The sequence below is a fragment of the Shimia sp. R9_3 genome, assembly GCF_017743755.1.
In the GTDB taxonomy this organism is placed as follows: domain Bacteria; phylum Pseudomonadota; class Alphaproteobacteria; order Rhodobacterales; family Rhodobacteraceae; genus Shimia.
In genome coordinates, this window is record NZ_JAGHRP010000001.1 from 854680 (window position 1) to 911600 (window position 56921).

At 59.7% G+C, this 56921-nt stretch carries 52 protein-coding genes (2 of these 52 only partly in view); 27 read left to right on the top strand and 25 right to left on the bottom strand.

The genetic code is table 11. The features are described from left to right. The 6 genes from J7412_RS04015 to J7412_RS04040 all read right to left on the bottom strand — a co-directional run. Window positions 1-189, bottom strand: the 5' portion of a protein-coding gene (locus J7412_RS04015; protein WP_209077287.1) for a nuclear transport factor 2 family protein. It extends 183 nt beyond the left edge of the window; 189 of the gene's 372 nt are visible here — the first part of the coding sequence; the start codon lies at window positions 187-189; its stop codon lies beyond the left edge, outside the window. Between the two features lie 23 nt (window positions 190-212). Beyond that, window positions 213-752 (bottom strand): nuclear transport factor 2 family protein, encoded by a 540-nt coding sequence (locus J7412_RS04020; RefSeq protein WP_209077289.1) that lies wholly within the window; start codon window positions 750-752, stop codon window positions 213-215. Window positions 753-777: 25 nt separating this feature from the next. Further along, the gene (locus J7412_RS04025; RefSeq protein WP_209077291.1) at window positions 778-1224 is read right to left on the bottom strand and encodes a nuclear transport factor 2 family protein; all 447 of its coding nucleotides are present in this window, start codon (window positions 1222-1224) and stop codon (window positions 778-780) included. A gap of 46 nt (window positions 1225-1270) precedes the next feature. Then, complete coding sequence (locus tag J7412_RS04030) at window positions 1271-2161, bottom strand: SDR family oxidoreductase (RefSeq protein WP_209077293.1); 891 nt, start codon at window positions 2159-2161, stop codon at window positions 1271-1273. Between the two features lie 93 nt (window positions 2162-2254). After that, window positions 2255-2743: a nuclear transport factor 2 family protein gene (locus J7412_RS04035; RefSeq protein WP_209077296.1), complete on the bottom strand. Its 489-nt coding sequence runs from the start codon at window positions 2741-2743 to the stop codon at window positions 2255-2257. Between the two features lie 26 nt (window positions 2744-2769). Next, complete coding sequence (locus tag J7412_RS04040; RefSeq protein WP_209077298.1) at window positions 2770-3669, bottom strand: alpha/beta hydrolase; 900 nt, start codon at window positions 3667-3669, stop codon at window positions 2770-2772. 102 nt (window positions 3670-3771) lie between these two features. Here J7412_RS04040 and J7412_RS04045 point away from each other — a divergent pair, with 102 nt between their 5' ends. After that, on the top strand, window positions 3772-4686 hold the full coding sequence (locus J7412_RS04045) for a LysR family transcriptional regulator (RefSeq protein WP_209077300.1): 915 nt from the start codon (window positions 3772-3774) through the stop codon (window positions 4684-4686). Between the two features lie 59 nt (window positions 4687-4745). Here J7412_RS04045 and J7412_RS04050 read toward each other — a convergent pair whose 3' ends face one another. Beyond that, complete coding sequence (locus J7412_RS04050; RefSeq protein ID WP_209077302.1) at window positions 4746-5705, bottom strand: YecA family protein; 960 nt, start codon at window positions 5703-5705, stop codon at window positions 4746-4748. Between the two features lie 312 nt (window positions 5706-6017). On the opposite strand from J7412_RS04050, the gene J7412_RS04055 reads away from it, so the two are divergent. The 6 genes from J7412_RS04055 (at window position 6018) to J7412_RS04080 (ending at window position 14180) form a co-directional block, all read left to right on the top strand. After that, complete coding sequence (locus J7412_RS04055) at window positions 6018-6692, top strand: Crp/Fnr family transcriptional regulator (protein ID WP_209077304.1); 675 nt, start codon at window positions 6018-6020, stop codon at window positions 6690-6692. A gap of 145 nt (window positions 6693-6837) precedes the next feature. After that, complete coding sequence (locus J7412_RS04060; protein WP_209077306.1) at window positions 6838-7044, top strand: DUF2892 domain-containing protein; 207 nt, start codon at window positions 6838-6840, stop codon at window positions 7042-7044. 218 nt (window positions 7045-7262) lie between these two features. Further along, entirely contained in the window at window positions 7263-8147 is an 885-nt protein-coding gene (locus J7412_RS04065) for an MBL fold metallo-hydrolase (RefSeq protein ID WP_209077308.1), read from the top strand. 57 nt (window positions 8148-8204) lie between these two features. Next, window positions 8205-9884, top strand: a complete 1680-nt coding sequence (locus J7412_RS04070) for a bifunctional protein tyrosine phosphatase family protein/NAD(P)/FAD-dependent oxidoreductase (protein ID WP_209077310.1) — start codon at window positions 8205-8207, stop codon at window positions 9882-9884. Window positions 9885-9989: 105 nt separating this feature from the next. Next, complete coding sequence (sulP, locus tag J7412_RS04075; RefSeq protein ID WP_209077551.1) at window positions 9990-11729, top strand: sulfate permease; 1740 nt, start codon at window positions 9990-9992, stop codon at window positions 11727-11729. 177 nt (window positions 11730-11906) lie between these two features. Continuing rightward, the gene (locus tag J7412_RS04080) at window positions 11907-14180 is read left to right on the top strand and encodes a methyl-accepting chemotaxis protein (RefSeq protein WP_209077312.1); all 2274 of its coding nucleotides are present in this window, start codon (window positions 11907-11909) and stop codon (window positions 14178-14180) included. Here the strand turns inward: J7412_RS04080 and J7412_RS04085 are convergent. Continuing rightward, window positions 14177-15394, bottom strand: a complete 1218-nt coding sequence (locus J7412_RS04085) for a peptidoglycan-binding protein (protein WP_209077314.1) — start codon at window positions 15392-15394, stop codon at window positions 14177-14179. The genes J7412_RS04080 and J7412_RS04085 overlap by 4 nt on opposite strands. A 194-nt stretch (window positions 15395-15588) precedes the next feature. Here J7412_RS04085 and J7412_RS04090 point away from each other — a divergent pair, with 194 nt between their 5' ends. Together J7412_RS04090 and J7412_RS04095 are read left to right on the top strand one after the other, a co-directional pair. After that, the gene (locus J7412_RS04090) at window positions 15589-16182 is read left to right on the top strand and encodes an OmpA family protein (protein ID WP_209077316.1); all 594 of its coding nucleotides are present in this window, start codon (window positions 15589-15591) and stop codon (window positions 16180-16182) included. Further along, window positions 16179-16976 (top strand): caspase family protein, encoded by a 798-nt coding sequence (locus J7412_RS04095; protein WP_209077318.1) that lies wholly within the window; start codon window positions 16179-16181, stop codon window positions 16974-16976. The genes J7412_RS04090 and J7412_RS04095 overlap by 4 nt, the downstream gene beginning before the upstream one ends. A 219-nt stretch (window positions 16977-17195) precedes the next feature. On the opposite strand, the gene J7412_RS04100 is transcribed toward J7412_RS04095, so the two are convergent. From J7412_RS04100 to J7412_RS04110, 3 genes are all read right to left on the bottom strand, one after another. After that, window positions 17196-19118, bottom strand: a complete 1923-nt coding sequence (locus J7412_RS04100; RefSeq protein ID WP_209077320.1) for an acyl-CoA synthetase — start codon at window positions 19116-19118, stop codon at window positions 17196-17198. A gap of 63 nt (window positions 19119-19181) precedes the next feature. Further along, window positions 19182-20816, bottom strand: a complete 1635-nt coding sequence (locus J7412_RS04105; RefSeq protein WP_209077322.1) for a choline dehydrogenase — start codon at window positions 20814-20816, stop codon at window positions 19182-19184. Between the two features lie 390 nt (window positions 20817-21206). Continuing rightward, window positions 21207-22214 (bottom strand): AraC family transcriptional regulator, encoded by a 1008-nt coding sequence (locus J7412_RS04110; RefSeq protein ID WP_209059870.1) that lies wholly within the window; start codon window positions 22212-22214, stop codon window positions 21207-21209. A gap of 112 nt (window positions 22215-22326) precedes the next feature. Between J7412_RS04110 and J7412_RS04115 the strand changes: the two genes are divergently transcribed. The 3 genes from J7412_RS04115 to J7412_RS04125 all read left to right on the top strand — a co-directional run bounded on the left by J7412_RS04115 (window position 22327) and on the right by J7412_RS04125 (window position 24505). Further along, window positions 22327-22776, top strand: coding sequence for a hypothetical protein (locus tag J7412_RS04115; RefSeq protein WP_209077323.1), 450 nt, complete (start codon window positions 22327-22329; stop codon window positions 22774-22776). 12 nt (window positions 22777-22788) lie between these two features. After that, complete coding sequence (locus J7412_RS04120) at window positions 22789-23205, top strand: hypothetical protein (RefSeq protein ID WP_209077325.1); 417 nt, start codon at window positions 22789-22791, stop codon at window positions 23203-23205. A gap of 70 nt (window positions 23206-23275) precedes the next feature. Next, window positions 23276-24505: an NADH:flavin oxidoreductase/NADH oxidase family protein gene (locus J7412_RS04125; protein WP_209077327.1), complete on the top strand. Its 1230-nt coding sequence runs from the start codon at window positions 23276-23278 to the stop codon at window positions 24503-24505. 127 nt (window positions 24506-24632) lie between these two features. Here J7412_RS04125 and map read toward each other — a convergent pair whose 3' ends face one another. Together map and sfsA are read right to left on the bottom strand one after the other, a co-directional pair. Next, a complete protein-coding gene (gene map, locus J7412_RS04130; protein ID WP_209077329.1) occupies window positions 24633-25499 on the bottom strand; it encodes a type I methionyl aminopeptidase in 867 nt (288 codons plus the stop codon). Between the two features lie 73 nt (window positions 25500-25572). Then, window positions 25573-26298 carry a DNA/RNA nuclease SfsA gene (gene sfsA / locus J7412_RS04135; protein WP_209077332.1) on the bottom strand — a complete coding sequence of 242 codons (726 nt, stop codon included), beginning with the start codon at window positions 26296-26298 and terminating at the stop codon, window positions 25573-25575. A gap of 46 nt (window positions 26299-26344) precedes the next feature. On the opposite strand from sfsA, the gene J7412_RS04140 reads away from it, so the two are divergent. The 5 genes from J7412_RS04140 to J7412_RS04160 all read left to right on the top strand — a co-directional run bounded on the left by J7412_RS04140 (window position 26345) and on the right by J7412_RS04160 (window position 29673). After that, on the top strand, window positions 26345-27064 hold the full coding sequence (locus tag J7412_RS04140) for a molybdopterin-binding protein (protein ID WP_209077334.1): 720 nt from the start codon (window positions 26345-26347) through the stop codon (window positions 27062-27064). Continuing rightward, entirely contained in the window at window positions 27061-27792 is a 732-nt protein-coding gene (locus tag J7412_RS04145) for a GNAT family N-acetyltransferase (RefSeq protein WP_247743736.1), read from the top strand. The genes J7412_RS04140 and J7412_RS04145 overlap by 4 nt, the downstream gene beginning before the upstream one ends. A gap of 15 nt (window positions 27793-27807) precedes the next feature. Beyond that, entirely contained in the window at window positions 27808-28380 is a 573-nt protein-coding gene (locus tag J7412_RS04150) for a peroxidase-related enzyme (RefSeq protein WP_209077336.1), read from the top strand. Then, window positions 28377-29354, top strand: coding sequence for an OmpA family protein (locus tag J7412_RS04155; RefSeq protein WP_209077338.1), 978 nt, complete (start codon window positions 28377-28379; stop codon window positions 29352-29354). Before J7412_RS04150 ends, J7412_RS04155 begins: the two co-directional genes overlap by 4 nt. 91 nt (window positions 29355-29445) lie before the next feature. Beyond that, on the top strand, window positions 29446-29673 hold the full coding sequence (locus J7412_RS04160) for a WGR domain-containing protein (RefSeq protein ID WP_209059910.1): 228 nt from the start codon (window positions 29446-29448) through the stop codon (window positions 29671-29673). A gap of 51 nt (window positions 29674-29724) precedes the next feature. Here the strand turns inward: J7412_RS04160 and J7412_RS04165 are convergent, their stop codons facing one another. Continuing rightward, window positions 29725-30921 (bottom strand): hydantoinase/carbamoylase family amidase, encoded by a 1197-nt coding sequence (locus tag J7412_RS04165; protein WP_209077340.1) that lies wholly within the window; start codon window positions 30919-30921, stop codon window positions 29725-29727. 136 nt (window positions 30922-31057) lie between these two features. Here J7412_RS04165 and J7412_RS04170 point away from each other — a divergent pair, with 136 nt between their 5' ends. Then, entirely contained in the window at window positions 31058-31717 is a 660-nt protein-coding gene (locus tag J7412_RS04170) for a histidine phosphatase family protein (protein ID WP_209077341.1), read from the top strand. A gap of 45 nt (window positions 31718-31762) precedes the next feature. On the opposite strand, the gene J7412_RS04175 is transcribed toward J7412_RS04170, so the two are convergent. Further along, window positions 31763-31945: a zinc-finger domain-containing protein gene (locus tag J7412_RS04175; protein WP_209059921.1), complete on the bottom strand. Its 183-nt coding sequence runs from the start codon at window positions 31943-31945 to the stop codon at window positions 31763-31765. Window positions 31946-32074: 129 nt separating this feature from the next. Here J7412_RS04175 and J7412_RS04180 point away from each other — a divergent pair, with 129 nt between their 5' ends. Next, on the top strand, window positions 32075-33007 hold the full coding sequence (locus J7412_RS04180) for an ABC transporter ATP-binding protein (RefSeq protein ID WP_209077343.1): 933 nt from the start codon (window positions 32075-32077) through the stop codon (window positions 33005-33007). 28 nt (window positions 33008-33035) lie between these two features. Here the strand turns inward: J7412_RS04180 and J7412_RS04185 are convergent, their stop codons facing one another. Next, the gene (locus J7412_RS04185; protein WP_209077345.1) at window positions 33036-34613 is read right to left on the bottom strand and encodes a DUF5928 domain-containing protein; all 1578 of its coding nucleotides are present in this window, start codon (window positions 34611-34613) and stop codon (window positions 33036-33038) included. 148 nt (window positions 34614-34761) lie between these two features. Here J7412_RS04185 and J7412_RS04190 point away from each other — a divergent pair, with 148 nt between their 5' ends. Together J7412_RS04190 and J7412_RS04195 are read left to right on the top strand one after the other, a co-directional pair. Further along, entirely contained in the window at window positions 34762-35580 is an 819-nt protein-coding gene (locus tag J7412_RS04190) for a sulfotransferase family protein (RefSeq protein WP_209059930.1), read from the top strand. A gap of 264 nt (window positions 35581-35844) precedes the next feature. Further along, complete coding sequence (locus J7412_RS04195) at window positions 35845-36750, top strand: LysR family transcriptional regulator (RefSeq protein WP_209077347.1); 906 nt, start codon at window positions 35845-35847, stop codon at window positions 36748-36750. Window positions 36751-36875: 125 nt separating this feature from the next. Here J7412_RS04195 and J7412_RS04200 read toward each other — a convergent pair whose 3' ends face one another. The 4 genes from J7412_RS04200 to J7412_RS04215 all read right to left on the bottom strand — a co-directional run bounded on the left by J7412_RS04200 (window position 36876) and on the right by J7412_RS04215 (window position 43761). Beyond that, window positions 36876-38903, bottom strand: coding sequence for an NADPH-dependent 2,4-dienoyl-CoA reductase (locus J7412_RS04200; RefSeq protein ID WP_348540459.1), 2028 nt, complete (start codon window positions 38901-38903; stop codon window positions 36876-36878). 340 nt (window positions 38904-39243) lie between these two features. Continuing rightward, the gene (dnaE, locus tag J7412_RS04205) at window positions 39244-42762 is read right to left on the bottom strand and encodes a DNA polymerase III subunit alpha (RefSeq protein WP_209077351.1); all 3519 of its coding nucleotides are present in this window, start codon (window positions 42760-42762) and stop codon (window positions 39244-39246) included. Window positions 42763-42904: 142 nt separating this feature from the next. Next, window positions 42905-43099, bottom strand: coding sequence for a SlyX family protein (locus J7412_RS04210; protein ID WP_209077555.1), 195 nt, complete (start codon window positions 43097-43099; stop codon window positions 42905-42907). Between the two features lie 95 nt (window positions 43100-43194). Beyond that, window positions 43195-43761, bottom strand: a complete 567-nt coding sequence (locus J7412_RS04215; protein WP_209059951.1) for a carboxymuconolactone decarboxylase family protein — start codon at window positions 43759-43761, stop codon at window positions 43195-43197. A gap of 111 nt (window positions 43762-43872) precedes the next feature. On the opposite strand from J7412_RS04215, the gene J7412_RS04220 reads away from it, so the two are divergent. Beyond that, entirely contained in the window at window positions 43873-44445 is a 573-nt protein-coding gene (locus J7412_RS04220) for a TetR/AcrR family transcriptional regulator (protein ID WP_209077353.1), read from the top strand. A 30-nt stretch (window positions 44446-44475) separates the two neighbouring features. On the opposite strand, the gene J7412_RS04225 is transcribed toward J7412_RS04220, so the two are convergent. Further along, window positions 44476-46533, bottom strand: coding sequence for a bifunctional diguanylate cyclase/phosphodiesterase (locus J7412_RS04225; RefSeq protein ID WP_209077355.1), 2058 nt, complete (start codon window positions 46531-46533; stop codon window positions 44476-44478). A 199-nt stretch (window positions 46534-46732) separates the two neighbouring features. Between J7412_RS04225 and hisS the strand changes: the two genes are divergently transcribed. The 4 genes from hisS (at window position 46733) to J7412_RS04245 (ending at window position 52636) form a co-directional block, all read left to right on the top strand. After that, on the top strand, window positions 46733-48235 hold the full coding sequence (hisS, locus tag J7412_RS04230) for a histidine--tRNA ligase (protein WP_209077357.1): 1503 nt from the start codon (window positions 46733-46735) through the stop codon (window positions 48233-48235). Then, window positions 48235-49320: an ATP phosphoribosyltransferase regulatory subunit gene (locus tag J7412_RS04235; protein WP_209077359.1), complete on the top strand. Its 1086-nt coding sequence runs from the start codon at window positions 48235-48237 to the stop codon at window positions 49318-49320. Before hisS ends, J7412_RS04235 begins: the two co-directional genes overlap by 1 nt. Beyond that, a complete protein-coding gene (hisG, locus tag J7412_RS04240) occupies window positions 49317-50015 on the top strand; it encodes an ATP phosphoribosyltransferase (protein WP_209077361.1) in 699 nt (232 codons plus the stop codon). Before J7412_RS04235 ends, hisG begins: the two co-directional genes overlap by 4 nt. A gap of 260 nt (window positions 50016-50275) precedes the next feature. Next, on the top strand, window positions 50276-52636 hold the full coding sequence (locus J7412_RS04245) for a Tex family protein (protein WP_280637705.1): 2361 nt from the start codon (window positions 50276-50278) through the stop codon (window positions 52634-52636). Between the two features lie 215 nt (window positions 52637-52851). On the opposite strand, the gene aroQ is transcribed toward J7412_RS04245, so the two are convergent. Further along, window positions 52852-53289 (bottom strand): type II 3-dehydroquinate dehydratase, encoded by a 438-nt coding sequence (gene aroQ / locus J7412_RS04250; protein ID WP_209077365.1) that lies wholly within the window; start codon window positions 53287-53289, stop codon window positions 52852-52854. A gap of 217 nt (window positions 53290-53506) precedes the next feature. Between aroQ and J7412_RS04255 the strand changes: the two genes are divergently transcribed. Continuing rightward, a complete protein-coding gene (locus tag J7412_RS04255) occupies window positions 53507-54616 on the top strand; it encodes an MHYT domain-containing protein (RefSeq protein WP_209077367.1) in 1110 nt (369 codons plus the stop codon). Window positions 54617-54708: 92 nt separating this feature from the next. Here the strand turns inward: J7412_RS04255 and J7412_RS04260 are convergent, their stop codons facing one another. The 3 genes in view from J7412_RS04260 to cofE are tightly spaced (at most 44 nt apart) and all read right to left on the bottom strand, a layout consistent with a single transcriptional unit that may run on beyond the window. Next, window positions 54709-55740, bottom strand: a complete 1032-nt coding sequence (locus J7412_RS04260; protein ID WP_209077369.1) for a TIGR03842 family LLM class F420-dependent oxidoreductase — start codon at window positions 55738-55740, stop codon at window positions 54709-54711. Between the two features lie 44 nt (window positions 55741-55784). Continuing rightward, window positions 55785-56453 carry an NADPH-dependent F420 reductase gene (gene npdG, locus J7412_RS04265; RefSeq protein WP_209077371.1) on the bottom strand — a complete coding sequence of 223 codons (669 nt, stop codon included), beginning with the start codon at window positions 56451-56453 and terminating at the stop codon, window positions 55785-55787. Beyond that, window positions 56450-56921: the 3' portion of a coenzyme F420-0:L-glutamate ligase gene (cofE, locus tag J7412_RS04270; RefSeq protein ID WP_209077373.1), read on the bottom strand. Its footprint extends 293 nt past the window's final position; 472 of the gene's 765 nt are visible here — the last part of the coding sequence; its start codon lies off the right edge, out of view — the gene reads right to left on this strand; its stop codon occupies window positions 56450-56452. The genes npdG and cofE overlap by 4 nt, the downstream gene beginning before the upstream one ends.

Here is a 56921-nt window from a genome sequence, read left to right on the forward strand (position 1 = left end):
GATGGCCTCCGCTCCATTGAAGGTGCGGGAGACGTCGATCATTTCGGCATCAGGTGTGAAGCACGCCATATATGCGTCAATGTCTTCGGCATTTGTGCTGGTCTGATAACAGGTGATGGCTTGGGGCAAATCCTCTGCGACAGTGGGAACCGCAAGAAGTGCCAGGCAGGTTGTTATGTGCTTCAGCATTGGATTTGCTCCTGTTTTGGCGATCAGTTGTTGCCAGCGGCGACGCGTGCGGTGGCGAGTGCGGGCAGGTTCTCATTGCCCAGTTGCGCCCGCAGGTTTGCGCGCATGAAGGTGATCTTCCAGCCGGCGTCGGTTTTCGCCAGTTCGTGCTGATAGTCGCCAATGAACACCCATGTATCCTCGCCGTCGTTTTCCAGAATATGCGTGGCGTAGATGTTGGCGGTGGTCGTGGCGGTATCCCCATCGATCTGCACGCTTTCGGTGCCCATCAGGTGGTGGGTCCGGTCATAGCCGGGCAGAACGGTCTGCCAGGCGGCCACGATCTCAGCCGGAAGCAATGTCGGCAGATCGGCAGAGGTGCCCGCAGAGGCATTGGCATAAGATGTATAATCCAGCACGGCGCCGTCTGGGTGGAATTGGGCCGCAACCTGGTCCCAATCGCCCTGATCGGCATAGTAGCCAACATTGTTGATCGCGTTGAGAACCTGCTGTTCATCTGACATCTCGGCCAGTGCAACAGATGCCGTTGCAACAAAGAGCGCGGAAGTAAGAAGCGTTTTCATTTGGAATTTCCTTGTTGTCTGTGGGTCAAGACGCGGCGCGGGATTGCGCCAGTGCGGGGAGGTCGGTGTTGCCGGTCTGGAATTTGAACTGGAAGGTGTTCCCGCTGAGCCTCCAATCGGGGCCGATTTTGGTCAGTGTCAGCACATAGCTGCCGTAGACCGTCCACACTTCCCCTGCTTCCACGCCAGCGATCTGATGATCTGCCGTGACATAGGTGCGCCCGGTGGCCGAGTTGCCATCGGTCTCGATGATCAATGGGCCTAGCTGGTGGTGGGTGCTGTCAAAGCCTGGCAGTACAGACCGCCAGCCGCTCAGGATGTCGGCAGAGGCGAGATCAGCGGCGGGACCTGCGCCAAAGCTGGAATAGTCCAGATGAAACGGGTTGGTCATCAGGCTGTTCGCGGCTGCCCAGTTTTGCGTGTCGACGGCTTCAAAGAAGCGTTGAACGGCATTTGTGATGTCATGTGTCATGGTTTGATCCCGTTGGATGGCGCCAGCTGTGGCTGCGTGGAGCGGCTTAGGCGAGTTGACCGCCTGTTGCGTCCAAGTCTGTTCCGTTGATGGAGCTGGCTTCGTCGGAGGCCAGGAACATCACGCCAACCGCCATTTCATGCGGTGTCATGATGCGCGGGGTGACAAAATTTGGGGCCATGCCTTCGTAGGTCACGCCTTGATAGTCAAAGCTCCCTTGCAGCATCGGTGTGTCCACCGCCAACGGCGAGATGGAGTTGAGGCGAATGTTGTCTTTGGCAGACACGTTGGCGCCCGCTTTGGTCAAACCACGCACGGCGTGTTTGGACGCGCTGTAGTGCCCTGTGAAGCCAAAGCCGCGATGGCCCGCAACCGATGCCATATTGATGATGGCGCCGCCGCCCTGTGCTTTCATCTGTGGAATGGCGTATTTCATGCCGTAGAAGACACCTTCGACATTGGTGGCCATGTGGTCCTGGAACTCTTCCACCGGGATGTCTTCGATCAGCGCAGGGGTCATGAAGATGCCCGCGTTGTTGAACAGCACATCCAAACGACCCGCTTCAGAGACGATGGTTGCGATGAAGCGCTCCACCTGGGCCGGGTCGCGCACATCGGTCACCATCCAAGTCACGTCACCGCCTTTGGCGCGGATCTCTGCTTCCACTTGTTTGCCCAGAGCATCGCGACGGGCGGTGATGTAGACTTTTGCACCTTCCATGGCGAACGCATCTGCCGTGGCTTTGCCAATGCCGGAGTTGCCGCCGGTGATGGCCACCACTTTGCCCTGAAAGCGGCCTTCGGAGTTCGCGGTGGTCGCGGGCTCTGCGGGGGTCAGCGTATTGGCTGCGGCGGCCCCGGCCATTGCCGCTCCGGCAAGGACAATGCCCCCACCTGTCAGAAAGGCGCGTCGGCTGTTAAATTCTTGATCGGACATAGCTGTCTTGCTCCCTAAATCTCAGGGTTGAAAATTGGATGGGTCTGGGAGGAATGGCGCGCTTTCTCAAGAGATAAGCGCGCCAGGCGCTGTTCAGTCGGCGAGCCGCTCTGGGACAGGCTTCAGCTGATACTGGGACCAGAAGAATGTGTTTGCGGCATCCTGATCCGCAGAGAGGTTTGTGGCTTCGACAATTTTGCCGTCTTCAATCCGGTAAAGGAGCGCCCATGTGGTATCCACATTCGGCTTGCCTTCGGCGTTGGACCAACCACGGTGGATATCAACCACATGGGTTTCATCCGCACCAAAATAGATCGGATCGGCCAGGAAGCCAGCGACACCGAGCTGCGCGAAGAAGGCCAGAACCTCGTCACGCCCGTTCTTGGTGCCCGAAAGCGGGTGTCGGCCCGGGATATGCCATTGGACGTTTTCGTCCATCACGGCAGCAATGCCATCCAGGTCATTCTCACCGTAGGCGGCAAAGAAATCCTGCACGACTTTGATGTTTTCCTCAGGTGTTCCAGCCATGGACATGCTCCCTGCAAGTGTCGCGGCAATCGCGGTTGTGATCAGTGTTTTCATCGGAAAATCTCCCTGTTGAGCGCGGTTTATGCGTTTAGAAAGTCCGCCACGGCATCAGACGCAGCCTTCACAACGTCGACGCGGTCATAGAAATCAAACTGAGTGACGTCTTCGCCCAGCCACAGTTTTTCCAGCGGGGCATTGGTGCGGGCTTCATAGGCTTCAGCGCCTGCGAGCAAAGCAATCGAAGGTGACCCAACCATCAGGACAGGCTTGGTCAGGCGGTCTGCTGAGGCCTGCGCATCATAGGTCAGCCAAGGCTTCCAACTCGCCACAGAGAATTTGTTGTCATAGGCAGCGATCAACCCGCGATCTTCTTCGGTGTAATATGGCGCCTGATACATCACAGAGTTTGCATCGGTGGCACTTGCTCCAAGCAGTACGGTCTCTGCTGCGTCGTCAGCCTCGCTTGCAGCGATCATGCCGGCAACAGCCTCTGCTCCGCCATAGATGCCTTCAGCCATCGGTGCATCGTGAAGCCAAGGGGCCACCAGAGCGAGTTTGCCGAGCTGCTCGTTGTCTGCAACCACCTCGGCCATATAGCCGGAGGAGGCACAGATGCCTAAGCCGTAGAGCTCTTTGATGTCTTCTCGGCCTGCCATATAGGCCGCCGCTGCGTTGATATCCGCTGTCTTGGTCACCGGATCTTCGACGTAACGCGGCGTGCCCGCGCTTTCGCCCCAGCCTGTGAAGTCAAAGGCCAGCGCGGCAAAGCCCCGCGCCGCCAACTCACGCGCATAGGTGCCGGGCATCTGCTCTTTCACAGTGGTCCAGGCGCCTGTGACGATGACACCGGGTATCCTGCCTTCAGGGGTGTCCGGCTTGTAAAGCGTGCCTTTGAGGGTCACGCCCTTGCTGTCAAAGCTTACAGGCTCTGTCGCAACACCTTTTTGGACCGGTTTGTTTTGCAAATTGATCGTTGCCATCTGGCTTCTCCCTCAGTGGGTTCTGTTGAAGAGAAGATAGCTTGGCGGATGAAATATGATAATATGATCATTAACCACCACTATTGTGTATGAAATCGAAGAATGCGCCTGCCACTTGCCACTTTGGAAATCTTTGACGCAATCGCCCGCGAGGGATCGCTCAAGGGCGCAGCGAAGCGTCTGGGGTTGCAGCCCTCAACGGTGAGCCATCAGTTGAGGTCCCTGGAGGATCAACTCGGGACCGCGCTGTTCATACGCACCACACGCTCCATCAGCCTGACAGAAGCCGGGCGGGCGCTTCTGCGTGGGGCGGCCCCTGCCTTTGATCAGCTTTCTGAAGCGGTAGAAACGGCCCGCACAGTTGGGCACGCGCCGCGGGGCTCATTGCGGCTTGCCATGACCGATTTTGTGTATGCCATGCATGTGGGACCGGCCCTGCCCAGCTTCCGCGAGGCCTATCCTGAAATTGAAATCGAGATGTCTTTCACCGATGCGCTGAGCGATCTGTTGGGCGAAGAGCTGCATGCCGGGTTTCGTCTCGGCGACCGCATTGCCCCTGATATGGTGGCGGTGCGCCTCACCCGGTCAGAGCCTTTGGCTGTTCTGGCCAGCCCTGCTTATCTGGAGCGCCACGGCGTTCCACAAACCCCTGCTGAGTTGCTGAACCACAGTTGTATCCGATACCGTTTCCCGACCTCCCGCCAGATTGCCCCCTGGACCTTTTCAGAAGACGGCGGCGACTACACCGTGGACGTTGGCGGAAAGCTCATCGTCAACACGCTCCCGTCCGTCGTTGACCTTGCCAAGGCAGGGCATGGGTTCATCTTCACGTTTCGGGACTTTTGCGCGAAGGACATTGAAGCCGGACATCTCGTCACGGTGCTGGATAGCTATCTGGGTAACGCCGCCGGCAGCTACATCTATTTCCCCCGAGAATACCGCAACATGGTGCCACTTCGGCTTTTTGTGGATCATTTGAAAGCTGTTGTGGCTGGCGGTCTTTCCCTCACGGATTGAAGCAACGACCACCCAACTAAGCATGCTCCTTGCAGCGGCCCCAGCGCCACGCTCCGAAATCACGCAACCGCAAAATCCGCCAAATCACCACTTGCGTTTGCCTGTACCGGGGCTTGCAGTTTGAATTCGTGATACATCATCGGCACCACGAAGGGGATCAGGTCGACGAGGATGTCGCGGTCGGCGAAGGCGAAGGTGTCGATAGCATTGGTCCGGTGGGAGACGTGGATTTTGCCGTCGTTGAGGAAGTCGAGCAGGGGGAGCAGGAAGTCTTGATGGCTCAGGTGGAGGCCGTTGGCGGTCCAGCTGTCCGGGCGCAGGGCGGCGGCGGCGAGGAAACCGGCGCACCAGGATGTTGGGTCCATGGCGCCCTCTGCGGTTTCGTCAAACTCCGGCGCGAGGTGCTTGCTCTCTTCGATGCCTGCCAGAATGTCGTCATAGAGGCCGCCAACCGCGATGATGACACTTTCGGGAAGGTCCTCTGGAGCGCCCAGAGCGACGTGAAGCCATTCATAGGCTGGGACGGACTGAGGGGAGCAGATCACGCCGGTGAGGTAACCATCCAATTGGGAGACTGAAGTGCATGCTCCGCCTGCCGATTGGGTTTCCAGAAACTCTTCGATGGTGTTGAAGTCGTTGAGGCGGCGCATAAAATCGTCCTGGAGGGCCTCGTCAACTTCCAAAGCCAAGGCATGTTCTTTTGCGGCGTCTGTGTCCCATTCGGAAAGGGTGGCAAGGCTTTCTTCTTCTGCCTCCAAGGACTTGAGCGTCCGTTTGGATGTGGTTGGTTCGAGCGCCACAAAGATCGCTGTGATTACCAAAGTGGCGATGCCGCCACCAAGCCAGCCTAGAACCGGGGCACTGATCCAGGTGGCCCCCATTACGGCGGCGGAGATTGCCAGCAAAAGGGAGCAGCCAAGATTGAGCAGGATGATTTGCATGACATTGAGGCGCGGGGCGTCGTTGGTCTTTGTGGCGGCGGTGGCAAGAACGATCTGGTTGGCGGTCATCGGTTTCATAGCGGGTCTCTCCGGGCGGATGGGGAATTCTGAAAGAGAACCATTCTGGTTTGGGTCTGGGGGACCGTCAGTGTTTCGACTGTGACGTTTGTATACCGTCGTATTCATTTGTCGATTGGGTGGCAGAGGGTGAATGCAAATAGCCCTAAGGCAAGGCGGCTATACTTTAGGTTAGTTGGGGGCGGCTTTAGCGACCTATGGCACACTGTATCGGCGATTAAACTCGCATCCCTTGGCCTTGCTCCGGACCCAATGGACCCGGAATTCAGGATGCACTAAGACTCAGGCGGGATCATCTGAGGGGGCATGCTGATGGACGAGAATTGGATTGAAAAGTTCAATGGCCTGAGCCGCTTGCCTGCAGAAATACAGGCGGCGTTGGAAGCGGGCAGCGAGATTGTTTCGGTTCCTGCGGGCACGCAGATCTTTGCGCCGGGGCAGACGGCTGACAATCTGTGGTTGCTTCTGGATGGTACTGTGAAGGTGCAGCAAAGGTCGGACACCGGGCGCGAGGTGTTTCTGTATCGGGTGCATGCGGGGGAAAGTTGTGTTCTCACCACCGCCTGTATGCTGGCCTTTGAGGATTACTCGGCGGAAGGCGCTGCGGAGACCGATGTGAAAGCGGTGGCGATACCACGCGCGACCTTTGATGATCTTGTTGGTAAGTCGCCGGTGTTTCGGGAATTTGTGTTCACCGCCTACTCGCGCCGGATCACCGATCTGTTCACGCTGATCGACGATATTGTCTTTCAGCGGATGGATGTGCGGCTGGCGTCCCGTTTGCTGGAGCTCGCGGATGCGGGCGATGTTGTGCATGCGACCCATGCCGCGCTGGGCACTGAATTGGGCACGGCGCGGGAGGTTATTTCGCGCACCCTGTCGGAATTCCAGCGGCGGGGATGGGTGGAACAATCCCGCGGCGAGGTGAAGCTTTTGGAGCGGGAAGGGCTGGAGCACCTTGTGAAGACCTCAGGGGCGCATCGGTAAGACGTCTGGAGCTCTTTTGCGAGAGCACAGGGCGGAAAATCCCGTCAGATTTCATGAAACTCCATTGCTTGGTGACCATGTCACCAAAGTCTCCGGGCACCGCATGCGAATGTGGCCAGGCAACGATTCGACCTGGAGACGAAAAATGATGAAGAACATGGGAATGATTGACCGCGGCGGCCGTCTGATCATCGCGGCGGCATTGGTGCATCTGGCGCTGGTTGCAGGCCTTATTAGTGGTGTCCTTTTCTGGATTGCCTTGGCAGTTGCCGCTGTGTTCACGCTGACGGCGTTTGTCGGGAATTGCCCGCTTTATCGCATTGTCGGCCTCAAGACCTGCCGCGACTGCTGATCCACGCGCGGGCCAAGGGCGCGAGGGGCCTTCCTTTTGAGATGGCTTTGAGCGCTCTGCAGCGCACCCGGATGCGTTTGGCTTTGGTAGGCGATTGCCGGGGCTGCGCGCCAGCGGTGCGGCTGCCGAGGCGCGCTTTCAGCCAATACGCGGTCACACAAGCCGTCACTGATTTGGAAGACCAAGGGCGCGGGGCGCGTCCTGAGGAGGAGAAACCTATGACTGATTATCCCGTCAACATCACCGTGAAACCTGAGGTTCAGGCGTTCTTTGACGAGGCGACCAACACCATCAGCTACATTGTCAAAGACCCGTCTTCAAAGAGCTGCGCGATCGTGGATTCGGTGATGGACATCGACTATGCGGCCGGACGTATCACCTTTGATCACGCGGACGAGTTGATCCGCCAGATCGAGGCGCAGGGCCTTAAGCTGGAGTGGATCATTGAGACCCATGTGCATGCAGACCACCTGAGCGCGGCACCTTATCTGCAGGAGCGGTTGGGCGGGAAAATCGGGGTCGGCTCCAAGATCACCGTGGTGCAGAACGTGTTTGGCAAGGTGTTCAACGAAGGCACCGAATTTCAGCGCGACGGGTCGCAGTTTGATGCGCTGTTTGAGGATGGCGACACCTATATGGTCGGCAATATGCAGTGCTTTGCGATGTATACGCCGGGGCACACACCCGCTTGCATGGTGCATGTGATGGGCGATGCGGCTTTTGTCGGGGATACGCTTTTCATGCCTGATGGCGGCTCTGCCCGCTGTGACTTTCCCGGCGGCTCGGCAGAAGAGCTTTATGAGAGCATTATGAAAGTGCTGGCGCTGCCGGACGAGACGCGGCTGTTTATGTGCCACGATTATGGCCCCGGCGGCCGTGCCATCGCCTGGGAAACCTCGGTGGCGGAGCAGAAAGCGGCCAATATCCATGTTGGCCAAGGCAAGACCAAGGAAGAGTTTGTCAGGTTCCGCACCGAGCGGGATGCGCAGCTCTCGATGCCAAAGCTCATCATTCCATCGCTGCAGGTGAACATGCGCGCGGGCGAAGTGCCGACCGATAAAGACGGCAACCCGATGCTCAAGGTGCCGGTCAACGGCCTGTAAGCGGCAATGCGCGCAGAGGCGTGCGATCCGCCAAAACCGCCCGGAGGAGGGGTTCACATGAACATCAAACGACTAACCGATCAGGTTTCGGTCAGCCCGCAGATTGTGGCCGATGATATTGCCGAGATTGCCGCGCAGGGCTTTCGCACCATTCTGTGCAATCGGCCCGATGGCGAGGGGGGCGATCAGCCTTCCTTTGAAGAGATAGAAGCTGCGGCCAAGGCCGCAGGGATTGAGGCGCGCTATGTGCCGGTGCAATCGGGCATGGTGCGCGATGAAGATGTGGCCGCATTTGGCGCGGTTTTGGAGGAGATCCAGCGCCCGGTTCTGGCCTATTGCCGGACCGGCACACGCTCGGCAACGCTGTGGTCTTTCCATCAATCCAAATCGCGCCCGATGGCGGAGATTCTCGCGGCCACCAAAGCGGCGGGCTATGACATGAACGGCGTGGCGCGGCGTATTTCCAATGGGGGCAAAACCCCCACAGATACCGGAGACGCGCATTTTGAGGTGGTGATTGTTGGTGCAGGTGCCGGGGGCATCGCAGTTGCCGCCAGCCTGAAGGCACGACAATCGGGCCTCAATATCGCGGTGATTGATCCTGCAGACATCCACTACTATCAGCCCGGCTGGACCATGGTGGGTGGCGGCGTGTTTGAGGCGCAAACAACCGCCAAGACCATGGGGTCTCTCATCCCCAAAGGCGTGCATTGGATCAAATCCGCGGTGGCGGCATTTGAGCCGGAAAACAACGCGGTCATTCTGGATGGCTGCCGGGTGGTGAAATATGATCGCCTGGTGGTCTGCCCGGGCCTGAAACTGGATTGGGCAGCCGTCGAAGGACTTGAGGAGACGCTTGGCCGCAACGGGGTGACCTCAAACTACCGCTATGATCTGGCACCTTATACCTGGCAGCTGGTGCAGGAGTTGCAGGAGGGGCGTGCGCTGTTCACCCAGCCGCCGATGCCGATCAAATGCGCGGGGGCTCCACAGAAGGCGATGTATCTTTCCGGAGATGCCTGGCACCGCAATGGGCGGCTGAAGCACATCGACCTCCAATTCATGAACGCCGGCGGGGTACTTTTCGGGGTGAAGGACTATGTCCCTGCGCTCTCGCAATATGTTGAGAAATACGACGCAACGCTGAACTTCTTCCACAACCTCGTCGCGGTGGATGGGGCTGCGAAGACGGCCACGTTCAAAGTGGCCCAGCCAGACACCGATCCTGCGGAGGTCACGGTGGACTTTGACATGATGCATGTCTGCCCGCCGCAGGTGGCGCCGGATTTCATTCGGGTGTCGCCCTTGGCCGATGCCGCGGGGTGGGTCGATGTGGATCAGGCCACCTTGCGCCACACGGCATATGACAACATCTGGTCCCTTGGCGATGTGATGAATGCGCCAAACGCCAAGACCGCCGCCGCCGCGCGCAAACAGGCCCCGACGGTGGCCGATAATATCGTGGCGGATATTGCGGGACGCTCGCCAACCTCGGCCTATGACGGATATGGTTCCTGCCCGCTGACGGTGGAGCGCGGCAAGATTGTGCTGGCGGAATTTGGCTATGGCGGTGTGCTCAAACCCAGTTTCCCTACTTTCCTGCTGGATGGCACCAAACCCAGCCGGGCAGCCTGGTTTTTGAAGGAGACCATGCTGCCGCCGATCTACTGGAAGGCCATGCTCAAGGGGAAGGAGTGGCTGGCAAAACCGGAGAAGATCAAGGTCGCGCCGAACTAAAGCGCGCTCCGCCAGCGTCGCGCCCGCCTGTTCCATGTCGCGATGGGCGGGCGCAGACCTGCGCGATGGGCAGAGGCCCGTGAAACTCAGATGACGGAAAACACAATGTCCCACCCCCTGCGCCGGTTTGTTCCCATTCTTGATTGGGGGCGTCGCTATGACCGGAACGCGCTGTCAAATGACCTGATCGCAGCGGTGATCGTGACGATCATGCTGATCCCGCAGTCGCTGGCCTATGCGCTGTTGGCGGGGTTGCCGCCGGAGGCGGGCATTTACGCCTCGATTGCGCCGATCATCCTGTATGCGATCTTTGGGACCAGCCGCGCTTTGGCGGTGGGGCCGGTGGCGGTGGTGTCGTTGCTGACCGCGGCAACCATCGGGCAGGTGGCAGAGCAGGGGACCGCCGGTTACGCGGTTGCAGCACTCACGCTGGCGTTTCTGTCCGGCGCGTTTCTGGTGCTGTTGGGTGTTTTACGGCTCGGGTTTCTGGCGAACTTCCTGAGCCATCCGGTGATTGCCGGGTTTATCACCGCCTCGGGCATCCTGATTGCCGCCAGCCAGGTCAAACATATTTTGGGTGTCAGCGCCCATGGGCATACGCTGCCGGAGATGCTGCTGTCGATTGCCCGCCATCTGAATGAGATCAACTGGATCACAGTGGGGATTGGTGTTCTGGCTGCGGGCTTTCTGTTTTGGGTGCGCGGCAACCTGAAGCCGCTTCTGAAAAAGCTTGGGACAGGGCCGCTGCTGACTGATCTTCTGGCCAAGGGTGGTCCGGTTTTTGCGGTGGTGGCGACCACGCTTGCGGTCTGGGGGCTGAATTTGGGGGAACAGGGCGTGCGCATTGTTGGGGATGTGCCGCAAAGCCTGCCGCCGCTGACCCTGCCGGAGCTGAACAGTGATCTTATCGGCGCGCTTTTGTTGCCCGCCATCCTGATTTCGATCATCGGCTTTGTGGAAAGTGTCTCTGTGGCGCAGACCCTTGCGGCCAAGAAACGCCAGCGCATTGATCCGGATCAGGAGCTGATTGGATTGGGGGCGGCCAATCTGGGGGCGGCGTTCACCGGGGGCTTTCCTGTCACCGGGGGCTTCTCCCGCTCGGTGGTCAATTTTGATGCCGGGGCGGAAACCCCTGCGGCGGGGATCTTTACGGCGGTGGGGCTGGCGGTGGCAGCGGTTGCGCTGACCCCTCTTGTGTATTTTCTGCCAAAGGCAACGCTGGCGGCGACAATCATCGTGGCGGTGCTGTCGCTGGTGGACTTTTCGATCCTGCGAAAGACCTGGGCATACTCTCGCGCGGATTTCATCGCGGTGGCGGCCACGATTCTGCTGACGCTGGGGCTGGGTGTGGAGGTTGGTGTGGCCAGCGGTGTGGCCATTTCGGTGCTGCTGCATCTTTATAAGACCTCCAGCCCCCATGTGGCGGAGGTGGGGCTGGTGCCCGGCACGCAGCACTTTCGCAATATCCACCGTCATGAGGTGGAGACTGTGTCCACGCTGGTGACGCTGCGGGTGGATGAGAGCCTCTACTTCGTCAATGCGCGGTTCCTTGAGGATTTGATCCAGAGCCGTGTCACCGCCGGTTGTGAGGTGCGCGATGTGGTGCTGATGTTCTCTGCGGTCAATGAGGTGGACTATTCCGCGCTGGAAAGTCTGGGAGCCATCAACGCCCGCCTGCGAGATATGGGGGTCGGGTTGCATCTATCAGAGGTAAAAGGCCCGGTGATGGACCGGCTGCGGCGCTCGCATCTGATTGAGGCGCTCAATGGCGAGGTTTTCCTGTCTCAATATGACGCCTGGCAGAGGTTTGGCGTGCCGCAGGCTGTGCCTCAGGTTGCAGAGTAGGGGCGGCGAGAAGGCGTGTGGCCCGTGAAAAGCGCAATATTACAGCACTAGGGTAGGCGACCTCCTCCTTTGGGATAGGTCACATGACCGCTTAAAGATTTCTCAGGATTTCTGCGCTTAGGCTCAGTGAAAAGCGCGAACACGTCGCGTGAGAAGGCATGGTCGGGAGGCGTTTCTATGCTCAAGTTTGGCAACCTTTCGCTCCGGCTCAAGCTGCCCCTGCTGATGGTCGCGCTGACCGCCACGTTCCTTGTGGGGGTGTCCTTTTCCGTCTACCGGATGGCAGAGCAGACCATTCGGCAGAATGTGTTCTTTTCTCATGAGACCTCCGCCAATGCGGCCCAGCAGGCGCTGACGGCCATGATTGATGCGGTGCGTCGCGATCTGGTGATGAATGCGGATCAGCCCACGACTTTCCGCGCGATCAGCAATTTTGAGCGCGTGATCAAGATGATCGAAGCCGATGATCCGATCCAGTATCTCACCGACACTTACGTCACTAACAATCCGCATGCGGCAGAAGAGCGTGCCAAACTGGTCGATCCCGGAGATGGCGAATACTACAGCCAATCCCACGCCAGCTACCACCCAACGTTTCTGCGGGCGCTCACGCTCAATGGATACAAGGATATGTATCTGCTCAACACAGAGGGGCGGCTGCTGTATTCGGTGACCAAACAGGCGGATTTCGCGCAGGATTTCTCTGCCGGAGCAAATGCAGAGACAGGTTTGGGGCAGGTGTTTCAGGCCGCTTTGAAGGCGCAACCGGGAGAGATCAGCACATCTGATGTTGCCGCTTACGCGCTTGGCGATGGCGGGGCAGGGGCCTTCCTTGCGATCCCGGTGCTGAGCAAGAAAAAGGTGATCGCGGGTGTTCTGGCGGTGCAGCTTTCCAGTGAGCGTATTGCGCAGGCCTTGGCGGGTAATCTGGAGCCAAACGGCGGGCAGAACATGTTTCTGGTCAGCCAGGATGGACGCGCGCGCAGCCCGTCTTTGATTGAGGGGCAGTTTGCGGTTGGGGACATCTTGCCTGATGCGCCGCATATTGCTGCGGCCGTGGCGCGCGAAGAGGCGTTGTTTGAAAGCGTGGCAACCGACGCTGGGCATGCCGTGATTGGGCTCGTCAAACCTCTGGATGTGGATGGGTTCTCCTGGGCGCTGGTGATGGAGACAGACCGCAATGCGGCCTTTGCGGTTGTGCGCGACATTCGCATGCTGGCCATCGCCATGATCGCTGCGGCTGTTGTCTTGGCCACGGGCGTGTCTTGGCTTGTCGCAAGCCGGATCACGCGTCCGATCCAATCTCTGCGGGAGGTGACAAGCGCGCTGGCGGAAGGGGCCTATGATGTGGAGATCACAGGGCGCGCGCGGGGCGATGAGCTTGGCGATCTGGCCAACGCGATGGGCAGTTTCCGTGACCGCCTGAAGAGCGCGGATGCGGCCTCTGCCCGCGAAACGCAGGCGGCGCAGAAAACAGCACATGTGGTGGCAACCATGAATGATGCGCTGTCTGATCTGGAAGGCGGCAATCTGGCGTGTGACATCACTACGCCTTTTGCCGAGGATTACGAAACGCTGCGAGAGAGCTTCAATCGCGGCCTCGCCAACCTGCGCGACATGATGTCAGGTGTGATCGATGCGGCGGGCAATGTGGATCAATACTCCAGCGAGCAGAAATCTGCGGCAACCGTGCTGGAGGCGCGCACAGAGGCGGCCGCTGCGACATTGGAGGAAACCGCGCGCGCGGTGGATCACCTGTCTGAAGGTGTGACAGCCACTGCGGATCGCGCAACCCGTGTTGATACGGCCATGCAGGCCGCGCGCAATGAGGCGGAGAGCAGCCGCGATGTTGTGTCCTCTGCGGTGTCGGCGATGGATCAGATCCAGACGGCCTCTGATGAGATTGCGCAGATCATCGGTGTGATTGACGACATCGCCTTTCAGACAAACTTGCTGGCCCTAAACGCGGGTGTTGAGGCTGCGCGCGCAGGCGAGGCCGGCAGCGGATTTGCCGTGGTGGCCTCTGAGGTGCGGGCGCTGGCACAGCGGGCCTCTTCTGCTGCGGGCAAGATCCAGACCCTGACCGGAGCCAGCGAGGACCATGTGGCCAATGGCGTTGCCATGGTGGGGCGTGCAGGCGAGGCGCTGAGCAGCATCATCACGCAGGTGGGGTCTGTGTCCGATCTGGTGACCGAAATTTCCGAAGGTGTGCAGGAGCAGGCGTCTGATCTTGATGAGGTCAATGCGGCCATGCGCAAGCTCGACAGCATGACCCAGCAGAACACGGCCATGGCAGAAGAGGCCGCCGCCGCCAGTCAGATGTTGCAGGGCGAGGCGCAAAACCTGACTGGCATTGTGTCGCGTTTTGAGATGGATGCAGCCAGGGCAGAGGCAGAGACAGCGTTTGAGGAGCCGGAAGCTAACTTGGAAGACACACGCCTAAGTGCCTAAAATTCGACGTCTTCTTTGATGAAATCATAGAGGTTTTTATAGAGCCCTTCGCAGTTTTGGTTGTTCACACATTGCGGTGACGTTGCGGGGGCTGCGGGCGTGGTGGCGCGTGCGGCGGGCTTGGCGGGCTGGCGTGGCTGCTTTGGCACGGATGCGGGTACCGATGCTGGCTTGGCTTTGGCGACGGGGGGCGGGGTGGCCGCTTTCAGGCGCTCGATAAAGTCAAAATCCACTTCGCCATTGGCAATGAGATGGTGCTTGGTTTGAAACCGGGTGATCGCCTGACGGGTGGCAGAATCCAGCGTGCCGCTTGGGCTGCCGCTAAGATAGCCGAGCGCGATCAGCCGGCGCTGTATGCCCTTGGTCTCCGCACCGGTAAGCACATGTTTGCGCTCGCGTTTCTGGGCGGCGCGGGCATCTGTCATATCGCCCTGCAGACATTGCCAATAGGGCACACCCGCGTGTTTGCCCAACAGCTCGATCAGGCCAAGCTCAATCAGATTGCGCACCGCTTGCCCCTGACTTTCGACGCGGTCGATGGAGATCGGGACCGCCACATCCAGATCGTCGATCATGCCTGCGACTGTGCCGCTGAGCCCGCGACGGGAGACAACCATGGAATTGGAGACAGAGCCGCCAGCGAGCACCTGACGGCTGGGATATTGCACGAGATGCAGATCCACCGAGACAATCGAAAGCGTGCGTTTGCTGCGGTAAAGCGAGGTGGTGATGCCGCGCCCGCTGTTGGAGTCATGGCCTGCGGTGATGGTGTTGTCGACCGTGTCAGAATCGAGCTGGGAAATTGATCCTCTGATGTAAAGGTTGGGTTTGACCTCCCCCTTTTTGCGGGTTGTCACCAGCTCCAGCTGGCCAAAACCGGAGATGCGGGCCTGATCCAGAAACACATAACGCCCGCTGCGTTGGTTCATCTGGTTGAGCGCGTTGATGAGCATGTCGTCAGCGCCCACATCAATGTCGCGCGTGTCATCTGGGATGTCTGAGGACGACACCAGATAGCGCCGCGCCGGCAGCTGGGCAAAGAGCCCGTCCATGCAGCGCAGGGATGGGGCAAAAGAGGTGAAATTCCGCGCCGGGCGCGCATTGGGCTGCGCAATAGCGGGGGCAAAACTGGCGTGCGAAGAGGCGCAGCTGGTCAAAATGAACGCGGCCAGAAGCCAGAAAATCACAACGGAAACAAAGCGAACCCGAACCAAGAGGACACCATACACATAACCAAAACACCCCAATAGTGTGCGGCCAGTTGGTTTACACCGGTAAAACGGATCGGTGTTGTTGTGCGCGTTTTTGCTGCGAATTTTCTAAAAATTGAAGGCTCCCAAGTTACGCTCTGTTTAGGCTTTCATGCCAGAATAGAAGCGTTGCCACTGTGTTGTGTTTGGTTCTGGCTATGATGTTTGTGCGGTTTTTCAGCTTTGTTGGGGCTTTCTTCCTACTGTCTTCTCAGGTGTTTGCAGCCTCGCGTGAGCTGCCGGTTTCGGCAGACGGTTGCGCGATCCATTTTGCGCTGACAGGGCAAGTGGGGGCGGGGTGCGTGCCGCCTGCTAGAGCGGAACTTGGCGTCGCGCGGCGATTGCCGCCTGCGGGGTTTGACACTGCAGCGGCCACTCTGGACAGCGTGCCTGAGGAGCAGGGGTATTTTATCCGCTTTCCCTTTAATTCTGATGATTTGACAGAGGAATATAAGGCTCATCTGGCGCGGTTGGGGCGTGTTTTGAATGCGCCGAAGCTGGCGCAGAGTTGTATCAAGCTGGTTGGCCATGCGGACAGTGTGGGCGGGCCTGCCTATAACCGGCGGTTGTCCGATGCGCGGGCGCGGGCGGTAGCGGCAGCGCTGGCCAGCGCGTCCCAAGTAGATATGGGCCGGATCGCCACAGAAGCGCAGGGCGAAACCGCTCTGCTGAGCGGCATCCCGGGGCCACATCCGTTAAATCGCCGCGTGGAAATTCTGGCGCGGCCGAGCAATGGGACCCGTTGCAAGTGATCTGGCGGGCTCTGGTTGTTCTGCTGATCGGTGTCGTGGGCGTTGCGCACGCCGCATGGGCCGACATTCGCGATCAGCGGTATGTCGCGCTGGTGATTGGAAGCGGGGCCTATCCGGGGGCGGCGGCGCTGACCAATGCGGTGGCGGATAGCGGGGCGATTGCGGCGCGTTTGCATGCGCTGGGCTATAGTGTGATGCACCTTGAAAATCCGACACAAGCGGAGGTGATGCGCACGCTGGCCGTGTTGCGCTGGGCGGCTGAGGATGCGCAGCAGGTGGTGGTTTATCTGGCTGGACATGGGGTGATGCAGGCGGGGCAGGCCTTCTATGTGCCGGTGGATGCGCTGAAGCGGACGCAGTTTGATCCGCCAGCGCAAAGCCCGACGGAGATGCAGATGGGGGGGTTGTCTCAAACGGTGCCACTCTCCGCCATTGTACAGGCGCTTTCAGACAAACCGCGCAACAAGATTATTTTTTTTGACGCATGCCGTTCGGTTGTATCTCCGATCATGGACGGGATTGGCGGAAGCAGGCGTGCCATGGAGGCCGGGGTCGCCATCGCATTTGCGTCTGCACCGGGCACGGTGGCTTATGACGGTCAAAATGGTCACAGCCCTTTTGCGCAGGCTTTTTTGCGCCATGTCACACAAAATGCCCCGCCTCTGGAGGATGTGCTGCGCCGCATTCGGGTCGATGTGGTGCGCCAGACGCAAGGGGTGCAGGTGCCTTGGGTGCGATCTTCGATGCTGCAGCGTGCGTTTGTGCAACCGATGTCTTCTGCGCCCAATGGCTAGGGCATGAGCTGACGGCTGATGAGAAGGGGCGAGCTTGGCGCTGAGCGGGTCAAACCGGTGGTTTCAGCCCTTCGGTGCAGATCAGCCTTTGGGCAATCTTTGTTGGCGCTCTTGTGGCAGGGCAGGCATGGCGGACCTCTGTGGTGGGGGCAAAGTAAGAAGCGCGGCAGAGGAGACTGCGGCGCTTCAAATCTGTCAGTTTGGCTGAGGTGTCGCGGGTCAGCTGATGTCGACGGTGAAGGCAAATTGGCCCAATGCGCTTTGCAATGCGTCTTGACCGGATGCGACTGCAACTTTGGCAACAACGCCGCGGCTGGCATCCTGCACCACATCGAGGCTGAGCAGCTCGGCAGAGAGTTTTTGTGTCTCTTCCCGCACGGTGCGTTCGATTTCCATCATGTTGAGCGTGACCTTGTGGATCTTGCCAACAGCGGTCACCGGCAGGGTTTCAAGACAGATGAAATCCTTCGGCACCGCCGCGCGTTCGGTCACATGGGTTTGCGCAAACTCCAGAAGCGCGGCCGCATCAACCTCTGTGCCAGCGGATTTCTGATAGTACATCACCGGCACTTCGCCCACTTTGGCGTCCGGGCGGCCGATCACAGCGGCCATAGCGACGGCGGGGTGCTTGTGCATGGCTTCTTCGACGATTTTGGGGTCGATATTGTGACCGCCACGAATGATCAGCTCTTTCTTGCGGCCGGTCATCCAGAAGTAGCCATCCGCGTCACAGCGTGCGAGGTCGCCGGTGTTGAACCAGCGCTTGCCCTCTTGCTCCAGCCAGATGCCCTTGTTCTGTTCTTCGATCAGGTAGCCGTCAAAGACGTTGGGGCCGGTAATGTAGATCACCCCGGCCTCATCGACCTCGGCCCAACGCTCAAATTCGTCGTTGTCGTTGAGAATGGCGATGCGCATGTCCTGATAAGGGAAGCGCATGCCGATGGAGCCGATGCGCGGCTCGGGGTTGTTGATCGGGTTCATGGAAGACGCCAGAACGCCTTCGGTCATGCCGTAGGCCTCAACGATGGAGACGCCGGTTTCCGCCATGAAGGCATTGAACAGTTCGACCGGCATCGGCGCCGCGCCACAAGCGCCAAAACGCAGGGAGCTGAGGTCTTTGTCTTTGTGCGGCACCTGCATCAGCGCGCCGTAGATGGTGGGCACGCCGGAATAGGAGCTGATGCCGTAGTGCTCAACCATGTCCCAGAACCCTGCGATCACGCCTTCGCCGCGATAGCCGGAAGGGGTGGCCAGCACGATATGGCCGCCGTGCATCCATGGCAGCAGGCCGGTTACGAGCATGGCGTTGGTGTGAAAGAGCGGCAGGCCGCACAGCGCTGCGGTGCCCGGGCCGACGTTTTCCGCGCCGACATAAAGGCTTGGGCACCAGGAGTTGTAGACTTCGCCAAAATGGGTGCGTTTCACGATTTTGGGCAGGCCGGTGGTGCCACCTGTGCAGAGCATGGTGGAGGTGTCCTGCGGACCCGGCGCAGCAAAGGTGAGCGCGTCGGATGGATCGTTGGCGATTTCGTCCAGCAGGCGGGACATGGTGACATTGGTGCCCTCAAGCGTGGGGGCGACCGGAGGAAGAGGCAGGGTTTCAGGCCAGACGCCATCCCCTTTGATGTAAGGCGCAAAGTTGCAGAGCAGGATGTGCTCCAGGCCGGGCACGTCTTTGGCTGCGGCGCTGGCTTTCTCCCAGATGTCGACACCTGGGGTCTGCTCGAGCGTGATCAGCACTTTCACACCGGCGGCCTTCAGAAGGTCAGCCATGTGATCGGCTTCCATCAAGGGGTTGATGGCGAGCATGCCACCTGCCGCGCTGCCGCCCCAGATCGCGAAATGGGTTTCCGGCATGTTGGGCAGGATGTAGGCCGCCACATCGTCGCGGCCGATGCCGAGGCGACGCAGGGCGTTGGCGGTTTGGGTGATGCGCGCGAGCAGCTGGCCATGGGTCAGCACATAGGGCGTGCGCATGGCGGCGGCGCTCAGAAAGAAGCTGAGAGCAGGGGCATCAGGGTTGAGCGCTGCGCCTTTCTGCAGCGCCTCATAGGTGCTTTGCGGCAGGTGCCGATCCTGCAAAGGTGTCCGCTCGAACGCAAGAATTTCATCCATGGTTTTGAGAACGGTATTGTTATTCATTGTCTTTCCCTTTTTGGTCCGGCACCCGCCTCTGTTCGCGTGAGGGAGGATGTCAGTGTGTCATCAGGCCGCTGCTTTGATCTGGTCCGATTTGATCATGTCGGCGGCTTTCTCAGCGATCATTATGGTCGGGGCATTGGTGTTGCCCGAGATCAGGTTGGGCATGATGGATGCGTCGATCACGCGCAGCCCTTCCATGCCGTGGACGCGCAGCTCGGGATCAACCACCGCCATCTCATCGACACCCATCTTGCAGGTGCCCACAGGGTGATAGATCGTGTCCGCGCGCGCACGGATGTGCTTCTCCCAATCCGCGTCTGTTTTGGCGTGTTCCGTGCCAAACATCTCTTTGTGGCGGTACTTTGCCAGCGCCGGGGCCTCCATGATTTCGCGGGTCATGCGGATGCCCTTGATCATGGTTGCCAGATCGCGGCGGTCTTCTAGGAAGGCCGGATCAATGGCCGGGCTGTCAAACGGATCCGCGCTCTTGAGCGTCACAGAACCGCGGCTTTCCGGGCGCAATTTGCAGATGTGGCAGCTGAAGCCATGGCCGTAGTGCAGTTTGCGGGAGTGGTCATCCACCAGCGCCACGGTGAAGTGTAGCTGCACGTCTGGGCGATCCAGCGACGGGGAGGTTTTCAGGAAACCCGCGCCCTCCGCAAAGCAGGTGGCCATCATCGAGACGCCGGTTTTGCGCCATCTTTTGAGGTGCCCCATCATTTTCAGGCCGCCGCGCAGGCTAATCCCGAAGTTGTCGAGGTCTTTGGATTTATAAGCCAGGGTGAAATCGAGGTGGTCCTGCAGGTTTTTGCCAACGCCAGGTAGGTTGTGGCGCACTTCGATACCGTGTTTCTGAAGGTCCTGGGCATCGCCGACGCCGGAGAGTTGCAGAAGCTGCGGCGTTTTCAGCGCGCCGCTGCAGAGCAGCACCTCGCGTGTGGCGTTGACGGAGATGTCGGCGCCCTTGCCATCTTTTTTGTAGACCACGCCGGTCGCGCGCAGGCCGTCAAATGTGAGCCGCGTGGCATGCGCCTTGGTGATCACAGTGAGGTTGGGGCGGTCCATGACCGGGAAGAGATAGGCGGCGGCGGCAGAGCAGCGCTCGCCGTTCTTGGCCTCATCGTGGAACTGGGTGACCTGATAGTAGCCAACACCCTCGTTGTCGCCACGGTTGAAATCTGTCTTCTCGCGAAGCTGCAGCTGGCGGGCGGCTTCGACAAAATCTGCGGTGATCGGGCGCGCTTCTTTCTGGTCAGACACCTGAAGCGGACCACCGTTGCCGTGCACGTCGTCGGCGCCGCGCTCGTTGTTTTCGGATTTCTTGAAGTAGGGCAGGATGCTGTCCCAATCCCAGCCTTCGCAGCCGAGGTTGGCCCATTCATCATAATCCTGGCGCTGGCCACGTACATAGAGCATGGCGTTGATCGCGCTGGAGCCACCAAGCGCTTTGCCGCGCGGCTGGTAGCCTTTGCGGCCGTTCAGGCCGGGCTGCTCAACGGTTTCCATGATCCAGTTGTTGATTTTGAACGGTTTGCCCGGAAGCATCGCCACAACTGCGGCAGGCATGCGCACGAGGATGCTGTTGCCGCCGCCGCCTGCTTCGAGCAGGCACACGTTTATGTTGGGGTCTTCGGTCAGGCGATTGGCGAGTACACAACCCGCAGATCCACCGCCTACGATAACGTAGTCAAATTTCATGGTATTCCTCCCTTGCCGTATGCTAGAAAATCGAGCGGTTTGAGGAAGCGTCTTTGAGGACATTTTTTTGACACTTCCGGCCAGTCGAGTTCCTCTATTGTTCCAGATTTTCAATCCTGAGTGGTTTTTAGGTTGCTGGAAATTTTGAAACTAAGGGGAGGTTCGCGCAGAATGCAAGTCGCGCGCGGCAGCCGGAGATGACTGCAATCTTTTGTTAAGATTTCACAAAAACGCTGTTTGGGTTTGCGTCATTGGCTCAAAAGAGGCTGTGAAACAGGCATGCTGGGCCCTTGGGCTTCAACCCTGTGATGTGCGATCTGTTGCAGTGTCAGGCTTGAGGGCTGTCTGCCTGACGTGGCGGCAATATGTGCGCCCTATTGGCGGAAATGTTCAGGCACTTTGTTTCAAGCTGCCGGGGCTGTAGCCGTATTGCTTGGTAAAGGCGCGCACAAAGCTTGAAGATTCGGAGTAGCCGGTGCGCCACGCAACGGTGGTGACATCCAAGCCAGCGGTGCTGAGCAGCTCGTGTCCGATCGCCAGACGAGCCTCAATGAAGATCTGCCGGAAAGACGCGCCTTCTGCGGACAGGCGGCGGCGCAGGGTGCGTTCGCTCACCCCCAGTTTGGCCGAGATGGAGGCGATTGTCGGCTCGTTGTTCATGTCGAGCAGAATGGCCTCACGCACTTTGGAGCGCATGTCGTTGGGGGCGGTCTCAGTGAGGTTGAGCAGGCTGCGGCATTGCTGGAGGCATTGCTCCATGGTCGCGGGGTCATGGCGCGGCAGGGGCGTGTCCATCAGGTGATCGGGCACCACGATGGCGTTGCGGTCGCTGTTTACGATGACCTTCAGGCCAAGTAGCTTCTGTATCGCTGCTGCGTTTTCCGGCGCATTGAGCGTGGATTCCACCGTCATCTGCGCGAGCGACAGTTTTGGCAGCACTTCTGAGGTGAAATTTGTGAACACCGTCAGGTGGCGTTCCAGCACAAAGGTTTTGACGCTGGGCGGCAAGCCATCGGTGTCATAGATCAGCAAAGTGCTGTTTTCGGCGCGCTCCAGTTTGAACTGGGCGATCAGAAAGGACAGGTTGGCAAAATCCACGGCGGTTTTCAGGCCAGCGCGCAGGGACGGGCTGCTGACAATAGCGTAGCCCCAGATCCCGAACACCTCGGGGCGATAGAGACGCCCGATTTCCACACCCAAACCCGGCCGGTTTGTGGTGTGTTTTAGAAAGTTGCCAATCACAGCAACCTCTTGGGCGATCGTCACTTGGGTGTCGTTGTTGTAGAGGTCGAATGTGACCAAGCCCGTTCCTTGCAGGCATTGCTCTGAGCTGACGCCATAATTTGGCGCTGCTTCGCACAGGATGCGGATGCTGCCTGCGGGGCGTTTTAGTGACATATCTAACATGATCAGACGCTAAATCACGTGGCCGGAAATGTCAAAATGATGTCCCCAAACGTCATCGGCTTTCCTTGGCGGTCGTCTATTGTGATGTGATCGGGAGGTACATATGCGATCACTTATTGCCATTCAAGAAGGTCAAATTTCGCTCGAGCAGATCAAGGCGTTGGAAGAGGTTTTGCGTAAACTTTACGCGGAACACATCTGCGACGACAAACTGACCATCATTTGGAACATTGCGGCCAAGCAGCACACGATCACCGATCGGAAGTGGTCTCGGTCCTCTACAGTGACCATGGAAGTGCCGGACGGGCTGGAAACCCAGAAGCGTGAAGCCTTCATGCTGGAGGTGGAAAAGAGCTGGCGTGCCGTAACCGGGCAGCACCCGGATCAGGTGGCCGTCGGAGCCTTTGACCAATCGCGCTACACGGACATTCTGAAAGGCAACCTGACGCGGTTCTCCACATGGGGGCGCATCAGCTATCTGGCCAAGCTTTTAACACGCATCTTTATATCCAAGGCACGGTATGGAGTGCTGATTACCCGATTTAACCAGTGAGGGAGGAGACTCATGCCGCTTTATACTCTGGCTTCCAAGAAGCCGTTTGCCGAGCAGACACGTTTTGACATCGCACAGGTGATCACGGATGTGCACTGTGGCTTGACCGGCGCGCCAACCGAATTTGTGAATGTGGTTTTCATGACCGGTTACAGCATGCGCCGCGGAACCATTCTGGGTGTGAACGGGAACGTCCGCACCGGAGGAGACCGCACCGCCGGTCTTTATGAGCAGCTCAACCAACAAATGCACCAGCGGATCGCGGAAGCGGCCAAGCTGGATCTCTCGAAAGTTCTCGTCACGCTGATCGGCATCGAGCCGCATTGGGTTGTTGAAGGGGGCATGGTTTTGCCACCACCCGGCGAAGAAGCGGGCTGGCTCGAACGCAAGAACGCCGTTCACGCTGCAATGGGCGTGGGCACGGCGTAAAGACTACAATGGAAACTGGCCGCATGCGACAGGGCATGCCGGCCTGTACAGACATCAAGGAAACACAGACATGGCAACGCTTGGAGATTCTCTGACGCTGAAATCGGGTACGGTTCTGCGCAACCGGATTTGCAAGGCTTCGATGAATGAAGCGCTGGCAACGCCGGACGGCAAGGTAACGGACGCGCATGTGTCGCTCTATGAAGCATGGGCGGACAGCGGCGCGAGCCTGCTGATCACCGGCAACATGATGGTAGACGGCAAGCACATGAACGAGCCGCTTGTTGTGGACGCGCTGCTGGACACCAACATGGATTTGCTGCGCAAGTGGGCAGCCACCGGCAAACGCACCAACACTCACATCTGGCCACAGCTGAACCACCCGGGCAAGCAATCGCCAAAAATGGTGAATGATGCTCCGCTGGCGCCGTCTGTTGTGCCTATCCCCAACGACATGTTTGCTCCGCCACGCGAGCTGACCGACGCAGAGATCGAAGGCATCATCGACAGCTTTGCCGAAGCGGCGGCGCGTCTGGAAGAAGCGGGCTTCACCGGTGTTCAGCTGCACGGCGCGCACGGCTATCTGATTGGTCAGTTCCTGTCTCCGCACCACAACCGTCGCGAAGACAAATGGGGCGGCAGCTTTGAAAACCGCTTCCGCTTTGTGGAAGAGATCTACAACCGCACCCGTGCCCGCACCGGCCCTGGTTTCAACGTCGGCATCAAGATCAACTCCTCTGACTTCCAGAAGGGTGGCTTCACCGAGGAAGATTCCATCGAGGTGGCAAAGCGTCTGGACAAGCTGGGCATCGACCTGATCGAGATTTCCGGCGGCAGCTGGGAAAACCCGGTGAACCGTAAAGGTAAGCAAGAAGCGAAAAAGGAAAGCACGCTGAAGCGTGAGGCCTATTTCCTTGAGTATGCTGAAAAGGTGAAAAGCCAGATTTCCACGCCGTTGGTGGTGACCGGTGGCTTCCGCTCATCTGAAGGCATGAGCGAAGCGCTGGGAACCGGTGCAATGGATATGGCTGGTGTGGCCCGTCCGTTTGCGGTGGATCCGAAGTTTGGCAAGCACGTGATGCAGAACAACAAGCACGTGTCTCCAGTGGCACCGATCCGCTCGGGGCTGAAGAAGATCGACGCGATGGCGATCATGGAAATCAGCTGGTACACGATGCAGATCGAGCGTATTTCGCAAGGCAAGAAGGTGCAAACCAAAGCCGACGGCATCTGGCCTGCCCTGCGCGTGATCTATCGCTTCTGGAAGAACGGCAAAGCAGTAAAGCGCGTCCGCGCCTAACTCTACAGACTGTTTCTAATGGTTGAAGGCCGCCCAGTTTGGGCGGCCTTTCTCGTATCCACGTTGGCGCAGGGTGCTGGCGGCAGCTTAAAGCTTAGGACTGCGTGGGGCAGGCAGCGCTTATGTCTTAGCCCCAGGTGGGGTGGAAGAGACCGGCTTTGGAGAGCGTGAAGATGTCTGCGCCGTCCGCGGTCACACCGATAGAGTGCTCAAACTGCGCGGAGAGCGATTTGTCGCGTGTTACCGCTGTCCAGTCATCTTCGAGCACTTTTGTTTCGGGGCGGCCCAAGTTCACCATTGGCTCGATGGTGAAGAACATGCCTTCTTCGAGCACTGGGCCAGTGCCTGCGCGGCCATAGTGCAGAACGTTGGGCGGGGCGTGGAATACGAGGCCAAGCCCGTGGCCGCAGAAATCGCGCACCACAGACATGCGCTGGCGCTCCACATAGGTCTGAATGGCGTTGCCGATGTCACCAAAGGTGTTGCCGGGTTTGACGGCTTCGATGCCCAGCATCAGCGCGTCATGGGTGACCTGAATGAGCTTTTTGGCAAAAGCCTTGGGTTTGCCCGCCACATACATGCGGCTGGTGTCGCCAAACCAGCCGTCCACGATCACGGTCACGTCGATGTTGAGAATGTCGCCATCCTGCAGTTTGTCATCGGCGCGCATCGGGTCTTCCTTGCGGGCGCTGGTCTCTTTGTTCCACTTGGGGATCGGGCTGCCGGGGATGCCGTGGCAGACAACGTGGTTCACGCTGATACAGCTGGCGTGCTGGTAGCCGCGATAGCCGATGGTGGCGGATTCAGCGCCAGCCGCGACGACTTTGGACTCAATCAGGCGGTCCAGCTCGGCCGTGGTCTGGCCGGGGAACACATGCTCTGCGATCTCATCAAGGATCTGCGAGGCAAGCGCGCCTGCTTTGTGCATGCCTGCATGGTCGCCTGGGGCGTAGATGCGAATGCCATCGCGGGTTTGGCGGCCTTTGCCGATCATCTGAACTGCTCCATCACCTAGGGTCCGACGCTATGTAAGGGCAAATGCCTCAAAGCGCCAGAGGGGGCTTATGCTATGCGTCAGAAAGGGTTTCGGGGAGGTGAAAAGGCAGGCGTTTGCCGATGGTGATCTGCGCAGGCGTGATCTCACAGCGATAGGCGATCACCTGCACGCCTGCGGCCTGCGCTTTGACGAAGGTGGCGGCATAGGTGGGGTCGATGTCATGGGCCAGTGTCACCTGCTCGGCATCGGTGCGCTGCACCAGATAGAACATCGCGGCGTCATGGCCCTGCGCGCGCATCTCGATCAGCTCTTGCAGATGTTTGGCCCCGCGCGCGGTCACGCTGTCAGGAAACTCGGCCACACCGGGCTGGCGCGACAGGGTGACGGATTTGACCTCCAGATAGAGGTCAGGGCGACCGTCACCGGACAGCAGGAAATCAATCCGGCTGTTTTGGCCGTATTTCACCTCCGGGCGGATCATGTCGTAGCTGGCGTACTCGGGGATTTCGCCCGCCAACAGCGCGGTTTTTAACGCGCGGTTGGGCACAGAAGTGTCCACACCGGTGAAATCGCCGCTCTCATGCTCCACCAAGCGCCAGCCGTATTTGAGCTTTTTCTTCGGGTCATCATTGGGCTCAAGCCAGATTTTCATGCCCGGTTCCGCCAGCCCCATCATCGAGCCGGGATTGGCGCAATGGGCGGTCACCTCTGTGCCATTTTCCAGCACCGCATCGGCAAGAAAGCGTTTGTATCGGCGGATCAGCGTGGCGGGGATAAGAGGGGTTTGAAAGCGCATGTGACAGGCCTATACCTGCACTAAGCTGCTGACAAGGAATGAGATCATGACAAACCCTACTGCCGCCATGCTGGTTATCGGTGATGAAATCCTTTCGGGCAGAACGCGCGATGCGAATATGCACTATCTTGCGGGCGAGCTGACCAAGCAGGGGATCACGCTGGCTGAGGTGCGTGTGGTGCCGGATGTGCCGGAGAAGATCATTGGCGCGGTGCGCGCGCTTTCTGCCGAATATGACAGTGTGTTCACCTCCGGTGGGATCGGTCCGACCCATGACGACATCACGGCAGATTGTGTGGCCGAGGCCTTTGGTGTGCACATCGACATTCGCGATGACGCGCGGGCGCTGTTGCAAAAGCACTATGACAATGCCGGGCAGGAGTTTAACGCGGCGCGCCAGCGCATGGCACGTATCCCCGATGGGGCGACCCTGATCGATAACCTGGTGTCGGTCGCGCCGGGATTTGTGGTGGAAAATGTCTATGTGATGGCCGGTGTGCCCTCGGTGTTTCAGGCGATGGTGGCCAGTGTTCTGCCAAAGCTCACAGGTGGCGCGCCCTTGCTGAGTCAGACCCTGCGCATTGAGCGCGGCGAAGGCGAGATCGCCGGGCCTCTGGCGGCGCTGGCCGAGGAATTTTCCGATCTGTCGATTGGCTCTTATCCCTATCAGCGCAATGGCGTTTACGGGGCCAATGTGGTGGTGCGTGGCACGGATGGTGCGCGGATTGATGCGGCGATGGCGCGGTTGTCTGGGCTTTTCGCATGAGTGTGATGCCGGATGCGCGGCAGCTCTATGATGTCGTAGATGCCACCTGGCCTGCAGCGCGGAGCTTTGCGGTTGGGCCGTTTCTCATTCGCGAAGGCAAGGGCGGGGGCAAGCGGGTGTCTGCGGCCACCGCGCTGGGCCCCTATGACGACGGTGATATTGCCCGTGCGGAAGAAGCTATGACCGCGCTCGGGCAGGGCCTGTTGTTTCAGCTGCGGGAGGGCGAAGAGGCCTTGGATGCGGCGCTGGCCGCGCGCGGCTATGACGTCGTTGATCCGGTCACCATGTATGTGATCGAGGTGGAGGCGCTGTCGCAAGAAGAGCCGCCGCGCACGGCAGCAATCCCCGCTTGGGAGCCGCTCAAGATCATGGAAGAGATCTGGGCCGCAGGTGGGGTTGGCCCCAAACGTATCGATGTGATGCGCCGCGCAGAAGGCCCGAAAACCGGGATGATTTCGCGTTGGAACGACAAGCCTGCGGGGGCGTCTTTCCTCGCCATGCATGAGGGCATCGGCATGGTGCACTCGCTTGAAATTCTGCCGCATCAACGCCGCCAAGGCGTTGCGCAGTTTTTGATGCGTCGCGCCGCGATTTGGGTGCAGCAGCACGGCGGCACACATCTTTCGGTGATCTGCACCACAGCGAACGAAGGGGCGAATGCCCTCTATGCTTCCCTCGGGATGCGCGTTGTGGGACAGTATCATTACCGCCAGAAAACAAACGCTTGAGGGAGGGGAAAGACCATGAGCACAGCAGAGATGCCTACCGCACTCGACATTCCGATGATGGACCCGCTGCCGCCGGAGACGCAGCGCTATTTTGAGATTTGTCAGGAAAAGCTGGGCATGGTGCCCAACGTTCTGAAGGCCTATGCCATCACGGTGGAGAAGCTCAACGCTTTCACCGCGCTCTACAATGATCTGATGCTGGGCGAGAGCGGGCTTAGCAAGCTTGAGCGCGAGATGATTGCCGTTGCCGTGAGCTCGATCAACAAGTGTTATTACTGTCTGGTGGCGCATGGGGCCGCGGTGCGCCAGCTTTCGGATGATCCGAGCCTGGGCGAAAAGATGGTGATGAACTGGCGTGTCGCGGATCTGGATGCGCGGCAATATGCGATGCTGGCCTTTGCTGAAAAGATGACGGTGGCTTCGAGTACAATTGAAGAAAATGACCGTCAAAAGCTGCGCGATGTTGGCTTTTCCGATCAGGAAATCTGGGATATCGCCAATGTGGCGGGGTTCTATAACATGTCCAATCGTGTGGCCTCCGCGACCAACATGAAACCCAACGAAGAGTATCACGCACTAGCAAGATGAAAACGGCCCTGGCGATAGGCTTGGCGATCATGGCGCCTTTGGCGTGCTGGGCATTTGAGCCTCAGTTCGAAGGCGAAGGTCAGTTGATGGCCGATGTGTTTGAGCCTCAGGGTGTTTTGACTTTGCCAGTTGGGCGGTTTGCCGATGGTGCGATGCCGACGCGCAGCCTGCCGGGGCATGTGACCCGGCGCAGCTGGCGTATCTCGCGCGGGTTTCGCGGCACAGGTATGTTGACCGCCACGCTTGCGGCGCAGATGCGCCAGCAGGGGTATGATGTTGTCTTTGAATGTGAAGCCGATGGCTGTGGCGGGTTTGATTTCCGTTTCGGGATCGACGTCCTGCCGCCGCCAAAGATGTTTGTGGATCTGTCAGATTACTTCTTTCTTTCAGGGACCAAAGACACAGACTCCGGGCTGGAGGCGGTTTGGATACTGGTGAGCCAAACCGTGCAGGCTGGCATGGTGCAGATTGAAAGCGTATCCCCCGCAAACACCGTGGCGCCGGAGCCTCTGGCACCAACAGGTGGCGGTGGTTTTCAAGGCGTGGCGGAGATTTCGCCAGACGGCCAGGAGGCTGTGTCCACAAAATCCTTGTCAGATTTGAGTGCGCAGATTGAAGGCACCGGGCATGTGGTGCTGGATGATCTGTCCTTTGAGACGGGAGCCTCCAAGCTGGCGGAGCGGGAGTTTGCCTCGCTGGAGGCGCTTGCGGCCTATCTGAAGGCAAATGCCGAGACGCGCATCGCGCTGGTCGGGCATACGGACAGTCAGGGGGCGCTGGATGTGAACACCCGCATCTCGCGACAGCGGGCACAGGCGGTGAAAGACCGTTTGGTCAGCCAGCATGGCGTGCCATCCAAGCAGGTTGAGGCCCGAGGAGCCGGATATCTGGCACCCGTTGCCAGCAATCGCACGGACTCGGGGCGGGAGGCCAATCGCCGTGTCGAAGCGGTGTTGCTCAACATCACTGAGTGACGGCTGGAGGCTGGCCGAGCTGGTCCGCCAAATTTTCATACCCGCGCGATGCGAAGTTGCGTCCGCTGACTCTCTGCAATAGAATCACTTCATGGCCATCTGCATCATGTACAAACCAGCGCTGCGCACCCGCCCAAGATACTACCGGGTGGAGATCGCGATGAACTTGTTTGAAGAGGTCTCTGTCATGCGTGAATGGGGCGTGAAGGGCGGCAAAGGCCGCACCATGATCAGCATCTTTGGCAACCTGCGCGATGCGTCTTTGGCGGCGGATGGGTTCCGGCGCAAAGCCCTACGTAAGGGATACGCGCGCAGCTAAGGACCCCTGCTTTTGAAGGGGCCGCCTTGTCTCACGTCGAGGTAAAATGCTTCAGTTGGCCGAGCGCGATACCGCGCGGGCGAGCACTTCCAGACCTTTGACCAGATCCGCTTCGGCGGTGTCTTCCTCAAACACGTGGCTGACGCCGTTGATGGAGGGTACAAAGAGCATGCCGACCGGCAGGATATTGGCCACATTGGCCGCGTCATGCAGCGCGCCAGAGGGCATCAGGCGATGCGCACCTGGGGCCAGCTCGGCCGCTGCGTCCGATAGCGCGGCTTTAAGGCGCGGGTTCATCTGTGTCGGAGGCAAGCTCCATTCGCCGCCAAAAGAAACACGTCCGCCAAGGCGGGTGGCGCAGTCTTTGGCGATCTTTCTGATCAGTGTGTCCATGTCTTGCAGGCGGGTCTCGGACCCGTCGCGCCATTGCATGGAGAAGGTCACGCTGCCAGGCACCACGGAGCTGGCGTTGGGATGTAGGGAAACATGGCCGATGGTCCAGACTGTGGTGTCTGTGACGATATCGGTCAGGGCCGCATTGAGCGATTGGTTGAACGCGGAAAGCATCTGAAACGCGTCTTTGCGGGTGGACATGGGGGTGGTGCCAGCATGGTTCTGTGCGCCGTCAAAGGTGATCTTGAGATCGCGGATGCCGACAATCTCGGTCACAACACCGATTTGCTCACCTGCGAGATCGAGCCAGGGGCCTTGCTCGATGTGCATTTCCAGAAAGCCAGTGAACTGTGCGGGATCCACCCAGCCCTGATCCAGATGCGCCATGCTCTGACGGGCCTCTGCGAAGGTGATGCCCGCGTCATCTGTCACTTGGTCCATCTCTTCGAGCTGGGTCACGCCGCTCCAGAGCGCGCTTGCGGTGGTGCCACCAAAGCGGCCTTCTTCGTCCTGAAAGGACACAACGGATACGGGCGGGCCGCCGCTTTCCTTGTTGGCGCGGGCGATTTCAAGACCGGCGATGACCCCAAGCGCGCCATCGAGCCAGCCGCCTTCGGGTTGGGTGTCGCTGTGTGATCCCAGCAGCAACGAGGGTGCCTCTGCCACTCCCCAGACCGATCCGGCAGGGTCAAAATGCGGCGTCAGCCCTGCCTCTTCAAAGCGGGTGGCAAGCCATTGACGGGCGGCGATGTCATCTGCACTAAAGGCCCGCCTTTGCACACCTTTGCCACCACCCGCCGCACCGATGGCGCGCAGGGCATGGAGGTCTTGAAGGAAGCGGTCGGGATTGAGCATGGATGGGCCTGTCTTGTGAATGGCCAAACCCTAACCTGCCGCAGGGGAAGTGCAAGCCGGTGGCGGCGAATTCGCTTTCCCAAGGCGCGTCGCTTCGCTACGCATGGGCCACCGCTGTAGTTGAGAAAGGTCGCAGATGCCTCACATCACCCTTGTGCGCCACGGACAGGCCAACACCGAAGCCCGCGATGAGCACAGCTATGATAAGCTGTCGCCTTTGGGGCATCAGCAGGCCGCATGGCTTGGCGCGCATCTGCGCGGCAATGGTGAGCGGTTTCAGCGGGTTTATGTGGGCAGTATGCGGCGGCATCGGGAGACGGCGGAGAGCCTTGGCGCGGCAGAGTTTGCCGAGATCGTGGAAGATCCGCGTCTGAATGAATTTGCCTATTTTGATCTGTCCCGTCTGATGGAAGAGCAGTTCGGGCTGGAGGTGCCTTCAGACCGGGAAGGCTTTGTGCGCCATATGCCAAGGGTGTTGCGCGCCTGGCAGGAGGGCGAGATTAAAGATGTGCCGGAAAGCTATGCCGATTTTGACGGGCGGGTGAAAGCGGCGATGGCGGATATTGCCTCTGGTGAGGGCCGTGCGCTGGTGGTTACGTCTGGTGGGTTGATTGGCGCGGTGCTGCGCCAGACACTTTCGCTTGACGTGGATGGCTGGGCGCAGATGTGTCTGGCGATCCAGAACACTTCGGTGCACCGCTGGCAGATGGTTCTGGGCAAGCCTTTGCTGGCGCAGTTCAACTCTGTGGCCCATCTTGAAGCCCCAGACCGGCAGTTTGCCCAGACCCATTTGTAAAGCCGATGGGTGCTTCGGAAGGGCACCTCGGCGCGGATGGATCGCTTAGGCGACTTTGTCTTCGAAGTCTTTGTGGATGTATTTGCAGTCGCAATAGGGGCACTCGACCCAGCCGTGCTCATTTGGGATCTGCAACCAGACACGGGGGTGGCCCAAGGCACCCTCGCCGCCGTCACAGGCGATGCGATAGCTGTCAACGATCTTGGTTTCAGGGGCGGCAATCGTCATCGCAAACGTCCTTTGGCTGGGGCAGGCATGTGCCTGTGACTTGGCAATTTCCGGGGAGTTGGTTGTGATACCGGCCCCGTTTCGATAGGGCAAATATTATGGATTGCACAGCGAGGGGCAAGAGCGGTCATGGTTCAGAATGCGATTGAAATCCGCGGGCTGCAGAAGACCTACAGGGGGGGGCGTGGCGAGCCAGAGAAACATGCCCTCAAAGGCGTCGATCTTTCGGTGCCGGCGGGCAAGATTTTTGGCCTGTTGGGCCCCAATGGTGCCGGGAAATCGACCATGATCAATATCATGGCAGGACTGGTGACCAAGACCTCTGGCAGCGTGCGCATCTGGGGATTTGATCAGGATGAAAATCCGCGCCAATCCCGCGCGGCGATTGGCGTGATGCCACAAGAGCTGAACCTTGACCCATTCTTCACCCCGCGCGGCGCGCTTGAGGTGCAGGCGGGCCTTTATGGCGTGCCAAAGGCGCAGCGGCAAAGCGATGCCATTCTGGAGATGGTGGGGCTGTCTGATAAGGCGGATGCCTATGCGCGCACCCTGTCGGGCGGGATGCGGCGGCGGCTGTTGCTTGGCAAGGCGCTGGTGCATGGGCCGCAAGTGCTCGTGCTGGACGAGCCGACCGCTGGTGTGGATATCGAGCTGCGCCAGATGTTGTGGCGCAATGTGCGGCGGCTGAACGAAGAGCAGGGCACAACGATCATTCTCACCACACACTACCTCGAAGAAGCTGAAGAGATGTGTGACGAGATTGCGATTATCAACCAAGGCGAGCTGGTGGCGCAGGACAGCACCCGCAACCTGTTGGGCCATATCGATCAGAAATGCATGGTCATCCAGCCCGCAGGCGAAGTTGATGCGCTGCCCGAAGCCGAAGGTCTTTCGGTGGAGCGGCGCGCGGACGGCGCTTTGGCAATCAGCTATCAGGCCAATGCCACCTCAGCCGAAGACGTGCTCAATGCGGTGCGGGCTGCCGGGATTTCCATCCAGGATGTGAAGACCGAGCAGGCCGATCTTGAAGATGTGTTCCTTGAGCTGACGCGCAGCCGCTGAGCCGGTACGGCGGGCAAAGGCACCTTGCTTAGTCGCTGAACAGATAGTCCGTGCGGGCGACTTCGCGGGCGGCTTCCTCGTTGACATGCAGGAAGTCCGTCAGGGCTTTCACATGGGTTTCCTCAGTGCCGCCCTCGATCATGCGGGAGAGGTTCTCAAAGCCAGCGTCGCGGATGCGGTCACTTTCGTTGAAGATGTCCCGTTTGATGGTTGGCAGGAGCCGTTCCAATGTTTCCCGAGGGGTCTGCTCTCCGGCGAGGCCAATCCGGATGGCGTGGCCCGTCAGGTACTGATCGGTGAAGTCACACTGGATTTCCAGCATCCGCGTGGTGGAGCGGTCGCTGAAGAAATCCTGCATCAGATCCAGCGCGCTGGGGTCGAGGCAGATCAGCAGGCGATCGGTGTCGTAATAGTCAAACAACATCCGCATCAACGCGCGGCGGTGGCGCGTGCGTTTGCCCAGAGTGGACTGAATGCCACCCAAATCGGGGAGCGGCGTGCCTTCCTCGTTGAAGAGGTAGGCGATGGTCGGGATGTTGGTGGTCTGGCTGATTTTGTCGAGCAGGCGTTTGGCGACGTGCCATTTCTTGCACACCAAGAGCATCAACTCACGGTCCCGGCCCAGCGTACTTTCGGTCTCCCAAAAACGGCTGGCAAAGCGCTTGCCCTGACGACCGCGCCCGGTGAGGAAATGGAACAGGCTGGGGCCTTCGGCAGAAATCTGAAACTGCACACCTTTCTCCGCATAAAGTTGCCCCAGACGTTCCTTGAGCTCTAAGGCTTCGGGGCTGATCTTGCGCGCAAAGAGGTAATCCTGACTGATCAACAGATCATAGTGATCGTTGTAAAATGTCAGGGGCATCCCGTAGTCGGTGAACATCAGGAAGGTCAGCGTTCGGGAGCGGATCTCCTCAGTTGGCACCAGATGGCGCACTAGCGTCTGGAAAAACGTCTCATCTGGAATCCAAGTGGTGCGGAAAAAGCGCATCACATCGCGGCGTTTCTGCGTGAAATTCAGCACCGCCTCGATGGTCTGGCGGCGCAGACACCACCATTGGCTGCCAATCATCACCTGAATGTCGGCGGGAACTTCGCGTTTCAGGCCCAGCTTTTTCTGCAGATTGAACGTCGTATAAAAGCGGCGTTTCTGGGTGCGCTCGTTGAACCAGTGGCGATAGATCAGGCGCTCGGCCTTCATGCCGGTTTTGATCCAGTCGCTCTCAAAGAAATCAAAGCTCTCGATGAAATCCACATCGTTCTCATCCAGGAAATTGTGGATGTACTCAGAAGATTTGATCACCATGCAGTCGCCAGACAGCATGTAAAAATGCGAGGCGCGCGGGAATTTTTTGACCGCGGTTTCCACCGCGTTCAGTGTCGCCTCCACCAGAGACCACTCGCCCCAGCCACATTTGATCCGCTTTTCGGCAAAGGCCACATTGGGATTGGTTCCCAGCGCCTCTTGCAGCATGCGAAAGTGCTCCGGTTTGGCACGCGCATCAAAGTGAATGGAGATGTGGTCACCCGTGGCCGTCAGACGCTCCGCCTGTTTGATGATGGCTTCGGGATCCTTGTGGCACAGAAGAATGTAAGCAATTCTCGCCATCTAGCCTCTTTGATCCCCACTTTGACGTCTTGTAATTATCCATTTAAAGATGAACACGCGTTGAATAAACAGACTTTGTTTGGAATTTTAAAATACGTACAGAGATCGTGGCATTTGAGCGAAGCACGGCGGTAACGGAGGCAGAGCAATGGGATTTCCCGGCACCTGGATGACGGAAAGTGAGAGCGTGGTGTACCGTGTGGTGCCCAAATGCGCTTGCTCGACGATCGGGCAGATCATGTATTACTCCGATCATGGCACGTTTTTTGACGGTGATATCCATGACGCCAAGGGCGGGATGCACAAATGGGCGCTGGAAGGCAGCCATCAGCCGATCACGGACAATGTACGTGACCACCGCTCTTATGCGTTCACCTGTGTGCGCAATCCTTACACGCGCATCCTGTCGTCTTTCTTTGACAAGATCTGCGGCATTCAGCGCAACGGCAAACGCTATCGCGGCAATCTGGTGCCGATGTTGGTGCAGAAATACGGGATCGAAGTGGGCGGCGATGACGGCAAACAGGAGTTTGACCAGATCCAGAGCTTCCGCCGCTTCCTGCTGTTTGCACGCGACACCATTCGCTGGCGGCGCCCGATGGACCCGGACATTCACTGGTCGGCCATGTCAGGCCATATCTCCACTTTCATCGTGAACGGCGGCGCCTACGACAAGATTTTCTGGACCGAGCAGTTCAACGACGGCATGCAAAGCGTGTTGGATCAGATCGAGACACCGCATGCGGTGGATTTGGCGAGCATCCCGCGCTTTAACGAATCCGAGGGCCACGGCCCCAAGCGCGCGCATCCGGTTGAGGACTATTTCGACGATCTGTCGATGCATCTGGTCTATGAAATCTACAAACGCGATTTCCACCTGTTCAAATATGATTTCGAGAATCCGGCCAACAAAATGCCGATTGGGGAAATCGATCTGGACGAGGTTCACGCCAAACTGGGCGACTGATCGGCGGGCCGACCCGTCTTTCTGGCGAGGCTGTGCACAATAGAGATGTTTGTGACCTGAACTGTCCGGGCAGTCTTTCACATAGGTTGAGAGCGGTTTTTTATGTGTTTCTGGGGCCTTATGGGCTGTGGAAACCGAATGTTTCCCTGTTTCCATGCCGCAAACGATCCCATGAAAACCCCGATATTGTCCGGCCTCTGCCCATATCCTGCCCGATTCCGGCGTCATAGATGGTGCTCAAGCGAGTAACTAGAGGACACCAGCATGGATCGCCTGACCGAGATGGAAGCTTTTGCCACTGTTGTGGATCAGGGCGGATTCACGGATGCCGCCAAGAAGATGGGCATTTCCAAATCTGCGGTGTCAAAGCACGTCTCTTCCCTTGAAGCCCGTCTGGGCGCGCGCCTGTTGAACCGCACCACCCGCCGTGTCTCACCCACGGAGATTGGTCTGGCCTATTATGACCGCGCCCGGCGGGTTTTGAATGACGCAGGCGAGGCGGATGCGCTGGTGACGTCGATGCAATCGGCGCCCTCGGGGCTGTTGCGGATCTCTGTTGCGACAGATTTTGGGGTCAATCACCTCTCCCCTGTGTTGGGCGATTTTCTGGCGGAATTCCCTGATATCACAGTGAATATGGTGCTGAACAACCGCTATGTGGAGCTGATTTCTGAAGGCTTTGATATGGCGATCCGCATTGGAGAGCTGGAAGACAGCACCCTGCGGGCGCGCAAATTGGCTGAGACCACCAAACGTATGATCGCGAGCCCGGCCTACTTTGAGAAATACGGCCGTCCGGAGAAGATTGACGATCTGAACCACCACAAGCTGTTGCATTATTCCAGCCAGGCCAATGGCGCTGTTTGGAAACTGACCGCGCCGTCTGGCGAAAAGCGGCAGGTGCGCACGGCGGGTTGGCTTTCGGTGAATGACGGGCAATCCCTTCTGAACGCGGCACAATCTGGCCTCGGCATCGCCTATCTGCCGAATTTCCTCTATGCGGATGCGCTGGAGCAGGGGCTGGTTGAGGAAGCCATTCCGGATCTGCCTATTGAGACACAAGGCATCTATGCCGTTTACCCGCCCGGCCGCTTTACGCAGCCCAAGGTGCGCGCGTTTATTGACTTTCTGGTCCACGCTTTTGGCGACAAAGGCCCTGCCAACTGGTAATTTTCCCTGGCTTTCTATGAAAGCAACCTTAGCTCGGGTTCCTTGTGAACTCGGGCTTTTTCTTTTGTGCGGGCGACAAAAAAAGGGAGCGACTGGCGCTCCCCTTTGTTATTCTTATCAGGGCCTTACAAGCTTGCAGCGAGCCGTGTGCCCTGGTTGATCGCGCGTTTTGCGTCAAGCTCGGCAGCAACATCCGCGCCGCCAATCACGTGGCAGGTGACGCCTTCGGCCTCCAGCGCATCGGCCAGGCTGCGGTCAGACAGCTGACCGGCGCAGATCACCACGTTGTCGACTGCGATCACCCGAGGGTTTTCGCGGGCTTCGCCAAAGGAAATGTGCAGGCCGTCATCGTCAATCCGCTCGTAGTTCACGCCACCAAGCATCTCGACGTTCTTCATTTTAAGCGCCGCGCGATGGATCCAACCGGTTGTTTTCCCAAGACCTTTGCCAAGCGCTTTGGCCTTACGCTGCATCAGGGTGACCTCTCGCGCCGGAGCGTGGGGCTGGGCCCCTTCAGGGGCGAGGCCGCCGCGGTGCTCTTCGGGATCAGAGACACCCCATTCCACCATCCATTCCGGCAGATTCTCGGTGAGGCTTTCCCCTTCGTGGACAAGGAATTCGGAGACGTCAAAACCGATGCCGCCTGCGCCGATGACGGCGACCTTTTTGCCGACAGGCTTTTTGTCGCGCAGCACATCGAGATAGCTCATCACCTCGGGGCGGTCTTGACCCGGAATGCCCGGATCGCGGGGCACGATGCCGGTGGCGATGATGACCTCGTCAAAGCCTGCCAATGTGTTGGCGGTTGCCTCGATGTTCAGGCGCACCTCGATGTCGAGATCGGTGATCATGGTTTCATACCAGTCCACCAACCCCCAGAATTCCTCTTTGCCGGGGATCTGTTTGGCCACGTTGAGCTGGCCGCCCAATTTGTCGGCGCGGTCGATCAGCGTGACCTTGTGGCCGCGCTGTGCAGCGGTCATTGCAGCGGACAGACCGGCTGGTCCAGCGCCAACAACGGCGATGGACTTCACCGCATCCGCAGCAAGGATCGGCAATTCGGTTTCATGACAAGCCCTTGGATTCACAAGACAAGATGTGAGCTTGCCGCCAAATGTGTGATCCAGGCACGCCTGGTTGCAGCCGATGCAGGGGGCGATGTGGGCGGCTTTGCCTTCGGCGGCTTTGTTGACAAAATCGCTGTCCGCCAAGAAGGGGCGGGCCATGGAAATCATGTCGGCGCAGCCCTCGGCCAGCACCTCTTCGGCCACTTCAGGCGTGTTGATGCGGTTGGAGGTGATCACGGGGATGCCGACCTTGCCCATCAGCTTTTTGGTTACCCATGCAAAGGCGCGGCGGGGCACGGAGGTGGCGATGGTCGGGATGCGCGCTTCGTGCCAGCCGATGCCGGTGTTGATGATGGTTGCGCCTGCTTTTTCAATCTCTTGCGCCAGCTGCACCACTTCTTCGTGGGTGGAGCCATTGGGCACCAGATCAATCATCGACAAACGGTAGATGATGATGAAATCCTCACCGACAGCTTCGCGGCAGCGGCGCACCACTTCGATGGGCAGTCGGATGCGGTTTTCGTAAGACCCGCCCCAGCGGTCCGTGCGTTTGTTCACATGGGTGACAATGAACTGATTGAGGAAATAGCCCTCGCTGCCCATGATCTCCACACCGTCGTATCCGGCCTCACGCGCCCGGACAGTGGCGGTGATAAAGCCTTGAATTTGCTTTTCAATTCCCTCTTCGTCCAGCTCCTTTGGTGGGAAGGGAGAGATCGGGGATTTGATCGGGGAGGCCGACACACATTCAGGGCCATAGGCATAGCGACCGGCATGCAGGATCTGCATGGCGATCTTGCCACCGGCCTCATGGACACGGTCGGTCACCACCTTGTGGTTGGCGATGTCCTGATCTGAAAACAGCCCTGCCGCGCCGGGGAAAACGCCGCCCTCTTTGGAAGGGGCCATGCCGCCTGTGACGATCAGGCCAACGCCGCCGCGGGCGCGTTCAGCATAAAATTCCGCCACCCGATTCCAGTCTTTGGTTTCTTCCAGACCGGTGTGCATCGAGCCCATCAGGACGCGGTTTTTCAGAGTGGTAAAGCCCAGATCAAGCGGGGCCAGCATATGGGGATATTGAGTCACAGGTGCCTCCATCGGTGCCTCCTCATTTCCGGTTGACCAAAACGTAAAGTGGGGGCGCTGTCACCCCTGAACGCGGCGTCATCGCCGCAGCGTTATGGCCAAAGTGTTGCGCGGCGATTGGGCCATATTAACCATAAATCGCGACGTCGGTATTGCGTCTGTATCGCGGCTGTATTGCGTAGGTGCCAAATTCAGGCGGCTGCAAAACCTTAAGGCGGCGCGCGTTGCGCCTTCCTCTTGCGGAAAATATCCCGGGTGAAGCCCCATCTGTGATGGGGCGAGGGCAGAGCCCTCTACAGGCTCAGCGCAGCTGAGCCAGGCCCAAGCGCAGCGCGGGAGTTTAGACCTCCTGCACCGCCATCACGCCTTCGACGGATTTCAGCGCGCTTTTGATCTGGGGATTGACCGGGAACCCTGCGCCCGCGTCGATCTCCACCTCGCCGGGCAGCTCCATATTGGTGAGGCAGAACATGATCGGGCCTTTGGGGGCCTTGGGCATGCTCTCCTTTGCGCCCTGCAGGATGTTGGCCACCGGCCCCACGGCGCTGGCATCATCCAGGAATATCTTGAGGCCCGCGTTTCCGGCATCCGCAACAATCGTGTCCACCGGTGTCATGGATTGGGCCAGCAGTTTGAGCTGGTCACTTTCCATCTCCGCCTTCACGGTCACCACCACCTTGGAGCCGGTCTCCAGGTACTCGCGGCATTTTTCCAGCGTGTCGGAGAAGATCGTGACTTCATAGGCCCCGGTCGGATCAGAAAGCTGGGCAAAGGCAAAGCGGTTGCCGCGCGCGGATTTGCGTTCCTGTCGGCCGGAAACACGACCGGCGAGCTTGGCGATACAGGCCCCGCCGCGCGCCTTGTCGGTGAGCTCGTCCAGCGTGAGCACCTGCTTGCGTTTCAGCGCGGCCATGTAATCTTCGAGCGGGTGACCTGAGAGGAAGAAGCCAATCGCCTTGGCTTCCTCATCCAGACGCTCGGCCTGTAGCCAGTCTCCGGCGGAGGAGAGGCGCGGCTCTGGCAGGTCATCTCCGGCCTCCCCAAAGAGCGAAACCTGATTGGAGGTCTTCTGCTCATGAATGGCGGCGGAATAGTTCACCAGCCCATCGAGGCTTTCCAGCACGCGGCGGCGGTTGCCATCGAGCTGATCAAAGGCGCCTGAGCGGGCAAGCATTTCCAGCGGGCGTTTGCCCACTTTCTTCAGGTCGACCCGGCGGGCAAAATCAAACAGCGTGGCAAAAGGCCTGTCCTGCCCGTCGACCTTGCGGCCTTCGGTGACGAGCTTCATCGCCTCTACACCGACGTTTTTGAGCGCCCCAAGAGCGTAGACCAACGCGCCGTCGACCACTTTGAAGGTGGCATCAGAGCGGTTCACGCAGGGTGGCACATAGGGCAGTTTGAGGGCCTTTTTGACCTCTTCAAAATAGACCGCGAGCTTATCGGTGAGGTGGATATCGCAGTTCATCACCCCGGCCATGAACTCAACCGGATGGTTGGCTTTGAGCCAGGCGGTCTGATAGCTCACCACCGCATAGGCGGCCGCGTGGGATTTGTTAAAGCCGTAGTTGGCGAATTTTTCCAGAAGGTCGAAAACCTCGGAGGCTTTCTTGGCTGGAACGCCGTTTTCCGCCGCGCCTTTTTCGAATTTCGGGCGCTCGGCGTCCATCGCCTCTTTGATCTTCTTACCCATGGCGCGGCGCAGCAGGTCGGCGCCGCCAAGGGAGTAGCCCGCCATGACCTGCGCGATCTGCATCACCTGTTCCTGATAAACGATGATGCCCTGGGTTTCCTCAAGGATGTGGTCGATCAGCGGGTGGACAGATTCGATCTCGCGCTGCCCGTTTTTGACCTCGCAATAGACCGGGATGTTTTCCATCGGACCCGGACGGTAGAGCGCCACAAGCGCAACGATGTCCTCGATACAGGTCGGTTTCATGCGCTTGAGCGCATCCATCATGCCGGTGGATTCCACCTGGAACACGGCGACGGTTTTGGCGTCGGAGTAAAGCTTGTAGGTCGGCCCGTCATCCAGCGGGATGGCGTTGATCTGGTTTTCGGCCCCCTCGGCAGGCTCATAAAGCTGGGTGCCATCGGCGGCCACATGCAGCGGGCGGCCCGAGCTGTGGATTTGCTCAATTGCGTTCTGGATCACCGTCAGGGTTTTCAGGCCCAAGAAGTCGAACTTCACAAGGCCCGCCTGTTCGACCCATTTCATATTGAACTGGGTGGCGGGCATGTCAGAACGCGGATCCTGATATAGCGGCACCAGCGCATCCAGCGGACGGTCGCCAATCACCACACCGGCGGCGTGGGTGGAGGCGTTGCGCAGAAGCCCTTCAACCTGTTGGCCGTAGGTCAGGAGGCGGTTCACCACCTCCTCGTTTTCGGCCTCTTCGCGCAGGCGCGGCTCTTCCTTGAGGCTGTCGGCGATGGACATGGGCTTCACGCCCTCCACCGGGATCAGCTTGGAGAGGCGATCCACCTGACCGTAAGGCATTTGCAGAACACGGCCGATGTCGCGCACGGCGGCTTTGGACAGAAGCGCACCAAAGGTGATGATCTGCCCCACTTTGTCGCGGCCGTACTTCTGCTGCACATATTTGATGACCTCCTCGCGGCGGTCCATGCAGAAGTCGATGTCAAAGTCGGGCATCGAGACCCGTTCCGGGTTGAGGAAGCGTTCAAACAGCAACGAATAGCGCAGCGGGTCAAGGTCGGTGATGGTGAGCGCATAGGCCACAAGGCTGCCCGCACCGGAGCCCCGGCCCGGGCCTACGGGGATGCCGTGGTCTTTGCCCCATTGGATAAAGTCCGCAACGATCAGGAAGTAGCCGGGAAAGCCCATGCCTTCGATGATGCCCAGCTCAAAATCGAGCCGTTCCTGATATTCCTCCACACTCACGGCGTGGGGGATCACCGCAAGGCGGGCCTGGAGACCTTCATTGGCGATGCGACGCAGCTCAGCCACCTCATCGTCGGCAAATTTGGGCAGGATCGGATCACGCAGATAGGTGGCAAAAGCGCAGCGTTTGGCGATTTCCACCGTGTTTTCAATTGCTTCAGGGAGATCGGCAAAAAGCGTGATCATCTCTTCCTGAGACTTAAAATAATGCTGCGGGGTCAGGCGGCGACGGCCGTCCTGTTGGTCCACATAAGTGCCCTCAGAGATACAGATCAGCGCGTCATGCGCCTCATACATATCGGTCGTCGGGAAATAGACGTCGTTGGTGGCGACCAGCGGGATGTCCATGGCGTAGGCCATCTCGATAAAGCCGCGCTCGGTCAGCTGCTCGGCCTCAGGCTTGCCGTGCTCGCCGGGGTGACGCTGCAGCTCCACATAAAGCCGGTCGTCAAAAATCTCTTTGAAACGGGTCATCATGGCGCGGGCGGCGTCGTGCTGGCCGTTGCGCATCATGCGGCCCATGGGGCCATCCGGCCCACCGGTGAGGCAGATCAACCCAGCAGAGCGCTCCGCCAGCTCCTCCATGGTGACCTGCGGCAGCTGCCCGCCTTTGTCCACATAAAGGCAGGAGGACAGCTTCATGAGGTTTTCATAGCCCTCTTCGCGCTGGCTCAGCAGTACGATGGGGGCCGGGGGTGGCGGGGCCGTGCGACCGGTCGGGTCGTTGTGGGGCATGTGCAGATCGACCTGACAGCCCACGATGGGCTGAATGCCCGCGTTTTGCGCCCCGACCGAGAACTCCAGCGCCGCAAACAGGCTGTTGGTGTCGGTGATGGCGACGGCGGGCATGCCCATCTTTTCACAAAGCGCGGGCAGTTTTTTCACGCGCACGGCGCCTTCCAGCAGAGAGTATTCCGTGTGGGTGCGCAGGTGAATGAATCGGGGAGCTGTGGTCATTGCCACAGGCTATCTCAGCCCCGCGGGGGAGGAAACACCCGCCAGCTTTCTCATTCCAAAAATATCCCGGGTGAAGTCACATCATTGATGTGACGAGGGCAGCGCCCTCAAGCAGGCTCAGCGCAGCTGAGCCACCGGACGGTCAATAGTGTGGCGGGCGTTCGTCGCCGATCACCACACCGCCGCCGCCTTCGGCTTCGCGGCTGGCCTCGCGTTCCATCAGCATGTGCACACGGCGGGTGAGCAGGGCGATCTCGCTGTCCTGACGGGCCACAACATCGCTGAGATCCTCGATGGTGCGGGTCAGGTGGGCAATCTGTTCTTCAAGCTTTTGCACGGTGTGTTCCATGCGCCTGCCATAGGCGTGAAGGGGCCGCGCCGTCAAGCGCAGCCCCGTGTTTTGCTCTGTTGACCCCGAAGGGCCCGGCGGGATTACACCTCCAGAGGGGTGTTGCCGCGTTCCCATTTCAGCGGGTGGAACACTTCGTCGACCGGGGTTTGTGCTACGTGGTTGACGTAGTTGGACATGGTTTTCTGCGCCAGACCGAGGATCACGTCCAGCACCGCGCGGTGGCCGTAGCCTGCGTCAAAGAAGGCTTTCATCTGGGCTTCAGACACGTTGCCGCGCTCACGCACCATCTGCACGGTGAAGGTGCGCAGAGCTTCCAGCTTGGCGGAAGGCAGCGGGGTTTCGTTGCGCAGCGCCTCGGTGATCTCGTCAGACACCTTCATCATTTTCGCGATGCCGGTGTGGGCTGGCACACAGTAGTGGCAGGCGTGCTCTACGTTGATGGACTGCCACACAACGGTCAGCTCATCGGCGTCAAAATCGGTCTCGGTGAAGAGTTTGTGCAGCAGCTGGTAGCCTTCATAGGCCTGTGGGCTCTCTGCCAGAACCTTGTGCAGACCGGGCAGGCGGCCAAAGGCTTTCTGGGAGTTTTCCAGCAGCGGCTTGGAGGCTTCTGGGGCGGTTTCGAGGTCGTGGGACGGGAAGCTCATGAGGATTATTCCTGTGATTCAGTGTCGATGAGACTCATTTAGGCTTTATTGAGTGATCACTCAAGTATATTGTTGAGCAATCATTCAAGAATTAGCCGTAACGAGTCCGTGATGCCCCGAAAGCCAAACTATGACCGCCAAGAGTTGATAGGCCGCGCCCGTGATCTGTTCTGGCAGCGCGGCTGGGCGGGCACGTCGCTCAAGGATCTGGAGGCAGAACTTCAGATGAAGCCGGGCAGCTTTTATGCGGCTTTCGGCTCCAAGGACGCGCTGTTTGAGCTGGCCCTAAATCAATATGCCTCTGACGGGGTGGCGGGGCTGACCGCATTGGCGCAGGAGCTCGGGCCGCTTGAGGCGCTCAAGCGTTGGCCGCAGATTGCGATCGGCAATGGGGCGGCACCGGCAAAGGCCTGTATGCTATCCAAAACGCTGCTGGAGCTGCGGGCGCACAACCACCCGCTTGCTGAAACCGCGAGCCAGCATCTGTTGAAGATGGAAGCCACCTTTGCCGCCTTGTTTGCGCAGGCGCAGGCCGCCGGGGAGATTGATGCGGCGCATAACCCCAAGGCTTTGGCGCGGCGCTATCAGTCTGATCTGCTGGGGCTGCGCGTGTCAGCAGAGCGCGAAGGGGTGGATGGCGTTGCCATCGCGCAGGAGATCGCCGACGACCTCGGTGCGCTTTAGGCTTCGGTTCAGATCAGCCGTTGGTGCCGGTTAGCCCTTGGTGCCAGTCTGTGCTGCGCTTTCCGGCAGGTTGAGCGCGGTGCGCAGGTAGCCTTCTACATCCTCAAGCTCCAGCGGACGGGAGAAGAGATAGCCCTGACCCACGCGGTTGCCGACCCCGTGCAGCAGCGCGATCTGCTCTTCGGTTTCGATGCCTTCCACCACCAGATCAATGTCGAGCTGGCACAGCATATCGGCGAGGTGGCGAACCAGAATGTGGTTGTCATTGCCCGCGTGAATGTCGCGCACAAATTCCCGGTCAATCTTGATCTCGTCAAATTCCATGCGCAGCAGGTAGGCGAGTGAGGAATAGCCGGTGCCAAAATCATCCAGCGCGCTGCGCACGCCCTGTTTGCGCAGAGCGCCCATTGTGGCCTGAACCGCTTCCATCTTTTCCATTGCGGCGGTTTCGGTCACTTCCAGTGTCAGGAGCTCGGGATCAAAGCCCGTGGTCCAGAGAATGTCCTGAATGTCCTCGGCAAGGGACAGGCTGCGGAAGCTTTTGGCGGAGACATTGACCGAAATGGGCACCGGCACGCCCATATCCGCGCTCAGCGTTCTGGCAAAGCGGGCGGCTTTTTTGAGCACATAGAGGTCGAGGTCTTTCACCACGCCGGAGCTTTCGGCGATGGTGATGAACTCGTCCGGTGAGATGTCTTCCCCGTCCAGACGCCATCGCGCCAGCGCTTCAAACCCGCGGAACTGCCGGTTGCTCAGATTGACCTGAGGCTGCAGCGCGACACGGATGTCGTCATTTCGGATCGCGTCAGGCAGGCGCGCAGCGATGGTTTTCTGCCGCTGCATGCAGGCATCGATGACCTTGTCGTATTCCTGATAGGTGTTTTTGCCGAGCCCCTTGGCCGAATAAAGCGCGGCGTCTGCGGCCTTGAGCAATTCGCTTGGCGTTTGCCCCATGCCCTGATCGGCGCAGGCCAGACCAATGGAGCATTTCGGGGTGATGGACCAGTTCTCAAACTCCATCGGCCGGGTGACCTGCGCGAGCATACGCGGGGCCACTGCCGCGCCAAGGCTGAAGGCGTTGCGGGCGTTCCAGATCAGCGCAAATTCATCCCCGCCCAAGCGCGCGACCATGGCGTCCACCTCGCGGGTGGCTGCTTTCAGGCGCTGGGCGACCTCAACCAGCAGGGCATCACCGGCGGCGTGGCCCATGGTGTCGTTTACCAGTTTGAAGTCATCCAGATCCACCAGCGCCGCGGTCAGGGTGTTGCGTTCGGGCAGATCAAAACAGTCACGCAAATGCTCGTTGAAGAGTTTGCGGTTGGGCAGGCCGGTCAGCGGGTCATGGGACAGCAGGAACTTTTCCTTGGCGTCCGCCGCGTTTTTCATTTCCTCGATTTTGACCTGCGATTTCAGCTGCAGCACATGGAGGTTGCGGGCGTGTTCGCGAAAGCCGATGAGCCAGAAGACGGCCAGAGAGCCAAAGAACCAGACGGCGGCATATTTCGCATCTGCCAGCGCATTGGCGGTCATGTCGCGCTCAACAACATAGGCGCCCATCGCGTCGCCCAGTTGAAACACCTCTTCGCCAAGCAGCGTGTTGTGGCAGCTCACACAGGTTTCTTTTTCCGCAATCGACGGCACCAGGGTCCGACTGATGAGCCGGCCATTCTCCCAATGCTGTTCGTGCACCGGCGCGTGGTTTGATTGGTCTGAAAATTCGGCGATGACCTCGGACAGACGGGGATCATCCTCGCTGGTGCCAAGTTCCAGACCGGGCAGCCCCGGCATGCGCATCTGCGTGTTGGCGCGCCCGTCGCGTTCGACTTGTCCTGTGCTGGAGAAATGCTCGATACCAAGGCGCCGGAAATGCGCGGGAATAGGGGAGTCCTCGCCGCGCGCATCAGAAAAGACGGCCACAAAGCTGTCGGTCATTTCCACAAGCTGCAAACGCTCATGCTTGCTGATGTGGTTTTCCTCAACCCGCAGAACGGCAAAGAAGATCAGCGCAGTGCCAAGAGCAATTGCGATGGACCAAAGCAGTGTCTTGGTTTTTTCCGGCGCCAAGGACGGCAAAGTGAGGTCGGTCATCGAAAGGCCTGACAAATACGCATGTCGGAACATTTTTGTGCAAGTGTCCTTAGATTCGGTGAATCTTCCTTCGATTGCGGGGGCAGATTTGGGGCCGGGTGCCGTAAAGGCCGGGCGCTGTCATAAAGCCTTTCCTTGCTCCTCTGCGGGGCATTCTGTAAAGGCACAGGCGACGTAATTTCACTCAGGGACCATGGATATGGCCAAGCAGAAGAAAGCCCCCCGCCCCAAGGCAGTCACGCCAAAGGGGTTCCGCGACTATTTTGGTGTGGAGGTGACCGAGCGCACCGAGATGCTGCATCAGATCGCCGGGGTCTATCATCGCTATGGTTTTGAGGCGCTGGAAAGCAGCGCGGTGGAAACTGTTGAGGCGCTGGGCAAGTTCCTTCCCGATGTGGATCGCCCCAATGAAGGCGTGTTTGCCTGGCAGGAATTTGACGAGAAAGATCAGGGTGACTGGATGGCCCTGCGCTATGATCTGACCGCGCCTTTGGCGCGGGTCTATGCGCAGCACCGCAATGATTTGCCCAACCCTTATCGGCGTTATGCGATGGGGCCGGTGTGGCGCAACGAAAAGCCCGGACCGGGGCGCTATCGTCAGTTTTATCAATGTGATGCGGACACCGTAGGCACGGCGAGCATGGCGGCGGATGCTGAAATCTGCGCGATGCTCTCTGACACGCTGGAGACCGTGGGCATTCCGCGCGGGGATTTCCTTGTGCGGGTGAACAACCGCAAGGTCATGAATGGTGTGCTGGAAGTGATGGGACTTGGCGAAGACCTGGTTGCCCGCGACAACGTGCTGCGCACCATCGACAAGTTTGACAAGGTGGGCGAGAGCGGCGTGCGCGAATTGCTGGGCAAAGGCCGTCTGGATGCCTCCGGTGCCTATATCGATGGCGTGGGTCTGTCTGACGATCAGATCGAGCCGGTGATTGCCTTCCTGACCTCCAAAGCGGACGATGTGGCAAAGACCTTTGACAACCTGCGCGGCGCGGTTGGCGCTTCCAAAGTGGGCGCTGAGGGCATTGCTGAGCTGGAACAGATTGGGGAACTGCTGGCCGCAGGTGGCTATGGCAGCGACCGGATTGAGATTGACCCCTCCATTGTGCGCGGTTTGGGCTATTACACCGGGCCGGTGTTTGAAGCAGAGCTGACCTTTGAAATTCTCGACGAGAAGGGGCGCAAGCGGCAGTTTGGCTCTGTGTCTGGCGGTGGGCGTTATGATGGCCTGGTGAAGCGGTTCACCGGGCAAGAGGTGCCTGCGGTTGGGGTGTCCATCGGAGTGGATCGCCTGCTGGCGGCGTTGCGTGAAAAAGGCCGGATGGGTGGCGTGGCCAAGGGGCCAGTTGTGGTGACCGTGATGGATCGCGACCGGATGGCGGATTATCAGGCGATGGTGGCGGAGCTGCGCAATGCGGGCATTCGTGCAGAGGTCTACCTTGGCAATCCGAAGAACTTCGGCAACCAGCTGAAATACGCGGATAAGCGCAATAGCCCCGTGGCTGTGATCGAAGGTGGCGACGAGAAAGCCAACGGTGTGGTGCAGCTTAAAGACCTGATCTTGGGCGCAAAAATTGCCGAGAGCGCCACATTGGAAGAGTGGAAAGAGCGCCCGAGCCAGTTTGAAGTGCCACGCGGCGATCTGGTGGCGAAGGTGCGCGAAATTCTGGCGTCTCAGAGCGAAGAGCAGGCGGGCTGATGGCACAAAAATCCAAAATCCGCGCGCGGGCGGCGGCGCTGGCTGCCGGCTTTGAAGCGGCGGGTGCGGTGCCGGTGGAAACGCCGATTCTGCTGCCTGCGGACGCGCTTCTGGACCTTTATGGCGAAGACATTCGCGGGCGCGCTTATGTGACCTCGGATGCTTTGCGCGGCGAGCAGATGTTGCGGCCTGATTTCACGGTGCCTGTGGTGCAGATGCATATGGCGCATGGGGCGGAACCGGCGCGCTATACCTATGCGGGTGAGGTGTTCCGGCGGCAGGAAGATGATCCTGCGCGGGCCAATGAATATATGCAGGTCGGCTATGAGGTGTTTGACCGCGAGAACCCTGCGGCGAGTGATGCCGAGGTGTTTGCGGTGATGCAGGACGCGCTGAAAGGCGTGGAGCTGCGCGCCGCGACGGGCGACATCGGCATTCTGGCCGCAGCCGTAGCCGGGTTGGAAACCACCGAGCGGCGCAAGCGCGCTTTGGCACGCCACATCTGGCGGCCCCGGCGGTTTAAAGCGCTGCTGGATCGGTTTGCCGGGCGCAGCGAGGTGCCCGCAAGCCGGGCGGCGCTGTTGGCGGCGGAAGATCCGATGGCGCATGGTTTCACCGATATTGGTCTGCGGTCGCAATCTGAGGTGGCAGCGCGGATTGAGGCGTTGCGCGAAGATGCGGCGGCTGCGCCGATCTCGCCTTTGCAGGTGGAGCTGATCGAAGCGCTGCTGAATGTGCGTGAGACACTGCCCAATGCGCTTGAGCACATTCGCGACCTGGCGGTGGACATGCCCGCGATCAGCGGAGCCGCACGCCGGTTGCGCGAGCGTATGGAAGCGCTGGATGCGCGTGGCGTGGACGTGGAAAGCCTTGAGTTTGAGGCCAGCTATGGTCGCACCTCGATGGAATACTACGACGGGTTTGTCTTTGGCTTTTATGTGCCGGATCGGGCGGATCTGCCTGCGGTGGCCACGGGCGGACGTTATGATGCGCTGACGCAAGTGCTTGGTCAGGGACGGGAAATTCCGGCCGTGGGTGGTGTGATTCGCCCCGGCGTGTTGGTTGATCTGGAGGACGCGGCATGAGCATCAAGCTGGGTGTGCCCTCCAAAGGGCGGCTGATGGAGAAGACCTTTGACTGGTTTGGCGCGCGCGGTGTGCAGCTGAGCCGGACGGGATCAGATCGTGAATATGCAGGGGCCGTTGAAGGCGTTGAGGGCGTGGAGCTGGTGCTGCTGTCCGCAGGAGAAATCCCGCGTGAGCTGGCGGCAGGGCGCATTCACCTTGGCGTCACCGGCACCGATCTGGTGCGCGAAAAGCTCGGTCAATGGGAGCAGCAGGTTGCGGAGCTGGCGCTTTTGGGTTTTGGCCATGCGGATCTGATCATTGCGGTGCCGGGCTGTTGGGCCGATGTGGACACGCTCGATGATCTGGATGCGGCGGCCTCGGCCTTCCGAGAGACCCATGGGTTCCGGATGCGGATTGCCACCAAATATCACCGTCTGGTGCGGGAGTTCCTGCGCGACAACGGCGTGGCGGATTATCAGCTGGTGGACAGCCAAGGCGCGACCGAAGGCACGATCAAGAATATGACGGCGGAAGGCGTGGCGGATATCACCTCGACAGGGGATACGCTGCGGGCTAACCACTTAAAAATCCTGTCAGATGCCTTGGTGCTGAAGTCGCAGGCGACGCTGTTTAAAAGCCGCAAGGCGGCCATGACGGATGAAGAGCGCGCGACCATGAAGGCGCTTTTGCAGACGCTGGAGCTTGACGGCTAACGCCCGGAGCAAAGGCGGCTCAGCCGCCGCCGGGCATCGCCCGACCGACCGGACGGGAGGGCGATTTTGCTGACAACATCGCATATTTCAAACACCGGAGTGGTGCCGCTGAGATAAAGCGGCATCCTTTTTTTGTAGCTCGCCCACCCTCGGTCGGGCGTTGCCAATGGGCGGTATTTCTCTGAGCGGGGCGTTCCGCTCTTGGCCCCACGGCAGGCAATGCTAAGAAGGGTGCTCCAATGATTTTCAGGAGAGCCCCCTTGGATACGAGCACGCGCATTTTCCGCACCATTGCTGGCGAGATTGCCGCCAAACCTGATCAGGTTGGGGCGGCTGTGAAGCTTTTGGATGAGGGCGCGACGGTGCCGTTTGTGGCGCGTTACCGCAAAGAGGTGACGGGCGGGCTGGATGACAGCCAGCTGCGGACCTTGGCGGATCGGCTGGCTTATCTGCGGGAGCTTGAAGCGCGGCGCGAAACCGTGGCCGCCTCGATCACCGAGCAGGGCAAGATGACCGATGCGCTGGCCAAGGCCATTGTGGGGGCCGAGACCAAAGTTGCGCTGGAAGACATTTACCTGCCTTACAAACCCAAGCGCCGCACCAAGGCGATGATTGCGCGCGAAAACGGGCTGGCACCCTTGGCGGAGGCCATTCTGGCGGATCGCGCGGCCGATCCTGAGGCGCTGGCGACGGGCTATGTCACGGAAAACGTGGCCGATGTGAAAGCGGCTTTGGATGGCGCGCGCGATATTGTGGCCGAAGGGCTGACAGAGAATGCCACGCTTTTGGGAGAGCTGCGCAGCTTCTTGCAGAAAGAGGCGATTGTGGCGGCCAAGGTGATTTCCGGTCAGGAACAGGCGGGCGCGAAGTTCTCAGATTATTTTGAGCATTCCGAGCCGTGGTCCAAAGTGCCAAGCCACCGCGCGTTGGCGATGATGCGCGCCTCCAAGGAAGGCGTGATCTCGCTAGACATTGGCCCCGATCCGGAGGGCGGCAAGGAGCGCGCAGAGGCGATGGTGGCGAGCTATCTCGACACCCGCAGCGAGGCGCCCGGTGATCTGTGGCTGCGCAAAGTGGCGGGCTGGACCTGGCGGGTGAAGCTGAGCCTGACGATGACCGTGGAGCTGATGGGCGAGCTGCGCGCGCGGGCGCAGGAAGAGGCCATTGCCGTGTTTGCGCGCAACTTGAAAGACCTCTTGCTGGCAGCCCCTGCGGGGGCAAAGGCGACGCTGGGTCTGGACCCGGGCATTCGGACGGGCTGTAAAGTGGCGGTGGTGGATGCCACAGGTAAGCTGCTGGACACGGCCACGATTTATCCCTTCCAGCCGAAGAATGATGTGCGCGGCGCAGAGGCGACCTTGATGGCGCTGATTGCCAAACATGGCGTGGAGCTGATCGCGATTGGCAATGGCACCGCAAGCCGGGAGAGCGAGAAGTTGGTGGGCGAGGTACTGAAGCATTTGCCCAAAGGTGTGAAAGCGCCGACCAAAGTGGTGGTGAGCGAGGCGGGGGCCTCGGTTTACTCCGCAAGCGAGCTGGCGGCGCGGGAGTTCCCGGGGCTGGATGTGTCATTGCGTGGCGCGGTGTCGATTGCGCGGCGTTTGCAGGATCCGTTGGCGGAGCTCGTGAAGATCGAGCCGAAGTCCATCGGGGTGGGCCAGTACCAGCATGATGTGGATCAGCACCGTTTGGGCAAGTCGCTGGAAGCGGTGGTGGAAGACGCGGTGAACGCGGTGGGTGTGGACCTGAACATGGCCTCCGCCCCGCTCTTGGCGCATGTCTCCGGTCTTGGGCCGGGTCTGGCAGAAGCGATTGTGGCGCATCGCGATGAAAACGGTGCCTTTGGCTCGCGCAAAGAGCTGTTGAAGGTGGCGCGGCTGGGGCCTGTGGCCTTTGAGCAATGCGCGGGGTTCTTGCGGATCACCGAAGGGGATGAGCCGCTTGATGCCAGCGCGGTGCACCCGGAAGCCTATGATGTGGCGCGTAAAATTGTTTCTGCTTGTGGGCGGGACGTGCGCAGCCTGATGGGCGATGGCGCAGCGTTGAAACGTCTGCGGGCGGAGGAGTTTGTCTCCGAGAAGTTTGGTCTGCCAACCGTGCGCGACATTCTGAGCGAGCTGGAAAAGCCGGGGCGTGACCCGCGCCCGACATTCAAGACCGCGACCTTTGCCGATGGGGTTGAAGAGATTTCAGACCTCAAGTCCGGCATGGTGCTGGAGGGCACAGTGACCAATGTGGCGGCCTTTGGGGCTTTTGTGGATGTGGGTGTGCATCAGGATGGTCTGGTGCATGTGAGCCAGCTGGCGGATCGTTTTGTGAAAGACCCGCATGAGGTGGTGAAAGCCGGGGATGTGGTGAAGGTCACGGTGACGGAGGTGGATGTGCCGCGCAAACGTATCGGGCTGTCCATGCGCAAGGATGGCGGGGCTTCGGCTAAGGAAAACCGCAATGCACGCGCAGGCTTTGGCGGTAAAGGACGTGATGGGCCTGCTGGTGGTCCGCGTGGGAAAGGGCCGCGCGGTGGTGGTGGCGGAGGCAACTACAGTGCCAAGCCCAAGCAGCAAGACGGCGGCAATGGCGCATTGGGCGCTGCGCTGATGGATGCGATGCGGAAGAAGTGAGCCGTAAAGGCCCGGAACAAGGTGCGCAGCACAGCCGGGCCAGTGCCGGACCGGCCTCATGGGCCGGCGCTTTTTCAGTGGCGCGCGAGACTTCTACGCTTAGAATATGTGGCAGGGATAAACTGCCGTGCGGCAAATGTGGGAGCGCCGCCCCCCGGTCCGGCGCTGGCCCTCGTAACGCGACCTAGAGCGCGCGACCCGTGGCAGAGAAGGTTTTAGCCGAGCAGTGTGCCCATGCGGCGCATGGCCAGTGCGTAGCCTTCCACGCCAAAGCCTGCGATCACGCCTTCGGCGCGGGCCGACACATAGGAGTGATGCCGGAAGGGCTCGCGTTTGTGGATGTTGGAGATATGCACCTCCAGCACCGGCCCCTCAAAGGTGTTGAGCGCATCCAGAATGGCAACGGACGTGTGGCTGTAGGCGGCGGGGTTGATGATGATCCCGGCGGCCTGCGCGCGGGCCTCGTGTATCCAGTCGACCAGCTCACCTTCGTGATTGGATTGCAGCAGCTTAACCGACAAGCCAAGCGAGGCCCCGACCGCAGCGCAGGAGGTTTCAACATCGGCCAGCGTGTCGTGGCCGTAAATCTCCGGCTCGCGTTTGCCCAGAAGGTTCAGGTTGGGGCCGTTGAGGATGTAGATTGTGCTGCTCATCTGCGCTCTGCCTTTTGTGGTGCTTTCGACCTAGCCGGAAACGGCAGGCCGGGGCAATAGGGCGCAAAAACGCGCAGGAAATCTGTGACATGGGAGAAAAGCCCGGTGCGGCACTTCTAACGCCATAAAAGTGCGGGAGAAAATTGCCTTTGAACGGGGGCTTTGCTAGCGTCACCACAGCAACCAAAACGGCAGCGATCGGGGGAGGGTCACAGGCGTGTTGGATTTTTCGCACAACCCCTGGCTTGTGGCGACGTCATTGGCGGTGGCGCTGATGGCGGGGTTCACCGGGTTGTCGCTCACACGCGGGGCCAATGCGCTGCCCGATGCGCGGCGCAAGATTGTGGTGGCGTTGGCGGCGGTGGTGCTCGGCGGGGGCATCTGGTCGATGCATTTTGTCGCCATGCTCGGACTGCAACTGCCGATCCTGTTTTTCTATGACGCGCTGATCACCTTGATCTCTGCGCTGGTGGCGATCCTGATGGTGGGGCTAGCGTTGTTGCTGCTGCACTTCCGAGAGCGCTCGCCACAGGTGATCCTTGGGGCAGGTGTGATTGTTGGCCTTGGCATTGTGGTGATGCATTATGTCGGCATGGCCGGGATGCAGCTGTGCCGCCCCGTCTATGGCGTGCTGGATGTGGTGATCTCCACCGTGGCCTCTGTGGTGCTGTCGATTCTGGCGATCTGGGTCGCTTATGATGCGCGCACGCAGCGCAATATCGTGCTGGGCACCGTGTGTTTTGGCTTTGCGGTGTTCTCCATGCATTTTGTGGCGATCCTGCTCACAGGGTTTCTGCCCAGTGAGGCCGCCGCTGTCGCCGGACCGGCGCTTGACAATCAGGTGCTGGCCATGGGGGTCACGCTGGCGGTGTTTCTGATTTGCGGGGCCTTCCTGCTGACCGGGATCACCTTCATTGCGCCGCAAGAAGACACCGAGACCGCACCGGAGGAGTCCGCCGCGGAGCCTGCGCCGACACCACAGCCTGTGGCGGCCACGGCGGGAGTGCCGTTTGAGCGTGAGGGGCAGACGTTTTTTGCGGACCCGACGCAGGTCGCGGCCATTCGGGCGGAGGGGCATTATACGGTGCTCTATCTTGGGGCGGAGAAGCTGTTTTGCCCCTGGTCCATCACGGAGGCGGCCAACCGGCTGGAGGCGAGCGGGTTCTTGAGGGCGCACCGCAGCTATCTGATCAACCCGAGCCATGTGAGCAGCTTTGAGCGCAACAAGGACAATGGCACGCTGTATTTTGAGACGGTGGAGTCGCTCAGCAAGGTGCCGGTGAGCCGCTCCCGCATGGGGCCGCTGCGCGAAGCGCTGGGGTTGTGAGAGATTTGGCTTTGGCCGCAGCAAAGTTTGCAAGGCTGCTGGGCTGAGGGCCGGCCCCATAGGTCACGGAGCCGGTTGTGTCTGGGGCAGATTTATTCTGCCGCGATGGCCTCGTCGGCCTGTGCCTGGAAGGCCGGGATGATGTGGTTGCCGTAGTCGGAGATGATTTTCTCCTCCTCGCCATTGTCCAGATAGATGTTGAACTGGGTCACACCGGCGTCTTTGAGCGCGTTGAGCTTGCTGATGTGTTCGTCGATCTCACCCAGAACGCTGAAGCTGTCGACAATGTCATCGGTGATGAAGTCGAGGTAAGGGTTATCGCTCTGGCCGTGTTTGGAATAGTCATAGCCTTTGCGGTCTTTGATGTATTCGGTCAGGGCTTTGGGGATGTCTTCGCGCTCGGTGCCGTATTTCTCAACGATGTCAGCGACGTGGTTGCCGACCATGGCGGGGAACCATTTGGTGGCTTCTCGGCCTTTGGCGCGGTCGCCTGTGTAGGCTGGCGCGGCGGCCATGACGCCGAAGTTGGACATGTCGCGGCCTTCGGCTTCGCCTGCGGCAATGGCCTGATCGGTGAGCCATTTGATGATCGCAGGTTCGGCGATCTGCAGGATCAGACCATCACCAACGCGGCCTGCTGAGGACAGGGCCTTGGGGCCATAGGCGGCGACCCAGACGGGGAGTTCATAGCCGGTGGCCCATGGGAATTGGATCGGGTTTGGCGCGTCGCCGTATTGTGCCTCATCGCCGCGCACCAGAGCTTTCACAACATGGGTGAATTCCTCAAGGCGGGCGAGGGGGGCTGGTTTTTTGCCCATCACGCGCACGGCGCTGTCGCCGCGGCCAAGGCCAAGTTCAAAGCGGTTGCCGGATTGCTTGGCAAGGGAGCCAAAGAGCGAGGCGGCATTGGACCAGTCGCGGGTGTTCGGGTTGGTGACGCATGGCCCGAATTTCATCTTAGTGGTGTGCTCCATGCACATCGCCATAGCCACATAGCTCTCGCGCCACAGGATGTGGCTGTCATAGAACCAGCAGTAGGTGAAACCTGCGTTTTCGGCTTGGCGCACAAGTGCCTTGGCGCGCTCCGGCTCAACGAAGCCTTTAAAACAAATACCAAATTCCATGGGGGTCTCCTTGTTGGGTGTTGTTGTGTTTGGGGGCGGGTGGATCAGTGATCCGGCGCCCAGATTTTGATGCCGGCGTGAGAAAACGGCACGGCTTTGGAAATATTGGTGCGGATCAGGATCGGGGTGATCGCCTCGACACAGCGCGCGGCCTGTGCTGGGCCCGCGTTATAGGCGGTGACGCCAAGTTTCTCGCAGAGTTCCATGACCTTTTTGCGCGCGGCCAGCTGGTTGCCGCAGACGAGGATGTCGCAGTTGATGTCCCACTCAAGCGTGTTCAGGGTGACCGCAGAGACATTGTGCAGCGCGCCGATCACCGGGATGTCGGCCCCGAGAATGGCCTGCGCGGCCTCGGTTGCAGAGCCTTCGGGCGGCATGTCCACAAGCTTGGGATCGCCCTCTGCCAGCGGTACCACGATATCCACAAGGATTTTCCCCGCGAGATGGGGCTTGAGCGCCTCAAGCGTGGCGTTGTGGCCCGCAAACGGCACCGCGAGGATCACCATTTCCTCGGCGGCCTGTGTGGCACCTTCGTTGTCGGCACCGGTGATCGGGGCGGCGTCAGCGGCCAGTTTGGCCTGAAGCTCGGCGGCGATTTCGCTGGCGCGGGCGCCGTCCCGCGAGCCGAGCACCACCGGCACGCCCGCGCGGGCAAAGCGCAGCGCGAGACCTTGGCCCTGTGGGCCGGTGCCGCCGATAATTGCAATTGTCATCTGAACATATCCTCTTTCTTTTTGCGGACCAGATCGCTGGCCTGTCCGGTGTTTCCATCCCAGGTGAGGCCCCGGATCACCACGAGGGGTGTCTGTGAGGCTTTGGAGATTGCGAGGCCCGAGGCGGCGGCCAGTTCATCGCCAAAGGCCGGTTGCGTGACCGCCAGATCACGGCCATGAGCGTCTTTGTTGCCGACCTCGGATTTTAGCGCGGGCAGCCCGGCCATGCCGATGGCCACATTGACCTGCCCCAGCCGCCACGGGCGGCCGAAGGTGTCAGAGATCACCACGCCCAGACGGGTCTGAAATCGCGCGGTGAGGGCAGCGAGCAGCGCGGCGGCGCTGGCGTCGGGATCGCGGGGCAAGAGGAGCGCCATGTCCTCGCCGCCGATATTGGACTGATCAACGCCTGCGTTGGCAGAGATGTGGCCGCTGACATGTTCACAGATCAGGGTGCCTTCGCCCGCG

Bases quoted from the DNA above. Each gene is read 5' to 3' on its own strand.
- J7412_RS04020 (WP_209077289.1), bottom strand. From the start codon at position 752: ATGAAAACGCTTCTTACTTCCGCGCTCTTTGTTGCAACGGCATCTGTT.
- J7412_RS04025 (WP_209077291.1), bottom strand. From the start codon at position 1,224: ATGACACATGACATCACAAATGCCGTTCAACGCTTCTTTGAAGCCGTC.
- J7412_RS04030 (WP_209077293.1), bottom strand. From the start codon at position 2,161: ATGTCCGATCAAGAATTTAACAGCCGACGCGCCTTTCTGACAGGTGGG.
- J7412_RS04035 (WP_209077296.1), bottom strand. From the start codon at position 2,743: ATGAAAACACTGATCACAACCGCGATTGCCGCGACACTTGCAGGGAGC.
- J7412_RS04040 (WP_209077298.1), bottom strand. From the start codon at position 3,669: ATGGCAACGATCAATTTGCAAAACAAACCGGTCCAAAAAGGTGTTGCG.
- J7412_RS04045 (WP_209077300.1), top strand. From the start codon at position 3,772: ATGCGCCTGCCACTTGCCACTTTGGAAATCTTTGACGCAATCGCCCGC.
- J7412_RS04050 (WP_209077302.1), bottom strand. From the start codon at position 5,705: ATGAAACCGATGACCGCCAACCAGATCGTTCTTGCCACCGCCGCCACA.
- J7412_RS04055 (WP_209077304.1), top strand. From the start codon at position 6,018: ATGGACGAGAATTGGATTGAAAAGTTCAATGGCCTGAGCCGCTTGCCT.
- J7412_RS04060 (WP_209077306.1), top strand. From the start codon at position 6,838: ATGATGAAGAACATGGGAATGATTGACCGCGGCGGCCGTCTGATCATC.
- J7412_RS04065 (WP_209077308.1), top strand. From the start codon at position 7,263: ATGACTGATTATCCCGTCAACATCACCGTGAAACCTGAGGTTCAGGCG.
- J7412_RS04070 (WP_209077310.1), top strand. From the start codon at position 8,205: ATGAACATCAAACGACTAACCGATCAGGTTTCGGTCAGCCCGCAGATT.
- sulP (WP_209077551.1), top strand. From the start codon at position 9,990: ATGTCCCACCCCCTGCGCCGGTTTGTTCCCATTCTTGATTGGGGGCGT.
- J7412_RS04080 (WP_209077312.1), top strand. From the start codon at position 11,907: ATGCTCAAGTTTGGCAACCTTTCGCTCCGGCTCAAGCTGCCCCTGCTG.
- J7412_RS04090 (WP_209077316.1), top strand. From the start codon at position 15,589: ATGATGTTTGTGCGGTTTTTCAGCTTTGTTGGGGCTTTCTTCCTACTG.
- J7412_RS04100 (WP_209077320.1), bottom strand. From the start codon at position 19,118: ATGAATAACAATACCGTTCTCAAAACCATGGATGAAATTCTTGCGTTC.
- J7412_RS04105 (WP_209077322.1), bottom strand. From the start codon at position 20,816: ATGAAATTTGACTACGTTATCGTAGGCGGTGGATCTGCGGGTTGTGTA.
- J7412_RS04110 (WP_209059870.1), bottom strand. From the start codon at position 22,214: ATGTCACTAAAACGCCCCGCAGGCAGCATCCGCATCCTGTGCGAAGCA.
- J7412_RS04115 (WP_209077323.1), top strand. From the start codon at position 22,327: ATGCGATCACTTATTGCCATTCAAGAAGGTCAAATTTCGCTCGAGCAG.
- J7412_RS04120 (WP_209077325.1), top strand. From the start codon at position 22,789: ATGCCGCTTTATACTCTGGCTTCCAAGAAGCCGTTTGCCGAGCAGACA.
- J7412_RS04125 (WP_209077327.1), top strand. From the start codon at position 23,276: ATGGCAACGCTTGGAGATTCTCTGACGCTGAAATCGGGTACGGTTCTG.
- map (WP_209077329.1), bottom strand. From the start codon at position 25,499: ATGATCGGCAAAGGCCGCCAAACCCGCGATGGCATTCGCATCTACGCC.
- sfsA (WP_209077332.1), bottom strand. From the start codon at position 26,298: ATGCGCTTTCAAACCCCTCTTATCCCCGCCACGCTGATCCGCCGATAC.
- J7412_RS04140 (WP_209077334.1), top strand. From the start codon at position 26,345: ATGACAAACCCTACTGCCGCCATGCTGGTTATCGGTGATGAAATCCTT.
- J7412_RS04145 (WP_247743736.1), top strand. From the start codon at position 27,061: ATGAGTGTGATGCCGGATGCGCGGCAGCTCTATGATGTCGTAGATGCC.
- J7412_RS04150 (WP_209077336.1), top strand. From the start codon at position 27,808: ATGAGCACAGCAGAGATGCCTACCGCACTCGACATTCCGATGATGGAC.
- J7412_RS04155 (WP_209077338.1), top strand. From the start codon at position 28,377: ATGAAAACGGCCCTGGCGATAGGCTTGGCGATCATGGCGCCTTTGGCG.
- J7412_RS04160 (WP_209059910.1), top strand. From the start codon at position 29,446: ATGGCCATCTGCATCATGTACAAACCAGCGCTGCGCACCCGCCCAAGA.
- J7412_RS04165 (WP_209077340.1), bottom strand. From the start codon at position 30,921: ATGCTCAATCCCGACCGCTTCCTTCAAGACCTCCATGCCCTGCGCGCC.
- J7412_RS04170 (WP_209077341.1), top strand. From the start codon at position 31,058: ATGCCTCACATCACCCTTGTGCGCCACGGACAGGCCAACACCGAAGCC.
- J7412_RS04175 (WP_209059921.1), bottom strand. From the start codon at position 31,945: ATGACGATTGCCGCCCCTGAAACCAAGATCGTTGACAGCTATCGCATC.
- J7412_RS04180 (WP_209077343.1), top strand. From the start codon at position 32,075: ATGGTTCAGAATGCGATTGAAATCCGCGGGCTGCAGAAGACCTACAGG.
- J7412_RS04185 (WP_209077345.1), bottom strand. From the start codon at position 34,613: ATGGCGAGAATTGCTTACATTCTTCTGTGCCACAAGGATCCCGAAGCC.
- J7412_RS04190 (WP_209059930.1), top strand. From the start codon at position 34,762: ATGGGATTTCCCGGCACCTGGATGACGGAAAGTGAGAGCGTGGTGTAC.
- J7412_RS04195 (WP_209077347.1), top strand. From the start codon at position 35,845: ATGGATCGCCTGACCGAGATGGAAGCTTTTGCCACTGTTGTGGATCAG.
- dnaE (WP_209077351.1), bottom strand. From the start codon at position 42,762: ATGACCACAGCTCCCCGATTCATTCACCTGCGCACCCACACGGAATAC.
- J7412_RS04215 (WP_209059951.1), bottom strand. From the start codon at position 43,761: ATGAGCTTCCCGTCCCACGACCTCGAAACCGCCCCAGAAGCCTCCAAG.
- J7412_RS04220 (WP_209077353.1), top strand. From the start codon at position 43,873: ATGCCCCGAAAGCCAAACTATGACCGCCAAGAGTTGATAGGCCGCGCC.
- J7412_RS04225 (WP_209077355.1), bottom strand. From the start codon at position 46,533: ATGACCGACCTCACTTTGCCGTCCTTGGCGCCGGAAAAAACCAAGACA.
- hisS (WP_209077357.1), top strand. From the start codon at position 46,733: ATGGCCAAGCAGAAGAAAGCCCCCCGCCCCAAGGCAGTCACGCCAAAG.
- J7412_RS04235 (WP_209077359.1), top strand. From the start codon at position 48,235: ATGGCACAAAAATCCAAAATCCGCGCGCGGGCGGCGGCGCTGGCTGCC.
- hisG (WP_209077361.1), top strand. From the start codon at position 49,317: ATGAGCATCAAGCTGGGTGTGCCCTCCAAAGGGCGGCTGATGGAGAAG.
- aroQ (WP_209077365.1), bottom strand. From the start codon at position 53,289: ATGAGCAGCACAATCTACATCCTCAACGGCCCCAACCTGAACCTTCTG.
- J7412_RS04260 (WP_209077369.1), bottom strand. From the start codon at position 55,740: ATGGAATTTGGTATTTGTTTTAAAGGCTTCGTTGAGCCGGAGCGCGCC.
- npdG (WP_209077371.1), bottom strand. From the start codon at position 56,453: ATGACAATTGCAATTATCGGCGGCACCGGCCCACAGGGCCAAGGTCTC.